This is a genomic window from Streptomyces seoulensis (assembly GCF_022846655.1).
GTDB lineage: Bacteria > Actinomycetota > Actinomycetes > Streptomycetales > Streptomycetaceae > Streptomyces.
In genome coordinates this window covers 5,047,936-5,105,606 of the sequence record NZ_AP025667.1, presented here as the reverse complement: position 1 = coordinate 5,105,606, position 57,671 = coordinate 5,047,936, and the positions used below count along the sequence as shown (strand labels likewise).

Below are 57,671 nucleotides of genomic sequence, written 5' to 3'. Positions count from 1 at the left end.
GGTGGTGAAGAAGACCTTGTTGAGGTCGCCGGGCGCGTAGCCGGCCAGCCTCTCGGCCAGCTCGATCGCCTTCGGGTGGGCGTAGGACCACACCGGGAAGAAGGCCAGCTCCTGGGCCTGCTTGAGGGCGGTCTCGGCCAGTTCCACCCGGCCGTGCCCGGCCTGGACGACGAACAGGCCCGCGAGGCCGTCGAGGTAGCGCTTGCCCTTGTCGTCGTAGATGTGGGTGCCCTCGCCGCGGACGATGGTCGGCACGGGCGAGTTCTCGTACGAGGACATGCGGGTGAAGTGCATCCACAGGTGGTCGTACGCGGTGCGGCTGAGGTCCTTCTGCGTCACGGTTATCGGGTTCCCCACATGTAGGTCTGCTTCTTGAGCTTGAGATAGACGAAGCTCTCGGTGGAGCGGACACCGGGCAGGGCCCGGATGCGCCGGTTGATCACGTCCAGCAGGTGGTCGTCGTCCTCGCAGACGATCTCGGCGAGGACGTCGAAGGAACCCGCGGTCATCACCACGTACTCCACCTCCGACATGGCGCTCAGCGCGTCCGCGACGCTCTCCACGTCACCCTCGACATGGACTCCGACCATCGCCTGGCGGCGGAAGCCCACGGTGAGCGGGTCCGTGACGGCGACGATCTGCATCACGCCCTGGTCGAGCAGCTTCTGCACCCGCTGTCGCACGGCCGCCTCGGAGAGACCGACCGCCTTGCCGATCGCGGCGTAGGGCCGGCGGCCGTCCTCCTGGAGCTGCTCGATGATCGCGAGGGAGACGGCGTCCAACTGGGGGGTCGCGCCCCTGGACTCGCTCCTGGACTCGCGGGGCGAGTCCCTCTGGTCTGCGCTTCGACTGGCCACGGCTTCACTGTGCACGACGTCTCGTCGGTTTCGCAAGGCTTCGGCGATGAAATCCGTCGTTTACGAGCCCGCAGCGTGCGGATTTCGCAGCATCAGTGCCGATGGGGGTGTTGAAAACGCGGGGGTGCGGACTAGGGTGGCTGACTGAAGTCACCGGACGGTCGCAGCGGACCGCCGCACCGGCCGACCGGGCTGACCAGCTCGAACCCTCGAACCAGATCAGGAGGCCGGCAGTGAGCACCGAGCCGCGTGGGCTGCGCAAACTCCGGAACTATGTCGCCGGTGAGTTCCGGGACGCCGCCGACGGACGCACCACCGAGGTGGTCAACCCCGCCACCGGTGAGGTGTACGCGACCGCGCCGCTGTCCGGGCAGGCGGACGTGGACGCCGCCATGGACGCCGCCGCCAAGGCTTTCCCGGCCTGGCGCGACACCACCCCCGCCGAGCGGCAGAAGGCCCTGCTGAAGATCGCCGACGCGTTCGAGGAGCGGGCCGAGGAACTCATCGCGGCCGAGGTGGAGAACACGGGCAAGCCCATCGGGCTCACCCGCTCCGAGGAGATCCCGCCGATGGTCGACCAGATCCGCTTCTTCGCGGGCGCGGCCCGGATGCTGGAGGGGCGCTCGGCCGGCGAGTACATGGACGGCCTTACCTCGATCATCCGCCGCGAGCCGATCGGCGTCTGCGCCCAGGTCGCGCCGTGGAACTACCCGATGATGATGGCCGTGTGGAAGTTCGCCCCGGCGCTCGCCGCGGGCAACACGGTCGTCCTCAAGCCCTCGGACACCACCCCGGCCTCCACGGTCCTCATCGCCGACATCATCGGCTCGGTCCTGCCCGAGGGCGTCTTCAACGTCATCTGCGGCGACCGTGACACCGGCCGCATGATGGTCGAGCACCCCACCCCGGCCATGGCCTCCATCACCGGCTCGGTGCGCGCGGGCATGTCGGTCGCCGAGTCGGCCTCCAAGGACCTCAAGCGGGTCCACCTGGAGCTGGGCGGCAAGGCGCCGGTCGTCGTCTTCGAGGACACCGACATCCCCAAGGCCGTGGAGGACATCTCGGTGGCGGGCTTCTTCAACGCCGGCCAGGACTGCACGGCCGCGACCCGCGTCCTCGTCCAGGAGTCCATCCACGACGAGTTCGTGGCCGCGCTCGCCAAGGCCGCGTCCGAGACCAAGACCGGGCAGCCGGACGACGAGGACGTGCTCTTCGGCCCGCTGAACAACCCCGGCCAGCTCAAGCAGGTCGCCGGCTTCATCGAGCGGCTCCCCGCGCACGCCAAGGTCGAGGCGGGCGGCCACCAGGTCGGCGACAAGGGCTACTTCTACGCCCCCACCGTCGTCTCCGGCCTGAAGCAGGACGACGAGATCATCCAGAACGAGGTCTTCGGCCCGGTCATCACCGTCCAGTCCTTCACCGACGAGGCCCAGGCCGTCGAGTGGGCCAACGGCGTCGACTACGCGCTGGCCTCCTCGGTGTGGACCAAGGACCACGGACGCGCGATGCGCATGTCCAAGAAGCTGGACTTCGGCTGCGTGTGGATCAACACCCACATCCCGCTGGTCGCCGAGATGCCCCACGGCGGCTTTAAGAAGTCGGGCTACGGCAAGGACCTCTCGGCGTACGGGTTCGACGACTACACGCGGATCAAGCACGTCATGACGTCGCTGGACGCCTGACCAGGGCCGATTGTCCCTCCGGGGGACGGGGCGGCACACTTTCCGGGTGCTTCACACCTCTGTTCGTGGTTCCGCCCCCTCCCGCCGGTCCGTGCTGCGGGCCCTCGGGGGCACCGCCGCGCTCGGCGCGCTCGCCGGGTGCGGGGTGCCCTCGGCGTACGTCCGCCCCGGCGACCGCTCCGCCCCCGACCGGTCCGCCACCGACCACCGGCTGACCTGGTCGAACTGGCCGCTGTACATCGACACCGATGACGACGACCCCAACAAGCGGCCCACGCTGGACGCCTTCGAGAAGCGCACCGGGATCTCCGTCGACTACGTCGAGGAGATCAACGACAACGACGAGTTCTTCGGCAAGATCAGCCCCGCGCTGATGAACCACCGGCCCACCGGCCGCGACCTGATCGTCATCAGCGACTGGATGTGCGCGCGGTACGTCCGGCTGGGCTGGGTGCAGCGGATGGACCGGGCCCGCCAGCCCAACGTGGCGAAGTACCTGGACCCGCTGCTGCGCCGGCCCGCCTTCGACCCCGGCCGCATGTTCACCGTCCCCTGGCAGTCCGGCATCACCGGCATCGCCTACGACCGCCGCCGCCTCGGCCGCGAGATCCGGAACGTGAAGGACCTCTGGGCGAGCGACCTCAAGGGCCGGGTGACGCTGTTCTCCGGACTGAACGAGGCGTTCGCGCTGCTGATGCAGGGCGACGGCGTGGACATCACCCGCTGGACGGCGGACGACTTCCACACCATGTGCGACCAGGTGGAACGCGAGGTGCGCCGGGGCCAGATCCGCCGCTTCACCGGCAACGACTACACCAAGGACCTGGTCAGCGGCGACGTCCTCGCCTGTCAGGCGTACTCCGGCGACGTCATCCAGCTCCAGGCCGACAACCCGCACATCCGCTTCGTCGTCCCCGAAGAGGGCGCCGAGCTGTGGTCGGACTCCCTGATGATCCCCGACCGCGCCGCCCACAAGTTGGGCGCCGAGCGCCTGATCGACTACTACTACACCCCCGAGGTGGCCGCCGAACTCGCCACCTGGGTCAACTACGTCTGCCCGGTCCCGGCAGCCCAGCACATCCTCGCCGACAGCCCCGACGAGGAAACGGCGGCCCTCGCCGCGAACCCCCTGATCTTCCCCACCCCCACGATGCGCAAGCGCCTGGCCATCGCCCGCGACATCAAGCCGACGGAGAGGCAGGAGTTCACGCGGCGGTGGAACGGGATCGTGGGGTTGTAGGGGCTTCGCGGCAGCGGCAGGACCCGTCTCGCCGAGCCGGACCAAATTCCCTCAAAAGCTGCCATGAGCGGGCGTGGGGGGTCTAGCGTTTCCCTTCCTGCGATCAGGGGGGGGCGTATGCGGGCAACGTCATTGCGCAAGGGGGAGAACGCGGCGCTGTCGTCGGCACCGGTGCTGCTGTCGGTGTCGGTGCAGGGGCCGGCTTCCGATGTCTCGGCGCTGCTGCTGGGCACGCGGGGCAAGGTCCGGGGCGACCACGACCTGGTCTTCTACAACCATCCGGCTCAGGACGGCGTATCGGTCTCGGGATCGGTGGTGACGGCGGATCTCGGCCGTGTGCCCGCCGACGTGGACCGGCTGGCCGTCGTCGTCAGCGTGGATCCGGGGCAGCCGGGCGGGGTCTTCACCCGCGCCCCTGTGCTCACGATCAGCCAGCCGGGTGCCACCGAACTCTCCTTCACCGCACCCGACTTCACCTCGGGGGAGACGGTCGTCGTCCTCGCCGAGCTGTACCGGCGCGACGGCGGCTGGAAGGTCCGTGCCGTGGGCCAGGGGTACGCGTCCGGGCTGGCCGGTCTCGCCACCGACTACGGCGTCGACGTGGAGCCTCCCGCGCCCGCCCCGGTTCCGGTGCAGAAGCCGCGGGCGCCGAGCGCCGTGGTGGATCTGGCGAAGGTGGAGCGGGTGGCCCCGGCCCTGGTCGCCCCGGCCCGGCAGGCGTCCCGCGCGCTGGCGGTACGGGGCATCGGGCAGCGACGGGCGGCGGTGTACCTGCTCCTGGACCACGGCTGGAACATGGAGGAGCTGTACGAGTCGTTCGCGGTCCAGGCCTTCGCGGAGCGGGTGCTGGCCCTCTCGGCGAACCTGGACGACGACGGCACCGTCCCCGTCCTTTTCTCCAGCGGGGACCAGCCGTTCCTGGAGGACATCCGGCTCGACAACTACCGGGGGCGCATCGACCAGTTGCACACCCAGGTGGACTGGGGCTGGGGAAATGTCGCGGCGGCCATGCGGCACGCCGTCGGGCACTACCGGGAGTCCGGGGCTCAGGACCCGGCGTTCATCGTGACGCAGGTCGGGGACGAGCCCTGGGACAAGGCCGAGGTGCGGTCCCTCCTCCAGAACACGGCGTCCCTCGGGGTGTTCTGGCTCTTCGTGGGCTTCGGCCGGGGCAAGCTCGCCTTCTACAAGAACCTCGACGCCTCCACCGGCGCCAGGTTCCCCAACGTCGCGTTCTACGACGCGAGCAAGAATCCGGGGGCGGTGCCGGACGAGCGGTTCTACGCGGGACTTGTGGACGGGTTCGCGTTGTGGATGCGGTCTTGAGGAGGGGAGTGGGGATGACGGCGGAGTCGTCGCGTCTGGGGGACATAGTGCGGAGCCACCTGGGCTCGGAACGTGCCGTGGTCGCTCTGCGGAGGTATTTCGGGCTGGAGGGTGGGGCGCCCTATACGGGGGCTCGGTTCGAGCTTCTGGGGGGTGGGGGTGATCGGGGCGGGGTCGCGGATGTGGTGACGGCTGAGGATCTGGTCGCGGTGCAGATGTTGTCGGTGACCGTGCCCGGCCGGGTCTCGCTCGACCTGCTCGAAGGCGACCTCGGTCAGCAGATGTCGAGGCTGTTGCCCGAGATGCCGCGTGAGCTCGACATGGCGGACGCCGAAGCCGGAGAACTGGAGAGCGGGTCCGCCGCCGAGTGGGCGTGGGATCTTCTCGATGCCCAGCACGGCGTCGGCTGGGTCACGGCAGGCAAGCTGCTGGCGCGCAAGCGGCCCCGGCTGGTCCCCGTCTACGACAGGGTCGTCAGGTGCGTCCTCGGCAGTCCGTCGTCCTTCTGGCTCGATCTTCACCGCGCGCTCCGAGCCGATGGCCACGCCCTCCACCACGAACTGCTCGACCTGCGGGAACGAGCCGGGATACCCGAGACCGTGAGCGCGCTGCGAGTCTGTGACGTGGTCCTCTGGATGGCACACCACGAAGATCATCGACCCTTGCGGTGCGCCGGACATGGCACGATTTCAGGATGAGTGAGTCATCCGGTGACGCGCGCCGACTGCGGGATCTTCGGTTGTTGCGGCGCGTGCGGGACCGGATCGACCGGGAGTACGCGCGGCCGCTGGACGTCGAGGCGCTCGCGCGGGGGGTGAACATGTCGGCGGGGCATCTGAGCCGGCAGTTCCGGGCGGCGTACGGGGAGTCGCCGTACAGCTATCTGATGACGCGGCGCATCGAGCGGGCGATGGCGTTGTTGCGGCGGGGGGATCTGAGTGTGACCGAGGTGTGCTTCGAGGTGGGGTGCTCCTCGCTCGGGACCTTCAGCACGCGGTTCAGCGAGCTGGTCGGGATGCCGCCGAGCGTGTACCGGACCGAGGCCGCGCGGGCCACGGAGGGGCTGCCGACCTGCGTGGTCAAGGTGGTGACCAGACCGGTCAGGAATCGAGAAGCGCGGGTTTCCGGCCGCGGCTAGCGTGACGGCCATGGACATCAGCATTCACGCCAGCTTCCTCCCCCAGGACGACCCGGAGGCGGCCCTCGCCTTCTACCGGGACACCCTCGGCTTCGAGCTGCGCAACGACGTGGGACACAACGACCTGCGCTGGCTCACCGTCGGCCCCAAGGGCCAGCCGGACACGAACATCGTGCTGAGCCCGCCCGCCATGGACCCCGGCATCACGGACGACGAGCGCCGCGTCATCGCCGAGATGATGGCCAAGGGCACCTACGCCAGCCTGGTCCTCGCCACCCCCGACCTGGACGGTACCTTCGACCGGCTGGTGGCCGCCGACGCCGACATCGTCCAGGAGCCGGCCGACCAGCCGTACGGCATCCGGGACTGCGCGGTGCGGGACCCCGCGGGCAACATGCTCCGCATCCAGGAACACCGCTGAGCGGTCCAGCGCGGGAAAAGGGGCCGGTACCTGAAGATGGAGACAGCATGAGCACGGGCACGGGCACGGACGCGCACGCCGCCGACAGCCACGAGATGATCCGGGTCCACGGCGCGCGGGTGAACAACCTCAAGGACGTCAGCGTCGAGATCCCCAAGCGCCGGCTGACGGTGTTCACCGGCGTCTCCGGCTCCGGCAAGAGTTCGCTGGTGTTCGGCACCATCGCCGCCGAGTCGCAGCGGCTGATCAACGAGACGTACAGCGCGTTCGTGCAGGGCTTCATGCCGACGCTCGCCCGCCCCGAGGTGGACGTGCTCGACGGGCTGACCACCGCGATCATCGTGGACCAGCAGCGCCTCGGCGCCGACCCCCGCTCCACCGTCGGCACCGCCACCGACGCCAACGCCATGCTGCGCATCCTGTTCAGCCGGCTCGCCGCCCCGCACATCGGCCCGCCCGGCGCGTACGCCTTCAACGTCGCGTCGGTGCAGGCCAGCGGCGCGATCAAGGTGGAAAAAGGGGCGCGCAGGGCGGAGAAGGTGACCTTCAGCCGCACTGGCGGGATGTGCCCGCGCTGCGAGGGCCGGGGCGCGGTCACCGACATCGACCTCACCCAGCTCTACGACGACTCCAAGTCGCTGCGTGAGGGCGCGCTGACCATCCCCGGGTACAGCGTCGACGGCTGGTACGGCCGTATCTACACCGGCTGCGGCTTCTTCGACCCGGACAAGCCGATCGCGAAGTTCACCAAGCGCGAGCTGCACGACCTGCTCCACAAGGAGCCCACCAAGATCAAGGTGGAGGGCATCAACCTCACCTACGAGGGTCTGATCCCGAAGATCCAGAAGTCGTTCCTGTCCAAGGACGTCGACACGCTCCAGCCGCACGTGCGCGCCTTCGTGGAGCGGGCCGTCACCTTCACCGTCTGCCCCGAATGCGAGGGCACCCGGCTGAACGAGGGCGCCCGTACGTCGAAGATCGACGGAGTGAGCATCGCGGACGCCTGCGCGATGCAGATCACCGACCTCGCCGACTGGGTACGCGGACTCGACGACCCCTCCGTGGCCCCGCTGCTCACCGCGCTGGGCCACAGCCTCGACTCGTTCGTGGAGATCGGCCTCGGCTATCTCTCCCTCGACCGCCCCTCGGGCACGCTGTCCGGCGGCGAGGCGCAGCGGGTGAAGATGATCCGGCACCTCGGCTCCTCGCTCACCGACGTCACATACGTCTTCGACGAGCCCACCACCGGACTGCACCCGCACGACATCCAGCGGATGAACGGCCTGCTGCTGCGGCTGCGCGACAAGGGCAACACGGTGCTCGTCGTGGAGCACAAGCCGGAGACGATCGCCATCGCCGACCATGTGGTCGACCTCGGTCCGGGCGCCGGCACGGGCGGCGGCGCCGTCTGCTTCGAGGGCACGGTCGAGGGGCTGCGGGCCTCGGACACCGTCACCGGGCGCCATCTCGACGACCGGGCCTCGGTCAAGGAGACGGTCCGCGAGCCCAAGGGCGCGCTGGAGATCCGGGGTGCGGACACCAACAACCTGCGCGGTGTCGACGTGGACATCCCGCTCGGGGTGCTGGTCGCCGTGACCGGGGTCGCCGGGTCCGGCAAGAGCTCGCTGGTACACGGGTCGGTGCCCGAGGGCGAGGGGGTCATCTCCGTCGACCAGGGCGCGATCAAGGGCTCGCGGCGGAGCAACCCCGCCACGTACACAGGGTTGTTGGACCCGATCCGCAAGGCGTTCGCCAAGGCCAACGGGGTCAAGCCCGCGCTGTTCAGCGCCAATTCCGAGGGCGCGTGCCCCACGTGCAACGGCGTCGGCGTCGTCTTCACCGACCTCGCCATGATGGCGGGCGTCGCCACGACGTGCGAGGAGTGCGAGGGCAGGCGCTTCCAGTCGGCGGTGCTGGAGTACCGGCTCGGGGGCCGCGACATCAGCGAGGTGCTGGCGATGCCGGTGAGTGAGGCGGAGCGGTTCTTCGCCGAGGGAGAGGCCCGTATCCCGGCCGCGCACCGCATCCTGACCCGGCTCTCGGACGTGGGCCTCGGCTACCTCACCCTCGGCCAGCCGCTGACCACCCTCTCCGGCGGCGAACGCCAGCGGCTCAAGCTGGCCACGCACATGGGGGACAAGGGCGGCATCTACGTCCTCGACGAGCCGACCGCCGGACTGCACCTCGCCGATGTCGAGCAACTCCTCGGTCTGCTCGACCGGTTGGTCGACTCCGGTAAGTCCGTCATCGTGGTGGAGCACCACCAGGCGGTGATGGCCCACGCGGACTGGATCATCGACCTGGGCCCCGGCGCGGGCCACGACGGCGGCCGGGTCGTCTTCGAGGGGACGCCGGCCGAGCTGGTGGCGGACCGGTCGACGCTCACCGGGCAGCACCTGGCGGAGTACGTGGGGGAGTGAGGCGTCACCGACCGGGGCGTCAGGACCGTCGCCCCGGTCGGAGCAGGTCGTGCATCCGGACGATGACGTCGTCCACGTCTCCTCCGACCCCGTGTCCGGCAGCGCCGGCGACTCATAGGGTCACCACGATCCAGACACTGAGAAGCAGCCCTCCGAGGGCGATGGCCGCGTGGAGCACCACCCAGAGCATCCAGATCTTGAGCTTGAGCACCTGAGGGAACTTCGCTCTGTGCACCGCCTGGTTGCCGGCGATGAGGTCGGGCAGCCCGAGTCCCGGGTGACGGACCCCGAGCTCGTGGCGCAGCCTGCCCGCAAGGCCGGAGTGGACGGCCCACCGCTCTCCGTACTTCGCGCTCGCCAACGCGCCGAACGTCCCCAACGCACACAGGGGCACGGTCACGCCCAGCGAAGAGGCACTGAGGCCGCCTTGCTGGGTGAGGAAGCCGAAAGCGGCGGCCGCCACGATGATCACGATGTTGGTGAGCGCTGCCCGCTGGTTCTCCATCTGCCGGGCTTCCTCGCGCTGTCCCTTCCACAGTTCGAGCAGGACGTCGGACTCGTCGGCCATACGCCATCCCTCCCCTGAGGACAGCAAACCTCGGCGGGGGCCTTCAGCCAAGGGGGCCTTTCGACGGGCGCTCACGGCTTGGACGTTCTGCCGGCCGGTGTCTACCCCGCCTGCTTTCGCAGCGCGGTCAGCGTGTCGATCCGGTTCGTCGTGATCGAGTCCGCGCCCAGGGACAGCAGCTTGCGCATCGAGCGGCCCGTGTCCGGGGTCCATACCGAAAGGAGGTAGCCCTCCTTGTGGACCCGGTGGGCCAGGTCGCGGTCGACGAGGGAGAAGCGGTAGTTGAGGTAGCGGGGGCGCAGGGCCGTGAGGACGGCCGGGCGGGGGCGGGCCGTGCTGGTCCAGGTGAGGGCCAGTTCGGCGGAGGGGGCCGCGGCGCGGAGGGTCAGGAGGGATTCGGCGCCCGCGGAGTAGTAGACGCGGTCCTCCGCGTCGGCCTCGCGGACCACGTCCAGGACGCGGTCCGCCGTGCGGGGGGTCACGCCGCCGCACAGGTCCGCCATCACGCGGGTGCCCTCCGTGGCGGACAGGGCTTCCGCCAGGGTGGGGACGCCGCCCGCCGTCAGTTCCGTCACCTGGGCCGCCGCGAGGGATGACAGCGGGCGGTCGATCTCCCAGAGGCGCTTCAGCGAGGCGTCGTGCAGCAGGACGGGTACGCCGTCGCGCGTCAGGCGTACGTCGATCTCGACCGCGTCCGCACCCCGGTCGAGCGCGGAGCGCAGCGAGGCGAGGGTGTTCTCGCGGAAGCGGTAGGGGTCGCCCCGGTGTGCGACGGCGGTCCAGGTCTGCATGGGCGTCATTCTGGCAGCCGACGGTGCCTCAGCGGGCGAACCGGCCTGGTGGGCGCCGGGGCTGGTGCGAGCTTCCCCGGCGCTGAAGCGGCGTCAGCCCGCCAGCCAGGATTCCGTGTACGCGTCGATCTCCGCCGCGATCCGCTCCTTGCCCGCCGCGTCCAGGAAGGACGCCTCGACCGCGTTCTTCGCCAGATCCGCGATGCCCCGCTCGTCCAGGTCGAGCAGGCGGGCCGCGATCGCGTACTCCTTGTTCAGGTCGGTGCCGAACATCGGCGGGTCGTCGGAGTTGATCGTGACCAGGACGCCCGCGTCCACGAACTGCCTCAGCGGGTGCTCGTCCAGCGTCCGTACCGCGCGGGTGGCGATGTTCGAGGTCGGGCAGACCTCCAGGGCGATGCGGTGCTCGGCCAGGTGGGCGAGCAGCTTCGGGTCCTGGGCCGAGCTGGTGCCGTGGCCGATCCGCTCCGCGCCCAGCGTGGTGAGCGCGTCCCACACCGTCTGGGGGCCGGTCGTCTCGCCCGCGTGCGGCACCGAGTGCAGGCCCGCGGCGATCGCGCGGTCGAAGTACGGCTTGAACTGCGGCCGGGGTACGCCGATCTCCGGGCCGCCCAGGCCGAAGGAGACCAGGCCCTCCGGGCGGACGCGGTCGTCCGTCGCCATCCGCGCCGTCTCCGCCGCCGACTCCAGACCGGCCTCGCCGGGGATGTCGAAGCACCAGCGCAGCACGGTCCCGAAGTCGGCCTCGGCGGACTTGCGGGCGTCCTCGATCGCGTCCATGAACGCCCGGTCCTCTATGCCGCGCCGGGTGGAGGAGAACGGGGTGAGGGTCAGCTCGGCGTAGCGCACCTGCTGCCGGGACATGTCACGCGCGATCTCGTACGTCAGCAGCCGGACGTCCTCCGGGGTGCGGACCAGGTCCACGACCGACAGGTACACCTGGATGAAGTGCGCGAAGTCGGTGAACGTGAAGTAGTCCGCCAGCGCCTCCGGGTCGGTCGGGACCTTGGAGTCGCGGTGCCGGGCTGCCAGTTCCGAGACGATGCGGGGGGAGGCGGAGCCGACGTGGTGGACGTGCAGTTCGGCCTTCGGCAGTCCGGCGATGAACGTGTGCGGATCGCGGGCGGCGCTGCGCTCGGACAAGGGGTCCTCCCCGGGGAAAGGCGCTCGCGGACCAGAGGGTGGGGCCCGGGCGCGGGTGATCGGCTGATCGGATGGTGCGCAGACATCCTAGAGCGGGGCAGGAGCGGCGGCCGAGGCGCTACGGTCGGAGGGGGACGTGGGTGAGTACGGCCCGTGGGGCGGCTCTAACATGATCTGACGATCCAAGCGGGGGGATGAGGACGTGACGGAGCAGACGCAGCCCGACGGCGGACGAGCGGCGGCCGGGCAGGAGCCTGGCTCCGATCCGTGGGCGCCGCCTCAGGGACCGTCGCTCCGGAAGAACCCGGCGCCCTCCGCCCCGCAGCAGCCCTCGGTCCACGATCAGGCGACCATGGCCGCGATGCCCGCCGTCGGCTTCGGTCCGCACGCGGGCCCCACGGTGCCGCCCCAGCCCACCGGCCCGGCCGTCCCGCCCCCGCCGATCGCGCCCACCGGCCCCGGCGTCCCGCCCTTCGCCCCCAACGGCGCCCCCGCGCCCCCTGTCGGCTACGGCTACCCGAGCCACCCCGGCTACCCGAACCCCCAGGGTTACCCGAACCCCCAGGGTTATCCGACCCCTCAGGGCTACCCGACCCCTCAGGGCTACCCCCAGCCCCCGGCCTACGGCTGGTCCGGCGCGCCCATGGGTCCCGTCCCGCAGAACAACGCGGGCACCGCCGCCATGGTGCTCGGCATCCTCTCCATCGTCCTCTTCTGCCTCTACGGCATCCCCTCCATCGTTCTCGGGGTCGTCGCCGTGGTCCTCGGCGTCCAGGGCCGCAGGCGTGCCGACCGAGGCGAGGCCACCAACCGCTCGCAGGCTCAGGCGGGCTTCGTGCTCGGCATCATCGGCATCGTGGTCGGCCTGGCCATCGTGGCGTTCTTCATCGGCCTCTTCGCCTTCGTCGCCCACAAGGAGGACAGCCGGCCGGACGAGCCCGCCGGTACCTCCTACAACTCGGCGCCGCGGAACCCGCCTCACCCCGCGTCTGACCGCAACCGCTCCCGAGCCTCCATCAGGGCGAAGCCCAGGAGGTTCGGCCCCTTCCAGCGGGCCGGGTCGAACGCGGCCTCGTCCTGCGCGCTGAGCCCGATGCCCCACACGCGGTCCACCGGGCTCGCCTCCACGAGCACCCGCTCGCCCGTGCCGAGCAGGAACTCCCGCAGGTCAGGGTGGGCGGCGAACTTGTGCACGCTGCCCTCGACGACGATCCGGAACCGCTCCCGGCGCCATGTCTCCTCGTCGAAGCCCCGGACCAGCCGCCCCGCCTTCTTCGCCTCGGCCGGATGCCGCGCGGCCAGCACCAGGCGCTCGGCATCCGGGTCCGCGAAGAGCCGCGCCTTGCCCGCCATCATCCAGTGCTCGGCCGTCGCGTAGCCGGCCCCGTCCACCGTGAACGGCGCGGGCCACCACTGGCTCAGGCACCCCGCGCCCACCCCGCCGTCCCGCTGCGGGCGGTGCCCCCAGAAGTGCAGGTACTTCACGGGCGCCCCCGCCCGGACCGCGCTGATCAGCGCTTCCACACCGTCGATCTTCCCCATGCACGCGAGTGTGGCACCCGCCACCGACAATCCGTCCGGCCTTTTCCGCGCCGACTCGACAGCCCGGTCGACAGATTCCGTCGCGTAACCAAAAGGCAACAACGGAATCCCTTGTTGGAGTGCCACCCCTCTGCCAGGATCGGCACTCAAATCGAGCTGGAGCCACGCCACCCGGCCCCCGAACGGGGTGTCCGGCGGAGGAGAGCGACATGCACAAGCCGGGCAGCGCCACCCCGGAACGATTCACCGCGCGCGACCGCTTCGCCGAGGGTGCGCAGTTCATCGCGGGCCGTCCCGCGCCGGGCACCTCGGGCCGCACCCAGGCGGTGACCGACCCGGCGACCGGCGAAGAGGTGTACCGCTACGAACTCGCCGGGGAGCGGGACGTGGACGCGGCCGTGGCCGCAGCCCGCGCCGCCTTCCCCGACTGGGCCGCCGCCACGCCCGGCGAGCGCTCCGACGCCCTCCACCGCTTCGCCGCCGTGCTCGCGGACCGGGCCGAGGAATTCGCCCGCGCCGAGTCGCTCCAGTGCGGCAAGCCGCTGAAGCTCACGCGCGAGTTCGACGTACCCGGCACCATCGACAACACCGCCTTCTTCGCGGGCGCCGCCCGGCATCTCCAGGGGCAGTCGGCGGGGGAGTACTCCGGGGACCACACCTCGTACGTGCGGCGCGAGCCCATCGGTGTCGTCGGGTCGATCGCGCCCTGGAACTACCCGCTCCAGATGGCCGCCTGGAAGATCCTCCCGGCCGTGGCCGCGGGCAACACCATCGTGCTCAAGCCCGCCGAGCTGACCCCGCTCACCTCGCTGCTCTTCGCCCGCGCGGCCACCGACGCGGGCATCCCGGACGGGGTGATCAACATCGTCAGCGGGACCGGGCCCGAGGCGGGGGAGCGGCTGGTCGGACACCCGGACGTGGCCATGACCTCGTTCACCGGGTCCACCGCGGTCGGCCGCCGGGTCGCGGAGATCGCCACGGCCACCGTCAAGCGGCTCCACCTGGAGCTGGGCGGCAAGGCGCCCTTCGTCGTCTTCGACGACGCCGACCTGGACGCCGCCGTCAACGGCGCGGTCGCGGGCGCGCTCATCAACACCGGCCAGGACTGCACGGCGGCCACCCGCGCCTACGTCCAGCGCCCGCTGTACGAGGCGTTCGTCGAGCGGACCGCCGCGCTGATGGAGACCGTGCGGCTCGGCGACCCCTTCGCGCCCGGCACCGACCTCGGCCCGCTCGTCTCGCACGCCCACCGCGACCGCGTCGCCGGCTTCGTGGACCGCGCCCGCGCCTACGCCCGGGTGGTCACCGGCGGCGAGGCTCCCGGCGGCGACCTGAAGAACGGCGCCTACTACCGGCCCACCCTCGTCACCGGCGCCGCCCAGGACAGCGAGATCGTCCAGTCGGAGATCTTCGGCCCGGTGCTGGTCGTGCTCCCCTTCGACACCGACGACGAGGGCCTGCGCCTCGCCAACGACACCCCGTACGGGCTCGCCGCCTCCGCGTGGACCGGCAACGTCTACCGCGCCGGACGCGCCACCCGTGAGCTGCGGGCGGGCTGCGTGTGGATCAACGACCACATCCCGATCATCAGCGAGATGCCGCACGGCGGACACAAGGCGTCCGGCTTCGGCAAGGACATGTCGGCGTACTCGTTCGAGGAATACACCCAGGTCAAGCACGTCATGTACGACAACACGGCGGTCGCCCGCAAGGACTGGCACCGCACGGTCTTCGGGGACCGCCACTAAGCCCCCCCCGCTTTCCGAAAGGGCACCACGCGTATGGATCAGTACGAGCCCGACCGCCTCACCCCGGCCCAGTCGGCCGCCGTGCGGCGCAGCATGCGCAACGGGCGGGCGGCGCTCACCCGCCGGTCGCTGCTGCGGGCGTCCGCCTCGGGCGCGCTAGCGGTCGGCGGTCTGGGGACGCTGAGCGCCTGTGGCATCCCGGCGGCCGGACGGACACCGGGCGGCACCGCGGCCGACGACCGCTCGGACCGGGAGAAGACGGTCGACTTCTCCAACTGGACCGAGTACATCGACGTCGACGACAGCGGCAAGCGTCACCCCACGCTCGCCGCATTCCAGCGAAGCACCGGCATCACGGTCCGCTACACCGAGGACATCAACGACAACAACGAGTTCTTCGGCAAGATCAAGCCGCAGCTCGCGGCGGGCCAGGACACCGGCCGCGACCTGATCGTGCTCACCGACTGGCTGGCCGCCCGGCTGATCCGGCTCGGCTGGGTGCAGAAGCTGGACCCCGCCCATCTGCCGAACGCCTTCGCCCACCTCTCGCCCCAGTTCCGCGAGCCGGACTGGGACCCCGGCCGGGCCTACTCCTACCCCTGGCAGGGCATCTCCACGGTCATCGCCTACAACAAGAAGGCGCTGGACGGCATCGAGGTGAGATCCGTCTCCGACCTGCTCGACAATCCGAAGCTGAAGGGCCGGGTCGGCTTCCTCTCGGAGATGCGGGACAGCGTCGGGATGACCCTGCTCGACATGGGCAAGGACCCCGCCGACTTCACCGACGACGACTACGACGCGGCGATATCCCGGCTCCAGAAGGCCGTCGACAAGGGCCAGATACGCCGTTTCACCGGCAACGACTACACCGCCGACCTCGCCAAGGGGGACTTCGCGGCCTGTGTCGCCTGGGCCGGGGACGTGGTCCAGCTCAAGGCGGACAGCCCCGATGTGGACTTCATCATTCCTGACAGCGGATATGTCACCTCGACGGACAATATGCTGATCCCTAACAAGGCACGTCACAAGACGAACGCCGAGCGGCTGATCGACTTCTTCTACGAACCCGAGCAGGCCGCCGCGCTCGCCGCCTACATCAACTACGTCACTCCGGTCGACGGCGTGAAGCCCTGGCTTGCGAAGATCGACCGGGACGCGGCGGACAATCCGCTGATCGTCCCCGACAAGGCCATGCAGGCGAAGTCCCACGCCTTCCGCTCCCTGAGCCAGAAGGAAGAGACGGCCTACGAAGAGAAGTTCGCAAAGCTCACAGGGGCGTGACGAGGATGAAGACGACGACAGACGGCAGCGGCGACGTCCGCCTCACCGGGATCGGCAAGAAGTACGGCTCGTTCACCGCCGTGCACCCGCTGGACCTGACCGTGCCCCAGGGCTCCTTCTTCGCCCTGCTCGGCGCCTCCGGCTGCGGCAAGACCACCACCCTGCGCATGATCGCCGGGCTGGAGGAGCCGACCTCCGGCACCGTGCACCTCGGCGAACTCGACGTCACCGGGCTGCCCCCGTACAAGCGGCCGGTCAACACGGTCTTCCAGTCCTACGCCCTCTTCCCGCACCTCGACATCTTCGAGAACGTCGCCTTCGGCCTGCGCCGGCGTGGCGTCAAGAGCGTGAAGAAGCAGGTCGAGGAGATGCTGGAGCTGGTCCAGCTCGGCGAGCAGGCCCGCAAGAAGCCGCACCAGCTCTCCGGCGGCCAGCAGCAGCGCGTCGCGGTCGCCCGCGCCCTGATCAACCACCCCAAGGTGCTCCTGCTCGACGAACCCCTCGGCGCCCTCGACCTCAAGCTGCGCCGCCAGATGCAACTGGAGCTCAAGCGCATCCAGACCGAGGTCGGCATCACCTTCGTCCATGTCACGCACGACCAGGAGGAGGCCATGACCATGGCCGACACGGTCGCCGTGATGAACGCGGGCCGCGTCGAGCAGCTCGGCTCGCCCGCCGAGCTGTACGAGAACCCGGGCACCACCTTCGTCGCCAACTTCCTCGGCACCTCCAACCTGATCGAGGCCGAGGTCGACTCCCGCAGCGGCGGCGACATCGTGCTGCGCGCCGGGGACGGCAAGCTGCTGCTGCCCGAGGCACGCTGTTCGGCCCCTGCGCCCACCGGCGGCAAGGTCCTGGTCGGCATCCGCCCCGAGAAGATCGCGCTCACCCACGCCGACGACGCGGGCTCGGTCCCCGAGGGCCGCAACCGCCTCACCGGCACCATCGCCGACGCCGGCTTCATCGGCGTCTCCACCCAGTACGTGATCGACAGCCCCGTGGCGGGCGCGCTCGCGGTGTACGCCCAGAACGTCGAGCGGGACACCCGGCTCGTCCCCGGCGCCGAGGTCGTCCTGCACTGGAACCCGGCGCACACCTTCGCCCTCGACGCCGCCCAGGACATCGACGCCGGCACCGAGGAAGAGGCGGCTCTCTGATGCCGACGCTCACCGAGGCGCCGCCGCTCGCCCCGCCGGAGCCCGCGAAGCCACCCCGCGGGCGCGGCCGGTTCACCCCGTACTGGCTGCTGCTGCCCGGCATCCTGTGGCTGATCGTGTTCTTCGCGCTGCCGATGGTCTACCAGGCGTCGACCTCCGTGCAGACCGGTTCGCTGGAGCAGGGCTACAAGGTCACCTGGCACTTCGCCACCTACTGGCACGCGCTCGCCGAGTACTGGCCGCAGTTCGTCCGCTCGGTGCTCTACGCGGCCGCCGCGACCGTGCTGTGCCTGCTGCTGGGCTATCCGCTGGCCTACCTGATCGCGTTCCGGGCCGGGCGCTGGCGGAACCTGATCATGATCCTGGTGATCGCGCCGTTCTTCACCAGCTTCCTGATCCGCACCCTCGCCTGGAAGACGATCCTCGCGGACAACGGGCCCGTGGTGCACGCGCTGAACACCCTGCACGTCCTCGACGTCACCGGCTGGCTCGGCTGGACGGCGGGGGACCGGGTGCTGGCCACCCCGCTGGCGGTGGTGTGCGGGCTCACGTACAACTTCCTGCCGTTCATGATCCTGCCGCTCTACACCTCCCTGGAGCGGATCGACGTACGGCTGCACGAGGCGGCCGGCGACCTGTACGCCCGGCCCTGGACCACCTTCCGCAAGGTGACCTTCCCGCTGTCCATGCCCGGCGTGGTCTCCGGCACGCTGCTGACCTTCATCCCGGCGGCCGGTGACTACGTCAACGCCGAGCTGCTCGGCTCCACCGACACCCGCATGATCGGCAACGTCATCCAGACCCAGTTCCTGCGCGTCCTGGACTATCCGACGGCCGCCGCGCTCTCCTTCATCCTCATGGCCGCGATCCTGGCCATGGTCACGTTCTACATCCGCCGGGCCGGGACGGAGGACCTCGTCTGACATGGCCGTCTTCACCTGGCTCAAGCACCGTCTCGTCGTCGTAGCGGGACTGCTGACGCTCGCCTACCTGCTGCTGCCGAACATCGTCGTGACGGTGTTCTCCTTCAACAAGCCCAAGGGCCGCTTCAACTACGAGTGGCAGCAGTTCTCCGCCGACGCCTGGAAGGACCCGTGCGGGGTCGCCGACATGTGCGGCGCGCTCTCGCTCAGCCTCCAGATCGCCCTGTGGGCCACCGTCGGCGCCACCGCGCTCGGCACGATGATCGCGTTCGCGCTGGTCCGCTACCGGTTCCGGGCGCGCGGCGCGGTCAACTCGCTGATCTTCCTGCCGATGGCGATGCCCGAGGTCGTCATGGCCGCCTCGCTGCTCACGCTGTTCCTCAACATGGGCGCCCAGCTCGGCTTCTGGACGATCCTGATCGCACACATCATGTTCTGCCTCAGCTTCGTCGTCACCGCGGTCAAGGCGCGCGTGATGTCGATGGACCCGCGCCTGGAAGAGGCCGCCCGCGATCTCTACGCGGGGCCGGTACAGACCTTCTGGCGGGTCACCCTGCCCATCGCGGCACCCGGGATCGCCGCGGGCGCGCTGCTGTCCTTCGCGCTCTCCTTCGACGATTTCATCATCACCAATTTCAACGCGGGCTCGACCGTCACCTTCCCCATGTTCGTCTGGGGCTCGGCACAGCGCGGAACGCCCGTCCAGATCAATGTCATCGGCACGGCCATGTTCCTGGTCGCCGTACTGTTCGTGCTGGTCTCGATGCTCGTCACCCACCGTCGCGGTCAGCAGAAGGCGTAAAGCCCTGTAGGGAGTTGAAATCATGGCCCCTAGCGCCATGAGCCGTGGAAAAGACAACTGGACCGCTTCCCTCTCCGAAGCCCGGCCCGTGCCGTACTGGCTGGAGGACCCCGGCAAGCCCCACCCCGAGCCCGCCCTCACCGGCACCGACACCTGCGACCTGCTCGTGGTCGGCGGCGGGTACAGCGGACTGTGGAGCGCGCTCAACGCCAAGGAGCGCGATCCCGGCCGTGACGTGGTGCTGCTGGAAGGGCGCGAGGTGGGCTGGGCCGCCTCGGGCCGCAACGGAGGGTTCTGCGCCGCCTCCCTCACCCACGGCCTCGCCAACGGCCTGGCCCGCTGGCCGGGGGAGATCGGCACACTCGAGGAGCTGGGCACGCGCAACCTCGACGAGATCGAGGCGGCGCTCGCCCGGCACGGCATCGACTGCGACTTCGAGCGCACCGGCGAGATCGACGTGGCCACCGAGACCTACCAGGCGTGGGAACTGCGCGACTGGCACCGGGAGCTGCGGGACAAGGGCCTCGCGGACGGCATGGAGTTCCTGGACCGGGACGCCCTGCGCGCCCAGGTCGACTCGCCCACCTTCGAGGCCGGGCTGTGGGACCGCCGGGGCGTGGCCCTGCTGCACCCGGCCAAACTGGCCTGGGGCCTGAAGCGGGCCTGCGTCGCCCTCGGGGTGCGGGTGTACGAGCACACCCCGGCCCTGACCATGAAGCAGTACGGCGCCGGCATGGAGGTCGGCACCCCGTACGGCACGGTGCGCGCCCGCAAGGTGGCGCTCGGCACCAACATCTTCCCGAGCCTGCTGCGCCGGGTCCGTTCCTACACGGTGCCGGTCTACGACTACGTGCTGACGAGCGAGCCGCTGAACGCGGAGCAGCTCGCCTCGCTCGGCTGGAAGAACCGCCAGGGCCTCGGCGACGCGGCGAACCAGTTCCACTACTTCCGGCTGACCCCCGACAACCGGGTGCTGTGGGGCGGCTACGACGCGATCTACCCCTACGGCGGCCGGGTCCGCGCGGAGTACGACGACCGGCCGGAGACCTACGCCAAGCTGGCCGGGCACTTCTTCACCTGCTTCCCGCAGTTGGAGGGCGTCCGCTTCACCCACGCCTGGGGCGGCGCCATCGACACCTGCTCGCGTTTCTCGGCGTTCTTCGGCACCGCCCATCAGGGCCGGGTCGCCTACGCGGCCGGGTACACCGGGCTGGGGGTGGGCGCCACCCGCTTCGGCGCCGACGTGATGCTGGACCTGCTGGACGGCGCGGACACCGAGCGCACCCGGCTGGAGATGGTCCGCAGGAAACCGCTGCCGTTCCCGCCCGAGCCGTTCGCCTGGACCGGGATCGCGCTGACCCGCTGGTCGCTGGCGCGGGCCGACGCGCACGGCGGCCGACGCAACCTGTGGCTGCGGGCCATGGACCGGCTGGGCCTCGGTTTCGACAGTTAGCCCCCAACCTCGGCCGTGTGAGCCAGGTCACTCGAAAGATACGGGTGAACCCGCGTAATGAGCGCGGGTTCACCTCCCTCTCATGCACAGACGCGCGCGCGTCCGTGAGAGAGGGAGGTCTGTTCATGACTGGGGCGAAGACTGCGGTCGAGTGGCTGGCGTCCGTGGCACCGGATCCGGAAGCCTGTCGGTGGGAGTGGGAACGCAGCCCGCTGGGGGTCGCCCTGCTGCCCGCGGGGAAAGCCTGGGACGTGCTCATCCTGCCGGGGGAGCTGGGCTATCCGACGCTGGATGTGCTCACCCGCGTCCTCGATCAACCGGGCCCGGTGCTGGTCGACTTCGGGGACAACCGGGTGGGCTTCTTCGTGCCGCCCGGCACCGCCGCCCGCTGGCTGGGCACCGGCATCCGCACGGCGGGCTCCGGTACCTGGATCGTGGTGCCGTACCCCGGCCGGGCGACCCAGGGGGTGCGCTGGCTGGTGCCGCCGGACGGGTCGGGGACGCTGACCGACCCGGCGCTGCTGGAGCTGGCGATGCACGAGGCGGCGGCCGCGCTGGCCAGGGACGAGGGCGGGCGACGCTCCTGACTCCCTGACGGAGGTTCCTCGCCCGGGCTCCTTTGGCGGGAACTCCTTGACAACGCAATTGGTCTGGACCAAGTTGGGTGCACCCTCGACCTCCAACTCCCCCATGCCTGGAGGCATTTGTGGACAGACCCCGACCTCTGGTCGCATTCCTCACGGTCATGGCTCTCGCCGTGCCCGGCAGTGCCGCGCTCTCGTCGGCCGCCCGCGCGGCCGACGCGGACGCAGCGGTCAACGGCGGATTCGAGTCCGGGCTGTCCCCCTGGACCTGTACCGCCGGTGCGACCGTCACCTCCCCGGTGCACGGCGGCTCCTCCGCGCTCAAGGCGACCCCGGAGGGCAGCGACAACGCCCAGTGCGCCCAGACGGTGAACGTCAGACCCAACTCCCAGTACACGCTCGCCGGTTACGTGCGCGGTTCCTACGTCTACCTCGGCGCGAGCGGCACCGGCACCACCGACGTCTCCGCCTGGACCCAGTCGGCCCCCGACTGGCAGAGGCTCGCCACCACCTTCACCACCGGCGCGAACACCACCAAGGTCACCATCTACGCCCACGGCTGGTACGGCACCGGCGCCTACTACGCCGACGACATCTCCCTCACCGGCCCCGGCGGCACCACCACCCAGCCGCCCACCGTGCCCACGGGACTGAGGACCGGCACCGTCACCGCCACCTCCGTGGCCCTGTCCTGGACCCCGGTGAGCGGCGCGACCGGCTACTCGGTCTACCGGGACGGCGTCAAAGTGCAGAGTGGCAGCGGCACTTCGGCCACCGTGAGCGGCCTGAACCCCTCGACTGCGTACGCCTTCCAGGTCACCGCGAGCAATGACGCGGGGGAGTCCGCCCGGTCCGCCACGGTGACCGCGACCACCCCGGCCCGCAGCGACGGCGGGGGCGGCGCCGAACTGCCCGCCCACGCCCTGGTCGGCTACCTCCACGCCAGCTTCGCCAACGGCTCCGGCTACACCCGCATGGCCGACGTACCCGAAAGCTGGGACGTCATCGACCTGGCCTTCGGCGAGCCGACCTCGGTCACCTCAGGCGACATCCGCTTCAACCGCTGCCCGGTGTCCGAGTGCCCGAACGTGGAGAGCGACGCCGACTTCAAGGCGGCCATCAAGGCCAAGCAGGCCGCCGGCAAGAAGGTGCTGATCTCCATCGGCGGCCAGAACGGCCAGGTCCAGCTCACCACCACCGCCGCCCGCGACGCCTTCGTCTCCTCCGTCTCGAAGATCATCGACCAGTACGGACTCGACGGCCTCGACATCGACTTCGAGGGCCACTCGCTCTCGCTGAACACCGGCGACACCGACTTCAAGAACCCGACCACCCCGGTGATCGTCAACCTGATCTCCGCGCTGAAGACGCTCAAGGCCAAGTACGGCACCAAGTTCGTGCTCACCATGGCCCCGGAGACCTTCTTCGTGCAGAACGGCTACCAGTTCTACGGCAGCGGCAAGTGGGGCGGGCAGGACCCGCGCTGCGGCGCCTACCTCCCGGTCATCCACGCCCTGCGCGACGACCTCACCCTGCTGCACGTCCAGGACTACAACTCCGGCCCGATCATGGGCCTGGACAACCAGTACCACTCCATGGGCGGCGCCGACTTCCACATCGCCATGACCGACATGCTGCTCACCGGCTTCCCGGTCGCGGGCGACGCGAACAACGTCTTCCCGCCGCTGCGCCCCGACCAGGTCGCCATTGGCATGCCCGCCTCGGTCAACGCCGGCAACGGCTACGTCGCCCCCGCCGAGGTCACCAAGACCCTGGACTGCCTCACGAAGCGGACGAACTGCGGCTCGTACGCGACCCACGGAACCTGGCCCGCGCTGCGCGGTCTGATGACCTGGTCGGTGAACTGGGACCGGTTCGCGGGCTGGGAGTTCCAGCGGACCTTCGACTCCTACTTCGGCTGACCACCAGCGCCAGACAGGTCAGCAGCACCGCGCCCAGGCACCAGGACGCCAGCACGTCCAGCGGCCAGTGGAAGCCCCGCCGCACCAGCCCGTACGACACCGCGAGCACCAGCGCGGCCGGGACGGCGACCGCCGCGAGGCGTGCGGCGCGGGTGCGGCACCAGGGCAGGAGGAGCAGCGCCGAGGCGCCGTAGGCCACGGCGGCCGTCGCGGTGTGGCCGGAGGGGAAGTAGCCGGTGGCCGGGGGCACCACGGGGGTCCCCGGCCGCGCGGTCCACAGCTTCAGCGGGACGACGATCGCCGGGAGCACCGCCATCAGCAGCGCGGCCGCCGCCGGCGGCAGCCACCAGCGGTGCGCCCCGGCGGACCGGCCCCGCCAGGCCGTGTAGCCGAGGGCGAGGGCGAGCAGGGGTACGGCCACCTCGATGTTGCCGAGGTCGGAGAGGAGTTCGGAGAAGCGGTCCGGACGGACCAGGGCGCGGCTGAGCCGGGCGTCCAGCGTGAGCAGCGGTCCGTGTGCCAGGACCTGCCAGGTGAGCCAAGCGAACAGCAGCGCCGGGAGGCCGAGCAGGAGGGCGGCGGCGAGGGCGAGGCGGCGGGCGGGATTCGGCACCGGGCCAGCTTCGCACGGGCGCGAGCGGCGAGAAGGGCGAGAAGGAGGTCGGCCGCCCCGGAACAGGGGGGGGTGGTTCCGGGGCGGCCGTCCGGACCGGGATGTCGCACGCCCCGGGGGGTTTGGGGCGGCGACCGTCCGATCGGTGTGGAGATCCCGGAGCCCTCAGGCCCCGGTTGTGTGCGCGAGGGCACGACCAGGTCGAAGCTGGGGAGGCCCCGGCCTGAAGCCGCCCGCAGTTCCCTGCGAGCGGGGTGTATCTCTCATCGGGACCGAACCTACGGCAGGCGGAGGCGGTCGGACAGACGCAATCGCGTCCTGTCATCCACCTCGCACACGTTCTTCACACGGCCTGCCGCAGTCGTCCGTCAGAGGTACGGACCAGTCGCCCGTCGTGCGACCCGGTCGCTCAGATGCGCGAGAAAGCCTGCTCGATGATGTCCAGGCCCTCGTTCAGCAGGTCCTCGCCGATGACCAGCGGGGGCAGGAAGCGCAGCACGTTGCCGTAGGTGCCACAGGTCAGGACCAGCAGGCCCTCCTGGTGGCACGCCTTGGCCAGCGCGGCGGCCGCCTCGGCGTTCGGCTCCTTGGTGGCGCGGTCCTTGACCAGCTCGATGGCGACCATCGCGCCCCGGCCCCGGATGTCACCGATGATGTCGAACTTCTCGGCCATCGTGGCGAGGCGGCCCTTCATGACCTTCTCGATGTGCTTGGCCTTGCCGTTGAGGTCCTGCTCCTTCATCGTCTCGATCGCGCCGAGCGCGGCGGCGCAGGCCACCGGGTTGCCGCCGTAGGTGCCGCCCAGGCCGCCCGCGTGCGCGGCGTCCATGATCTCGGCGCGGCCGGTGACGGCGGCGAGCGGCAGACCGCCCGCGATGCCCTTGGCGGTGGTGATCAGGTCCGGGACGATGCCCTCGTCCTCGCACGCGAACCACTGGCCGGTGCGGCAGAAGCCGGACTGGATCTCGTCCGCCACGAAGACGATGCCGTTGTCCTTGGCGAACTTCACGATCTCCGGCAGGAAGCCCTTGGCCGGCTCGATGAAGCCGCCCTCACCGAGCACCGGCTCGATGATGATCGCGGCCACGTTGTCGGCGCCGACCTGCTTGGTGATCTGGTCGATGGCCTGCTTGGCGGCCTCCGGGCCCGCGTTCTCCGGGCCGGTCGGCCAGCGGTAGCCGTAGGCCACCGGCACGCGGTACACCTCGGGCGCGAACGGACCGAAGCCGTTCTTGTACGGCATGTTCTTCGCCGTCAGCGCCATCGTCAGGTTGGTGCGGCCGTGGTAGCCGTGGTCGAAGACGACGACCGCCTGGCGCTTGGTGTGCGCGCGGGCGATCTTCACCGCGTTCTCGACCGCCTCGGCGCCCGAGTTGAACAGCGCCGACTTCTTCGCGTGGTCACCCGGCGTCAGCTCGGCGAGGGCCTCGGCGACCTCCACGTAGCCCTCGTACGGGGTGACCATGAAACACGTGTGGGTGAAGTCGGCGAGCTGGGCGCTCGCGCGGCGCACCACGGCCTCGGCGGAGGCGCCCACCGAGGTCACGGCGATGCCGGAACCGAAGTCGATCAGGCTGTTGCCGTCGACGTCCTCGATGACGCCGCCGCCCGCGCGCGTGACGAACACCGGCAGCGTGGAGCCGACGCCCTGCGCGACGACCGCGGTACGGCGGGCCTGCAGCTCCTGCGACTTCGGGCCGGGAATGGCGGTGACGACGCGGCGCTCCTGCGGAAGTGCGGTCATGCGGGGCTCCTGGGGGGTATTACGGACGCTTGCCTTGTTTTCCCGCAGGCTAAGACGGGTGCCGGGGGGTGGGCATGCTCCATGTGGGCGTTGTCGGCGCGGCCCGTTGTCCGTGGTGGACATAGTGGTGCGGGACGCCGGAGCGGCTGTCGGCCGCGTAAACGGTGAACTCCCCTTGCGGGGGCGTTAGATTGACTCGCTGACGGTGACGGAGCGGCTGGTCAAGGGGGCAGGGCGATGGACGGCGAAGGTACGCGGGACACGCGCGCCACCCACAGCGGTGCGGTGCCGCGCCCGACGCGGCCCCCGGAAGGGCCCGCCGCGCCGCCGCCCATGCCCACGATGCCACCCGGAGCGCCGCCCCGCCCGGACGGCTCGGCCTTCCTCGCCTGGCTGCGCGCCTCCCGGCCTGCCGCAGCGCCCGGTGTCTGGCGCCTCGGACACCGGCCCCGGCCCGAGACCGAGCCCGAGCAGACCCCGGCCCGCCAGTTGCTCAGCGGGGCCGTGATCGCGTTCCTGGTCGGCTGGCTGGTGTGGTCCCTGCTCTGGAACGGCTACCTGGGCGGCTGGTGGGTGCTGCCGCTGGAGCTGTTCACCCCGGACTCCTGGCGCGAGGGCAACGACCGCGTCGGCAACGCCGTCCTCTGGTACTCGTACTACACCCTCATCGCCGCCGTCATCCTGCTCGCCGTCGGCCGCATCGGCCGCTGGGGCGAGGTCTGGCGGCGCTTCGGACCCCCCGCCTGGCTCCGGTCCACCACCCCGGCCGAGCCGCCGCCGCCCGCGCCCGGCCACGACCCCGCCGACTGGCCCGAGCTGCGTGCCCACGGCGCCCACGAGGCCGCCGAGCGGCTCGCCGCCGAGGCGCGCACCGGGCTCATGCGCGACGTCGACCACGCCCGGATCGACCGCGCCTGGCAGGGCGTGCGCTCCGGCGCGTACCCGCTGGCCGCGTTCACCGGAGCCGTCCTCCGTGACGGCTCCGCCGCCTGCCCGCACCCCTCGGGCGAGCGTGATCTGCCAGCCCGCCAGGCCCGTCACGACCTGCTCACCGGCCAGGTCCGCCTCGGCGCCGCCGCCGACGACCCGCGCAACCCCTACCAGTACCGGGGCGCCGGACTCGCCCTCGGCACCGATCTGCTCGGCACCTCCCTGGTCGCCGTCGGCCCGGCCGGCTCCGGCAAGACCGGCAGCCTCGTCCGGCCGCTCGCCGAGTCGCTGTGCCTGCACGCCCTCGCCGGCCGCGCCGCCGTGGTCAGCGTCGGCGCCGCCGGCGCCGGAATCGGCCCGGCCGAGGCTTACGACGTGGTCGTCCGGGTCGGCCACCCCGACTCCGTGTACGACCTCGACCTCTACGGCGGCACCACCGACCCGGACGAGGCCGCCGCCATACTCGCCGAGGCCCTCGTCGGCGACCTCGCCGAGCCGCACCCCGGCTCCGACAGCCGACGCTCCACCACCGTCCTCGCCCAGCTCCTCGGCCCCTTCCGCGCCGTCCACGACCGCTTCCCCTCCGTCCCCGAGCTGCGCCAGCTCCTCGACGGCTCGCCCGGCCCGCTCGCCGCGCTGCGCAAGGCGCTGACCGAGACCGGGCACGCGTCCCTGCTGCGCGAACTCGACGCGCGGGAACGGCAGCAGGCCCACCCCGGCGACGTGGCTGCCGTGCTCGCCGACCGGGTCGCGCTGCTCGACCGGCCCGCCTTCGCCGCCTTCTTCGACACCTCCGGCGGCTCCCGGCCGTTCACCCTGAAGGCCCTCGACCACCCGGTCCGCGTCCGCATCGACCTGCCCCAGCGCGGCCACGCCGACGCCTCCCGCATCCTGGCCCGGCTGGTCCTCGCCCAGTTCACGGCCGCCGTCACCGCCCGCGAGGACCGGTCCCTCTTCGCCTGCCTGCTGCTCGACGAGGCGGCCGGGGTCGTCACCCCCGAGTCCGTGCGCGGCATCCAGAGGCTGCGCTCCGCCGGTGCGGGCGTCGTCCTCACCCTGCGCACCCTGGACGACGTGCCCCGCCCGCTGCGCGGCCCGCTGCTCGGCGCCACCGGCTGCCGGATGGCGTTCTCCGGACTCACGCCCTGGGACGGGCAGGACTTCGCCGACGTGTGGGGCAAGGAGTGGATCGAGGCCCGCGACGTCACCGACCGGCAGATCATCGCCGAGACCCCGGCCGGCAAGGCCGTGCACATGCTGCGCCGCGTCATCACCGGCCAGGCGCCCACCGCCCGCGCGGTCACCGTCCGCCAGGTCGAACGGGAGCGCTGGTCCGCCTCCGAACTGGCCCACGCGGTCCCGCCGGGCCACGCGGTCCTCTCCCTGACCACGGTCCGGGGCGAACACGCACCACCGCTGCTGGTTGACCTGCGGGGCTGAAGGGGCCCGTCCGGGGGTTCAGCGGTCCAGGGAGGCGCGCCCGCAGCCGGGCCGCCGTGGCGCACGGGCAGCCCGGCGAGCTGAGCGGCCGCGGCGGCGCTCGTCGAGCGGCGGCCCAGCCGGGGCGCCGCAGGGCCGTCCCACGCCGAGCGGCGCCTGTGCGGTCAGGTGCGCCGATCACCGTCCGGCCCCGCGCACCCCGAGCCGATCCCCACCCGCGCCCGCCGAGTGCGGCACCTTCGCCGAGCGAACCGTGCCGGTCGGCCGGAGCGGCGGCCCGCCATCGTACGGTGAGGCAGAATCAGGGTGGGCCGTTCATACGCGGCGGCCAAGAGATCACCGCCCCCGGACGGCGCGATGGTGCGCCGGCCGTCCCGACCTGAAGGTCCCATGCCGCCGACGCTCGCCTCGCTCGTCCACCACTCCGCGCTCAAGCTCACCGTCCGCGCGGGCGAGGACCGGCTCGACGTGCCCGTCCGCTGGGCGCACGTCAGCGAGCTGGCCGACCCCGTGCCGTACATGGAGGGCGGGGAGCTGCTGCTCATCACCGCGCTCAAGCTGGACGCGGAGGACCCCGAGGCGATGCGGCGGTACGTGAAGCGGCTGGCCGGCGCGGGAGTCGTCGGCCTCGGCTTCGCGGTGGGCGTGAACTACGACGACATCCCCGAGGCGCTGGTCGGGGCGGCCCGGCAGGAGGGGCTGCCCCTGCTGGAGGTGCCCCGGCGCACCCCCTTCCTCGCCATCAGCAAGGCGGTCTCGGCCGCCATCGCCGCCGACCAGTACCGGGCCGTCACCGCGGGCTTCGCCGCCCAGCGCGAACTGACCCGGCAGGCGCTGACCACCGGCCCCGAGGGCCTGCTCGCCGCCCTCGCCGCCCAGGTCGACGGCTGGGCCGCGCTGTACGACGCGTCCGGCGCCGTCGTCGCCGCCGCGCCCGAGTGGGCCGGCCGCCGGGCCGCCCGGCTCACCGCGGAGGTCGAGCGGCTGCGCGAACGGCCCGCCCCCGCCTCTTCGGTGGTCGCCGCCCCCGACACCGAGGACCGGATCGAACTGCACTCCCTCGGCACCGGCCGCCGCCCCCGCGCCGCGCTCGCCGTCGGCACCGCAGCCGCCCCCGGCACCGCCGAGCGCTACGCCGTGCACTCCGCGATCGCCCTGCTCACCCTCACCACCGAGCGCTCCCGCTCGCTGCAGGCCGCCGAAGGGCGGGTCGGCGCGGCGGTGCTGCGCATGCTGCTGGCCGGCGAGCCCGACCACGCCCGCACGGTCGCCGGAGATCTGTACGGCGGGCTGCTGGACGCGCCCTTCCGGGTCCTCGTCGCCGAGTCCGCGCCCCCGGGGACGGACGGCGAGCCGCTCGGCGGGCTCGCGGAGGCCGCCGAGTCCGCCGCCGCCCGCTCCGGTGAATCCGTGCTGGTCGTGCCGGAGCGCGAGCGGCTGGTGGTGCTCGCCACCGACGGCGGCGCGGCCGTCGCCGCGTGCACGGCGTACGCGGGCGCGCTGGAGGCGGCCCGGCTCGTGCCGGAGTCCTCGGGCGGCGAGGACGGCGGACTCGTCGTCGGCCTCTCGGCCCCCGCGGGCCCGATCGCGGCCGCCTCCGCCTACCGGCAGGCCGAGCAGGCGCTGTCGGTGGCCCGGCGGCGCGGCCGGGCCATGGTCGAGCACGAGCACGTCGCCGCGGGCTCGGTGCTGCCGCTCCTGGCCGACGACGCGGTACGGGCGTTCGCGGACGGCCTGCTGCGGGCGCTGCGCGACCACGACGCGACCGGGCGCGGCGACCTGGTCGCCTCGCTGCGGGCGTGGCTGTCCCGGCACGGGCAGTGGGACGCGGCAGCCGCCGACCTCGGCGTGCACCGGCACACCCTGCGCTACCGGATGCGCCGGGTCGAGGAGATCCTCGGCCGCTCGCTGGACGACCCGGACGTCCGGATGGAGCTGTGGCTGGCACTGAAGGCCACCTCGGCGGAGTAGCCGGCCCCCCCCGCCCACTGAAGGCCACCTCGGCGGAGTAGCCGGCCCCCCCCCGGCCCGCTGAAGGCCACCCCGGCGGAGTAGCCGCCCCCCGCCCGCCGCCGACCACGCCGAACCGGAGCATCCCCCGCCCGTTTCCGTACGACTCGGACAAGCGACCGCCGAGCGCGCCCGCCCTACCGTGGATCACGCAAAGCACACCCCCCCGACGCGGAAGGGCCGGACCCGCACATGACCTCCACCCACGCCTTCTGGCTGGCCGGCCGCCAGGCCACCGGCGAGGACAGCTTCGACGTCACCTCTCCGTGGGACGGCCGTGTCGTCGGCCGGGCGAGCGTGCCCAGCGACGCCCAGGTCGAGGAGGCCGTGGCCGCCGCGTACGCCGTGCGCGACGAGTTCGCCGCCGTCCCCGCGCACGTCCGCGCCGCCGCCCTCGACCACGTCGCCACGCGGCTGACCGAGCGCACCGAGGAGATCGCCCAGCTCATCTCCGGCGAGAACGGCAAGCCGATCAAGTGGGCCCGCGGCGAGGTCGGCCGTGCCGTCTCCGTCTTCAAGCTCGCGGCCGAGGAGGCCCGCCGGTTCAACGGCGGCGAGGCCCAGCGGCTCGACACCGACGCGGGCGGCCAGGGACGCATGGCGCTGATCCGCCGCTTCCCCAAGGGCGTCGTCCTCGGCATCGCGCCGTTCAACTTCCCGCTGAACCTGTGCGCCCACAAGGTCGCCCCGGCCATCGCCGCCGGTGTCCCGATCATCCTCAAGCCCGCCCCGGCCACCCCGCTGTCCGGCCTGGTCATCGGCGAGCTGCTGGCCGAGACCGACCTGCCCGCCGGGTCCTGGAGCGTCCTGCCGGTCGCCAACGACAAGATGCCCGCGCTGGTCCAGGACGAGCGGCTCCCGGTGATCTCCTTCACCGGCTCCGAGCAGGTCGGCTACGCGATCATGGACTCGGTGCCGCGCAAGCACTGCACGCTGGAGCTGGGCGGCAACGGCGCGGCCGTCGTCCTCGGCGACTGGGCGAGCGACGCCGACCTGGACTGGGCCGCGACCCGCATCGCCACCTTCTCCAACTACCAGGGCGGCCAGTCCTGCATCTCGGTGCAGCGCGTGATCGTCGACGGCGCGGTGTACGAGCGGCTGCTGCCGCGCATCGTGGCCGCCGTCGAGGCCCAGGTCACCGGTGACCCGGCCGACGACAAGACCGAGGTCGGCCCGCTGGTCAGCGAGGCCGCCGCGCAGCGCGTCGAGTCCTGGGTGAACGAGGCCGTCGAGCTGGGCGCCACCCTGCTCACCGGCGGCGAGCGCGACGGCGCCACCTACGCGCCGACCGTCCTCACCGACGTGCCCGCGGGCGCCACCCTCGCCACCGAGGAGGTCTTCGGACCGGTCCTCACCGTCACGAAGGTCGACGGCGAGGCCGAGGCGTTCGCCGCGGTCAACGACTCCAAGTACGGCCTCCAGGCAGGTGTGTTCACCCACGACCTGCAGACCGCCTTCCGCGCTCACCGCGCGCTGGAGGTCGGCGGTGTCGTCATCGGCGACGTCCCGTCCTACCGTGCCGACCAGATGCCGTACGGCGGCGTCAAGCAGTCCGGCGTGGGCCGCGAGGGCGTGCGCTCCGCGATGGACGACTACACCTACGAGCGCGTCCTGGTCCTCACGGGCCTCGCACTCTGACCTGCCACGGACAGGTCACACGGAACGGCCGGAGCCCGCTGTGCGGGGGCTCCGGCCGTTCTCTTTTCCTCAGGTGATAAGCACGGCCGATCGCGCGATAGGTTTGACCTCTTAAGTCCGATAAACACTGCCTATCGAGCGATTGATTGCGCTTTTGACTTTTTCGCGCACGGAGGAGCACACTTCCACCCGCATAGAGCGGACATTCGCGGAAAGTGAGAGGGCACCGTGCCGATACCCATTGAAGACGCCCTGGACGACCAGGTCGCCAGCGCCCGGAGCAAGGCGAAGCTGCTCCGTTCCCCCGGCCGCTACCTGGTGCTCTCGGCGCTCGCCGGGGCCTTCATCGGCATGGGCGTCGTCCTGATGGTCATGGTGTCCGGCCCGCTCAGCCTCGCGCACTCTCCCTGGGTCAGGCTGATCCAGGGCCTGGTCTTCGGTGTCGCGCTGACGCTGGTGATCTTCGCCGGTGGCGAGCTGGCCACCAGCAACATGATGACGATGGTCCAGGGCGCGGTCCGCCGGGCCTTCTCGCCGCTCGTCGCGCTCGCCGTGATCGTCGGCTCCTTCGTCGGCAACCTGGTCGGCTCGGTCGCCCTCGCCTGGCTGGTGCACGCCGCCGGGGTGCTGGACGTCGTGTCCGCGCCCGGAGCTCCCGCCCCCGGTCTGGCCGGCCTGACCGGCATGCTCAACGCCAAGATGGCCGAGAGTGGCGAGGCGATGTTCTTCCGCGGTGTGCTCTGCAACTTCCTGGTCTGCCTGACCGTGTGGATGGGCATGCGCACCCGCTCCGACGCCGCCAAGATCATGCTGATCTTCGCGGGCATCCTGGCCTTCGTCGCCTCCGGCTTCGAGCACGTCGTCGCCAACATGACGACCTTCTCGCTCGGCCTCTTCGAGCACGTCCCCCACGACACCCTCGCCGCCTTCGGCCACAACCTCCTCCTGGTCGGCCTCGGCAACCTCGTCGGCGGCGGACTGCTGGTCGGCGTCGCGTACGCCGTCGCCGGCCGCCGGAACCCCCCGGCCGCCGCCCAGGACGGCCCCGCCGAGGGCTCGAAGCCCCTGGTCCCGTCCCTCGAGACCGCCTGAGCCGCCGGTTCCCCCTGCCGCGTCCGTTCACCTGAACGGACGCGCAAGGGGTGGTGGGGTGCGCCCGATTCAGGTACCAACGATCCAGTAGCAACGGGTCGGTTACCCACGGTCCGCCAACATCCCTCTTCGCGGCGAGGTGAGCCTCATGTCCGCCCCCACCACTCAACGCACCACCGTCTCCGAGCGCGAGGCCCGACAGGTGGCGGAGGCCGCCCGGGAGCAGAACTGGCGCAAGCCGAGCTTCGCCAAGGAGCTGTTCCTCGGGCGCTTCCGGCTCGACCTCATCCACCCCCACCCGCTCCCCGACGCCGAGAGCGTCCGGCGCGGTGAGGCCTTCCTCGCCGAGCTGCGCGCCTTCTGCGAGACGGAGATCGACGCGGCCCGCATCGAGCGCGAGGCCCGCATCCCCGACGAGGTCGTGGCCGGCCTGAAGCGGCTCGGCGCCCTCGGGATGAAGATCGACACCAAGTACGGCGGCCTCGGCCTCTCCCAGCTCTACTACAACAAGGCCCTCGCCCTGGTCGGCTCGGTCAGCCCCGCCGTCGGCGCACTGCTCTCCGCCCACCAGTCGATCGGCGTACCGCAGCCGCTGAAGATCTTCGGCACCCAGGAGCAGAAGGACGCCTTCCTGCCCCGCTGCGCCACCACCGACATCTCCGCCTTCCTGCTCACCGAGCCGGACGTCGGCTCGGACCCGGCGCGCCTGGCCACCTCGGCCGTCCCGGAGGGCGACGAATACGTCCTGGACGGCGTGAAGCTGTGGACCACCAACGGCGTCGTCGCCGACCTCCTCGTGGTCATGGCGCGGGTGCCGAAGTCGGAGGGGCACCCCGGCGGCATCACCGCGTTCGTGGTGGAGGCCGACGCCGAGGGGATCACCGTCGAGAACCGCAACGCCTTCATGGGTCTGCGCGGCATCGAGAACGGCGTCACCCGCTTCCACCGGGTGCGGGTCCCGGCCGCCAACCGGATCGGCCCCGAGGGCGCGGGCCTGAAGATCGCGCTCACCACCCTCAACACCGGCCGGCTGTCCCTGCCCGCGATGTGCGCGGGCGCGGGCAAGTGGTGCCTGAAGATCGCCCGTGAGTGGGCCGCCGAGCGCGAGCAGTGGGGCAAGCCGGTCGCGCTCCACGAGGCCGTCGGCTCCAAGATCAGCTTCATCGCGGCGACCACGTTCGCGCTGGAGGCCGTCGTCGACCTCGCCTCCCAGATGGCCGACGAGGACCGCAACGACATCCGCATCGAGGCCGCCCTCGCCAAGCTGTACGGCTCGGAGATGTCCTGGCTGATGGCCGACGAGCTGGTCCAGATCCGGGGCGGCCGCGGCTACGAGACCGCCGAGTCGCTCGGGGCACGCGGCGAGCGGGCGGTGCCGGCCGAGCAGATGCTGCGGGACCTGCGCATCAACCGCATCTTCGAGGGCTCCACCGAGATCATGCACCTGCTGATCGCGCGCGAGGCCGTCGACGCCCACCTCTCGGTCGCCGGTGACCTCATCGACCCCGACAAGTCCCTCCAGGACAAGGCGAGAGCCGGTGCGGGAGCGGGCGCCTTCTACGCCAAGTGGCTGCCGAAGCTGGTCGCGGGTCCGGGGCAGCTCCCGTCCTCGTACGCCGAGTTCAAGCACGGCGTCGACCTGTCCGGGCACCTGCGCTTCGTCGAGCGCCACGCCCGCAAGCTGGCCCGCGCCACCTTCTACGGCATGTCCCGATGGCAGGGCCGGATGGAGACCAAGCAGGGCTTCCTCGGCCGGATCGTGGACATCGGCGCGGAGCTGTTCGCCATGAGCGCGGCCTGTGTACGGGCCGAGCGGCTGCGGCGGGAGGGCGAGCACGGCCGCGAGGCGTACCAGCTCGCCGACGCCTTCTGCCGCCAGGCCCGCGTCCGTGTCGACGAGCTCTTCGCCCGCCTGTGGCACAACACCGACGGTGTCGACCGCAAGGTGGTCAAGGGCGTCCTCGGCGGGGCCTACGAGTGGCTGGAGGAGGGCATCCTCGACCCCTCGGGCGACGGCGCGTGGATCGCGGACGCCACCCCAGGGGCGAGCGAGCACGTCAACGCCCGCCGCCCCTACGGCGGTTAGCCGCTAGCAGTACTTGTCGCTGCCGTTCCGGGTCGTCCACGAGCAGGTGTCGACCTTGGAGCCGTTCGACTTGGTCAGGGTCGCCGTGTCGCTGGTGTTGTTCCAGACGTAGGCACGGCGGCCCTGGTACTTGTCCGAGCCGGTGTCCGAGCCGCTCCCGGTGTGGATCTTCATGTACTTCCCGGCGCCGATCTTGACGTTCGGGAACGAGTACTTGTGGTTCGAGGTGTCCTTGAGGATCCACCCCTTCAGCGAGACGGCCGAGCGGCTCGTGTTCTTGAGCTGCACCCACTCGCCGTTCAGGCTGGAGTTGGAGCGGGTGTCCGTGCCGGGGCTGTCGAAGTAGACCCGGTGGATCTGGACACTTCCGGCCGCCTGGGCCGGGGTGCTCAGCAGGGTGCCGGTCAGCAGGGCCGCGCCGGCGAGGGCGGGCAGGGCGGCGCGAAGGCGCACGGTACGCACGAAGAGATCCCCCCAAGGATGTCGTTCACAAAGGCGTTGCACGGGAATGAAGTTCACCCGTTCAACTGAATTGTTATCACAGGATCTTCACCCCAGATTCACAAAGGGAGAAACCTCGCAGCGCACCGAGTCCCCGGCCCGGCCACCCGACCGAGGGACGCGCGGTCCTGACGGTCCCCGCGTGCGGCCACAATGGAGGGATGACCGACAGCCTCGCCAGCCCCGCCCCGCTCGCCGACCCGCACCTCGTGTACGACCCCGTCGCGGGCGACGGCCCGAAGGACGTGGTGATCCTCGGCTCCACCGGGTCCATCGGCACCCAGGCCATCGACCTCGTGCTGCGCAACCCCGACCGCTTCAGGGTCACCGCCCTCTCCGCGAACGGCGGCCGGGTGGACCTCCTCGCCGAGCAGGCGCGCAAGCTCGGGGTACGCACCGTCGCGGTCGCCCGTGAGGACGCGGCACCGGCGCTGCGCGAGGCCCTGGCCGGGCAGTACGGCGGCGAGCCGCTCCCGGAGATCCTGGTGGGCCCGGACGCCGCCGCCCAGGTCGCCGCTTCCGACTGCCACACCGTCCTGAACGGCATCACCGGCTCCATCGGCCTCGCGCCGACGCTGGCCGCCCTGGAGGCGGGCCGCACCCTGGCGCTCGCCAACAAGGAGTCGCTGATCGTGGGCGGCCCGCTGGTCAAGGCGCTGGCCAAGCCCGGCCAGATCATCCCGGTCGACTCCGAGCACGCGGCCCTCTTCCAGGCCCTCGCCTCCGGCAACCGCGCCGACGTGCGCAAGCTGGTCGTCACCGCCTCCGGCGGCCCCTTCCGCGGCCGCACCAAGGCCGAGCTGGCGGACGTCAAGGTCTCCGACGCCCTCGCGCACCCCACCTGGGCGATGGGCCCGGTGATCACGGTCAACTCCGCGACCCTGGTCAACAAGGGTCTGGAGGTCATCGAGGCGCACCTGCTCTACGACATTCCCTTCGACCGCATTGAGGTGGTCGTGCATCCCCAGTCGTATGTCCACTCGATGGTCGAGTTCACCGACGGTTCCACGATCGCCCAGGCGACGCCCCCCGACATGGGTGGGCCGATCGCCATCGGCCTGGGCTGGCCCGAGCGCGTCCCGGACGCCGCCCCGGCCTTCGACTGGAGCAAGGCGTCCACCTGGGAGTTCTTCCCGCTGGACGACGACGCCTTCCCCTCGGTGAACCTCGCCCGGCACGTGGGCCGGCTCGCGGGCACCGCCCCGGCGGTGTTCAATGCGGCCAACGAGGAGTGCGTCGAAGCCTTCCTGGGCGGCGCTCTGCCCTTCAACGGGATCATGGAGACCGTCATCCGGGTGGTCGAGGAACACGGCACCCCGGTCACGGGAACTTCGCTCACGGTGTCGGACGTCCTCGAAGCGGAGACCTGGGCCCGGGCCAGGGCCCGCGAACTGACCAACCGGACGGCAACCGCGGAGGCGCGTGCATGACGACCTTGATGTTCATCCTCGGCATAGTGGTCTTCGCGGTCGGCCTGCTCGTCTCGATCGCCTGGCACGAGCTGGGGCACCTGTCGACGGCCAAGCTCTTCGGCATCCGCGTCCCGCAGTACATGGTCGGATTCGGCCCGACCATCTGGTCGCGGCACAAGGGCGAGACCGAGTACGGCATCAAGGCCGTCCCGCTCGGCGGCTACATCCGCATGATCGGCATGTTCCCGCCGGACGACGCCGGCCGGGTCTCGGCCCGCTCCACCTCCCCGTGGCGCGGCATGATCGAGGACGCCCGCTCGGCGGCGTACGAGGAGCTGAAGCCCGGCGACGAGACGCGCATGTTCTACACGCGCAAGCCGTGGAAGCGCGTCATCGTCATGTTCGCGGGCCCCTTCATGAACCTGATCCTGGCGGTCGGGCTCTTCCTCTCCGTGCTGATGGGCTTCGGCATCCAGCAGGAGACCAACACCGTCTCCTCGGTCTCGGCCTGCGTCATCGCGCAGAGCCAGCACCGCGACGACTGCAAGAAGTCCGACCCTGCCTCTCCGGCCGCCGCGGCCGGGATCAAGGGCGGCGACAAGATCGTCTCCTTCGACGGCAAGCCGACCGAGAAGTGGAACACGCTGTCGGACCTCATCCGCGACAGCGCCGGACGTGACGTCCCGATCGTGGTCGAGCGGGGCGGCAAGGAGCTGACCCTCCACGCCACCATCGCCAGCAACCAGGTGGCGAAGAAGGACTCCAGCGGCAACTACGTCCAGGGCCAGTACGTCACGGCCGGATTCCTCGGCTTCAGCCCGGCGCGCGGCGTCGTCAAGCTCGACTTCGGCGACTCCGTGGTCTGGATGGGTGACCAGGTCGGCAACGCGGTGGAGTCCCTCGTCGACCTGCCCGGCAAGATCCCGGCGCTGTGGAACGCCGCCTTCGGCGACGGGCCGCGCGAGCCGGACTCCCCGATGGGCATCGTCGGCGCCGCCCGCGTCACCGGTGAGATCGCCACGCTGGACATCCCCGCCTCCCAGCAGGTGGCCATGGCCGTCTTCGTGGTCGCCGGGTTCAACCTCTCGCTGTTCCTGTTCAACATGCTCCCGCTGCTCCCGCTCGACGGCGGGCACATCGCGGGCGCCCTGTGGGAGTCGCTGCGGCGCCAGGTGGCCCGTCTGCTGCGGCGGCCCGACCCCGGCCCGTTCGACGTGGCGAAGCTCATGCCGGTCGCCTACGTGGTGGCAGGGATCTTCGTCTGCTTCACGGTGCTCGTGCTGATCGCGGACGTGGTCAACCCGGTACGGATCTCCTAGCCACGCGTCCGACAGGTGAAGCGGCCCGGAACCCGGTGTTCCGGGCCGCCATCCATTGGGTGGGTTTGCCGGGTGGGATGTGCTGGCGGACAGTGCCGTGTCGTAATCTCGAAGCCTGGAGCCCGCCGTTCACGGGACCGGATCTTGATCCACGACTTGGGGTTGCACAGCAGATGACTGCGATTTCTCTCGGCATGCCGTCCGTACCGACCAAGATCGCCGAGCGCCGCAAGAGCCGGCAGATCCAGGTCGGCACCGTTCCGGTCGGCGGAGACGCCCCCGTCTCGGTGCAGTCGATGACGACGACGCGTACGTCGGACATCGGTGCGACGTTGCAGCAGATCGCGGAGCTGACGGCGTCGGGTTGTCAGATCGTGCGGGTGGCGTGTCCGACGCAGGATGACGCGGACGCGTTGTCGACGATCGCGCGGAAGTCGCAGATCCCGGTGATCGCCGATATTCACTTCCAGCCGAAGTACGTGTTCGCGGCGATCGAGGCGGGCTGCGCGGCGGTCCGGGTGAATCCGGGCAACATCAAGCAGTTCGACGACAAGGTCCGTGAGATCGCGAAGGCGGCGAAGGAGCACGGCACCCCGATCCGGATCGGGGTGAACGCGGGTTCGCTGGACCGCCGTCTGCTGCAGAAGTACGGCAAGGCGACCCCGGAGGCCCTGGTCGAGTCGGCCCTCTGGGAGGCGTCGCTCTTCGAGGAGCATGATTTCCGGGACATCAAGATCTCGGTGAAGCACAACGACCCGGTCGTGATGATCGAGGCGTACCGGCAGCTCGCGGCCCAGTGCGACTACCCGCTGCACCTGGGTGTGACGGAGGCGGGTCCGGCGTTCCAGGGCACGATCAAGTCGGCCGTGGCGTTCGGCGCCCTGCTGTCGGAGGGCATCGGCGACACCATCCGGGTCTCGCTGTCGGCTCCTCCGGTGGAGGAGGTCAAGGTCGGTCTGCAGATCCTGGAGTCGCTGAACCTGAAGCAGCGGGGTCTGGAGATCGTCTCCTGCCCGTCGTGTGGTCGGGCCCAGGTGGACGTCTACAAGCTGGCCGAGGAGGTCACGGCGGGTCTGACCGGTATGGAGGTTCCGCTGCGGGTCGCGGTCATGGGCTGTGTGGTGAACGGTCCGGGTGAGGCTCGTGAGGCGGACCTCGGTGTGGCGTCCGGTAACGGCAAGGGTCAGATCTTCGTGAAGGGCGAGGTCATCAAGACCGTCCCGGAGTCGAAGATCGTGGAGACCCTCATCGAAGAAGCCATGAAGCTCGCCGAGCAGATGGAAGCGGACGGCATCACCTCGGGCGAGCCGACGGTGGCGGTCGCGGGCTGAGAAGTCCCATGCCCTGGAGGGGGAGGCGGGCCCCGGCCCACTTCCCCCTCCAGGGGCGCGGGGAACCTGCGCGACCAGCCAGGACGAACCCGCACCCGCCGGCGAGCACAAGGCACCCGAGCTCAAGAGCGCGCCCCCGGAGCCGCGCAGCTATAGTGCGGGGACCAAAGCAGAACCCCCAGGGTGAGGCCCCGCACGTGTTGACCCAGACCACCTCACGGGTGCTCGAACCGAGCGACCTCGACGCAGCGCTCGCCGTCCTGGACCGCGAGCCCGTCGCCAACGCCTTCGTGACCGCCCGCGTCCAGGTCGCCGGCCTCGACCCCTGGCGCCTCGGCGGCGAGATGTGGGGCTGGTACGAGGACGGCATGCTCACGTCCCTGTGCTACGCGGGAGCCAACCTCGTCCCCGTCTGCGCCACCCCCCGCGCCGTCCGCGCCTTCGCCGACCGCGCCCGCCGGGCCGGCCGCCGCTGCTCCTCCATCGTCGGCCCCGCCGAGGCCACCACCGAGCTGTGGCGCCTGCTGGAACCCCACTGGGGCCCCGCCCGCGAGGTCCGGACCCGCCAGCCCCTCATGGTCACCGACCACATGCCGGCCGACGTCACCCCCGACCCCTACGTCCGCCGCGTCCGCAAGGACGAGATGGACACGATCATGCCCGCGTGCGTGGCCATGTTCACCGAGGAGGTCGGCATCTCCCCGATGGCCGGTGACGGCGGACTCCTCTACCAGGCCCGCGTCGCCGAACTCGTCGGCGCCGGCCGCTCCTTCGCCCGCCTCGACCGGCACGGCAACGTCGTCTTCAAGGCCGAGATCGGCGCCGCCACCACCCACGCCTGCCAGATCCAGGGCGTCTGGGTCGCCCCCGAGTACCGGGGCAAGGGCCTCGCCGCCCCCGGCATGGCCGCCGTGCTGCGCTACGCCCTCGCCGACATCGCCCCCGTGGCCAGCCTCTACGTCAACGACTTCAACACCGCCGCCCGCCGGACCTACCAGAAGGTCGGCTTCCAGGAGGTCGGCGCGTTCATGAGCATCCTCTTCTGAGATGGGCGCCGCCGGGCCCCCTGTACGCTCCCGGCATGGACCTCGTGATCGGCACCCTGGACCTCGTAGCGCACGTCGACGAGGCCCTCGCCGTGCAGGCCCTGGCCTTCGGCCTCGGCCCGGACGAGATCGCCGTACGCCGCCAGATCGTCCAGCGCCACATGGGCATGCCCGGCGCCCGCGCCCTCGGTGCCACCAGCCGGGGCGCGCTGATCGGCTTCGTCTACGGCATGCCCAACTCCCGCGCCCACTGGTGGTCCACCATCGTGGAGCCCTACCTGCGCGCCCAGGGCAACGACGGCTGGCTCGACGAGTCCTTCGTCATCACCGAGCTGCACGTCCACCCGGGCCACCAGAACCGGGGCATCGGCCGCCACCTGATCACCCGCATCACCGACAGCGCGGCCGAACCCCGCTCCATCCTCTCCGCCATCGACACCGACAGCCCCGCCCGCGGCCTGTACCACTCCCTCGGCTACACCGACCTCGCCCGCCAGGTCCACTTCCCGAGCGCCCCCAAGCCCTACGCCGTCATGGGCGCCCCCCTGCCGCTGCGCCGCCGTTAACCGATTTCCGCCCGCGCGGGAGCCCCGGCTAACCTCCTAGCCATCACCCACATTTCCGGCAGGAGTACGAGAAAAATGGCGAACGTACCGGTCCAGCGCATGTCCAAGTTGTTGGCGAAGACGCTGCGCGACGACCCGGCGGACGCCGAGGTCCTCAGCCACAAGCTCCTCGTCCGCGCCGGTTACGTCCGCCGCACCGCCGCCGGCATCTGGTCCTGGCTGCCGCTGGGCACCAAGGTCCTCGCCAACGTCGAGCGGATCGTGCGCGAGGAGATGGACGCCATCGGCGCCCAGGAGGTCGTCCTCCCCGTCCTGCTGCCGCGCGAGCCCTACGAGGCCACCGGCCGCTGGGACGAGTACGGCGCCGAGCTGTTCCGCCTCCAGGACCGCAAGGGCGGCGACTACCTCCTCGGCCCCACCCACGAGGAGATCTTCACCCTGCTGGTGAAGGACCAGGCGTCCTCCTACAAGGACCTGCCGGTGATCCTGTACCAGATCCAGTCCAAGTTCCGGGACGAGGCGCGCCCCCGCGCGGGCATCCTGCGCGGCCGCGAGTTCCTGATGAAGGACTCGTACTCCTTCGACACCGAGGACGAGGGCCTGGCCTCCTCCTACGCCCTGCACCGCGCCGCCTACCAGCGGATCTACGAGCGCCTCGGCCTCGACTACCGCATCGTCGCGGCCACCGCCGGTGCCATGGGCGGCTCACAGTCGGAGGAGTTCCTCGCCCCCGCCGAGGCCGGCGAGGACACCTTCGCCGACTGCCCCGACTGCGACTTCGCCGCCAACACCGAGGCCGTGCACTACGAGCTGGCCCCGGTCGACGGCTCGGCCGTGCCCGCGCTGGAGGAGATCCCCACCCCGGACACCCCGACCATCGAGACCCTCGCCGCCTCCCTCGGCGTCCCCGCCTCCGCCACCCTGAAGAACCTGCTGGTCAAGGTGGACGGCGAGATCGTCGCCGTGGGCGTGCCCGGTGACCGCGAGGTCGACATGGGCAAGGTCGAGGAGCACTTCGCCCCGGCCGCCGTCGAGCTGGTCACCGCCGAGGACTTCGTCGGCCGCCCCGACCTGGTGCGCGGCTACGTCGGCCCGCAGGGCCTGGGCGAGAAGGTCAAGTACATCGCCGACCCCCGCGTGGCCCCCGGCACCGACTGGATCACCGGCGCCAACAAGGAGCACACGCACGCCAGGAACGTCGTCGCCGGCCGTGACTTCGAGGTCGACGAGTACGTGGACGTCGTCGTCGTCCAGGACGGCGACCCCTGCCCCAAGTGCGGCGCCGGGCTGAAGCTGGACCGTGCCATCGAGATCGGCCACATCTTCCAGCTCGGCCGCAAGTACGCCGACGCCCTCAAGCTCGACGTGCTGGGCCAGAACGGCAAGCCGGTCCGCGTCACCATGGGCTCCTACGGCATCGGCGTCTCCCGCGCCGTCGCCGCCCTCGCCGAGCAGACCGCCGACGAGCACGGCCTGTGCTGGCCCAAGGAGGTCGCCCCGGCCGACGTGCACGTGGTCGCCGCGGGCAAGGCGCTCCAGACCGAGCTGGCCCTCGACGTCGCCGAGAAGCTGTCCGCCGCGGGCGTCCGCGTCCTGGTCGACGACCGGGCCGGGGTCTCGCCGGGCGTGAAGTTCACCGACGCCGAGCTGATCGGTGTCCCGCAGATCCTGGTCGCCGGCCGCCGCTCCGCCGACGGCGTGCTGGAGCTGAAGGACCGCAGGACCGGTGAGCGCGAGGAGCTGACGGTCGAGGAGGCCATCGCCCGCCTCACCGCCTGATCAGGCACAGCGAAGAGCCCGGCCGCACCGCGCGGCCGGGCTCTTTCGTGCTCTCACAGCCAGGTGGCGAACTCCAGCAGCAGGTCCGCGTCCTGTTCCCGGCCCACCCGACGGGCCCGCACCCCGGACTCCACGGCCCGGAACAGCGTCCAGCCGCGCAGCCGCTCCTGGTCCACCTCCAGCGACTCCGCGAGCCGCTTGATCCGGCGCCGGGTCACCGAGGCGCCCGACGGCACCGCGATCAGGTCCTCCACCCGGTCGCGCACCAGCCGCGCCAGATCGAACGCGCACTCACCGACCACCGGGTCCGGACCCACCGCGAGCCACGGCAGCCGCTCCCCGCCGAGCACCTTGCTCTGCCGGAACGTGCCGTGCAGCAGCCGGTGGTCCGGCGCCCCGGCCAGCAGCTCCTCGCGCACCGCGAGCGCCGCGTCCACCAGAGGCGCCGCCTCGGGGTCCGTCAGCGCATTCGCGGCCATCGCCTCGGCCTGCCGGCCGGTGCGCTCCGCGACCGTCTCGAACCGGTGCGCGCCCTGACCGGCGGGCGGCTCCACCCACAGGCGGCGCAGCGTCCCGGCCGCCTCCAGCAGCGCCTTGGCCTCCGGCAGCGACCGCACCGAGACGTCCGGATGCAGCCGCTCCAGCAGCAGCGCGCCCTCCGCCACGTCCTCGGGTCCGCCGTCCAACACCTGTACGGCACCCAGGCCGCCCCAGTGCGCCAGCGCCGCCCGCTCGCTCTCCGGCCGGGCCCGCGAGGGGGCCAGCTTCAGCACGGCGGGGCTGCCGTCCGCGCGCCGCACCAACAGCACCAGACTGCTGCGGCCGCCCGGCACCTGCACCCGGTCCACGGTCAACTCGCGCTGTGCGACGGCCCGTTCGGCCGCCTCGGGCAGCCCGGCCAGCCAGTCGTCACCGGGCGGCGCGGTCTCCCGGCTCGCCCGGACCAGTCGCCGAGGCGGTTCGAAAGCCATGCGCGAGTCGTTCCCCTTCTCCTGCGTCCATCGGGCCCCTCCACGATGAGAGGCCCAGGGAAGGCTACGCCCTTCCCGCTCGCCGCCCGTCGAGGCCGAGGTCAGGCGGTGGGCGAGGCCGAAGGGGCGGAGTCCGTCGCTCCGGCCCGGCCCGTGGTGTCGTCGGTGCGCTCGGCGAGGCCGGGGAAGGCCGGGGCCGTGCCGCTCCAGCGGGTCGCGCGCACCGCGGCCTCGCGCAGGGCGGCGGTGGCCGTGGTGCGCCGGGAGCCGGTGGAGGCGCGGACCAGGTCGGCGTAGACCCCGGCGAGACGTTCCTCCAGCTCGGCGGCGAGGCGCAGCGCGGCGGGGGAGTCCGCCACCGTGAAGGGCAGCGCGTACGCGGGACTCGCCGCCACCGGTTCACCGCCCAGGTCACGGACCGAGCGGGCCAGGGTGTCGCGGGCCGCGCGGTGGGCGTCGTACGCGGACCGCGCCTCGCCCTGCCGGGGCGTGCCGATCCGGCCGCCGACGACCCCGTAGCCGTACACCGCCGCGTGCTCCGCCGCCAACGCCGCCTGCAGGGCGGTCAGTTCGGCCTTCTTCGCCTGATCGCTCACTTCGCCGCCTCCGTCAGCAGATACGCGTGCGCGGACCCGGCGGCCGACACCGACGCCAGCAGCCGCGCCAGCTCACCGGGCACCTCCAGCAGCGCTCCCGCGCGCCGGTCCGCCACGGTCCGCTCGGCGGACGCCAGCGAGGCCAGCGCGTCCTTTCGGTCGGCGGGCGCGGTGGGAGCGGGTGTGGGTGACTTCTTCGCCTTGGGCTCGTTCTTCCCGCCGAAGGCGTCCCGGTGCGCGGCCACCGCCGCCCGCAGCGGGGACAGCCGGTCCGCGAGCGCCGGGTGCGCGTCGAGCACCGCGTCGTACTGCGCCAGCAGCTCGGTGCTGTCGCGCGCCGCACGCGCGCGTGCGCGGGTGGCCGCCGACGCCGCGCGTGCGGCGGGGCCGGACCCGGACGAGCAGCCCGTCAGCAGGGCGGCGGCACCGGTGAGGGCGGCGAGCAGGGTTCTTCTCCGCGGCCCCGAGCGGGCGCGCGGCGGTGGGGAGTACGGCACGGCAGACGTCCTCGGGGAACTCGTACGGGGAGACGCGGGGGAGGGCACCGGAAGGCGGGGCCCGTCGAACGGGCGGCACGCCCGTGATCACCGTACCCGCGCCCCGTGCCCGCACCACTCACCGGCACCGCCCCGCGCCCCGACGGCCACCGGACGGACGCGGCCGGCCCGTGCCCCGCCCGAGGTGGACGGCAACACCCATCGCGACCGGATACCCTTTGATCAGACACGCGACCCATCCCACAACAGCACACGCGGCCGAGGAGTCACCCGGATGAGCACCACCCAGAGCGAGAGGCTGCGAGAGCTGCTCGAACCGCTCGTCACCTCCCAGGGGCTGGATCTCGAGGAGATCTCCCTCGACTCCGTCGGACGCAAGCGGGTGCTGCGCGTGGTCGTCGACTCCGACACCGGAGCGGACCTGGACCGGATCGCCGATGTGAGCCGCGCGCTCTCGGCGAAGCTCGACGAGACCGACGCGATGGGAGACCAGGCGTACGACCTGGAGGTCGGCACCCCCGGCGCCGAGCGCCTTCTGACCGAACCCCGCCACTACCGGCGTGCCGTGGACCGGCTGGTCAAGTTCCAGCTCGCCGACGGCGACGAGCTCGTCGCGCGCATCCTGGGCGTGGACGACGAGGGTCTGGACCTGGAGGTTCCCGGTGTGAAGGGCCGCAAGCCCAAGGAGCGCAGGCTCCAGTTCCCCGAGATCGCCAAGGCGCGGGTACAGGTCGAGTTCAACCGCAAAGACAAGACGGACATGAAGGAAGAGGAGGAGGCGTAGCCGTGGACATCGACATGAGCGCCCTGCGGGGCTTGGTCAGGGAGAAGGAGATCTCCTTCGACCTGCTGGTCGAGGCGATCGAGTCGGCCCTCCTCATCGCGTACCACCGCACCGAGGGAAGCCGCCGCCACGCACGCGTGGAGCTGAACCGGCAGACCGGCCACGTGACCGTGTGGGCGAAGGAGGACCCCGAGGACATCGAGGAGGGGCAGGAGCGTCGCGAGTTCGACGACACCCCTTCCGGGTTCGGCCGGATCGCCGCCACCACCGCCAAGCAGGTCATCCTGCAGCGGCTGCGTGACGCGGAGGACGACGCCACGCTCGGCGAGTACGCCGGCCGCGAGGGCGACATCGTCACCGGCGTGGTCCAGCAGGGCCGCGACCCGAAGAACGTGCTGGTCGACATCGGCAAGCTGGAGGCCATCCTGCCGGTGCAGGAGCAGGTCCCCGGCGAGAGCTACCAGCACGGCATGCGGCTGCGTTCCTACGTGGTCCGCGTCGCCAAGGGCGTGCGCGGCCCCTCGGTCACGCTGTCCCGCACCCACCCCAACCTGGTGAAGAAGCTCTTCTCCCTGGAGGTGCCGGAGATCGCGGACGGCTCGGTGGAGATCGCCGCCATCGCCCGCGAGGCCGGCCACCGCACCAAGATCGCCGTGCGCTCCAACCGTTCGGGCCTGAACGCCAAGGGTGCCTGCATCGGCCCGATGGGCGGCCGGGTGCGCAACGTGATGGGCGAGCTGAACGGCGAGAAGATCGACATCGTCGACTGGTCGGACGACCCGGCCGAGATGGTGGCGAACGCCCTGTCACCCGCTCGGGTGAGCAAGGTCGAGGTCGTCGACCTCGCCGCCCGCTCCGCCCGGGTGACCGTGCCGGACTACCAGCTCTCGCTGGCGATCGGCAAGGAAGGGCAGAACGCCCGGCTCGCCGCCCGCCTCACCGGCTGGCGCATCGACATCCGCCCGGACACCGAGCAGGTCACCGACTAGATCACCGTCTTGATCACGGTCGGGATCCGGACAGATCCCGACCGGATCGTGACCGTTCACCACACTGCAACTGTTCGACCTCTGCCCCAAAGGGGTGAGGTCGGTACGGGGAGGTAGACTTAACCGTGTCTGGCCGGACGCACACCCGAGCATGCCCTGAACGCACCTGTGTGGGGTGCCGGAAGCGGGCGGCCAAGAACGATCTACTGCGGATCGTGATGATCGAGGACGCCTGCGTCCCCGATCCTCGCGGTACGCTGCCCGGCCGGGGTGCTTATGTACACCCGGCACCGGTCTGTCTGGACCAGGCGGTACGCCGCCGAGCGTTCACGCGGGCACTGCGCGCCCCGCGAGCGCTCGACACAAACGCGTTGCGCCGATACGTCGAGCAGACGACAGTTGCCGATCAGGCAACACCGTAAGAAGTGCCGTCCGGAACGCCGTGGCGGCCTGGTACCTCGCGAGTCGAAAGCAGGTCGAGATTGCGATGAGCACTCGATGAGTACGCGATGAGTACGCCCATGAACTAGCGACGGTCCGGCTTCACCCGGACCTCAAAGGAGCGAAGTGGCTAAGGTCCGGGTATACGAACTCGCCAAGGAGTTCGGTGTAGAGAGCAAGGTCGTCATGGCCAAGCTCCAAGAACTCGGTGAATTCGTCCGTTCGGCGTCTTCGACTATCGAAGCGCCTGTCGTACGCAAGCTGACCGACGCCTTCCAGGGCGGTGGCAACGGCAAGTCCGCCCCCCGCAAGGCGACCCCCAAGCCTGGTGCGCCCTCTCCGGCGCAGACGGCACGTCCGGCCGCCCCGAAGCCGGCGACCCCCAAGCCCGCCGCGCAGCAGCCCGCTGCCCCGGCGGCTCCCTCGGCTCCCGCGCCGGCCGCTCCCGGCCCGCGTCCGGTGCCGGGTCCCAAGCCCGCGCCGCGTCCGGCCCCGGCCGCCCCGGAGTTCACCGCTCCGCCGGCCGCCCAGGCCCCGCAGGCTCCGCAGGCCCCGCAGACTCCGCAGGCTCCCGCCGCGCAGGGTCCGCGTCCCGGTGGCGCCCGTCCCGGTGCCCCCAAGCCCGGTGGCGCCCGTCCGGCCGCTCCCGGCCAGGGTGGCCAGGGTCAGGGCCAGGGCCGTCCCGGCCAGGGCGCTCCGCGCTCCGGTGGCCAGGGTCAGGCCGCGCGTCCCGGCGGTCGTCCGGCCGGTCCCCGTCCGGGTAACAACCCCTTCACCTCCGGTGGCTCCACCGGCATGGCGCGCCCGCAGGCGCCCCGTCCGCAGGGCGGTCCCCGTCCGGCCGGCGGTCCCGGTGCCCCCGGCGCCGGTCCCCGTCCGCAGGGCCCCGGTGCCCAGGGCGGCGGTCCGCGTCCGCAGGCTCCGGGCGGTGCCCGTCCGTCGCCCGGCGGTATGCCCCGTCCGCAGGGTGGCCCGCGTCCCGGCCCGGCCGGTCCGCGTCCCAACCCCGGCATGATGCCGCAGCGTCCCGCTGCCGGCCCGCGTCCCGGCGGCGGTGGCCCCGGCGGCCGCGGTCCCGGTGCGGGCGGTCGTCCCGGTGGCGGCGGCGGTCGTCCGGGTGGCGGCGGCTTCGCCGGTCGTCCCGGTGGCGGTGGCGGCGGCTTCGCCGGCCGTCCCGGTGGTCCCGGTGGCGGTGGCGGTGGCGGCGGCTTCGCCGGCCGTCCCGGTGGTGGCGGCGGTGGCCGTCCCGGCTTCGGTGGCCGTCCCGGCGGTCCCGGTGGCCGTGGTGGCACGCAGGGCGCCTTCGGTCGTCCCGGCGGTCCCGCGCGTCGTGGCCGTAAGTCGAAGCGGCAGAGGCGCCAGGAGTACGAGGCCATGCAGGCCCCGTCGGTCGGCGGCGTGATGCTGCCTCGCGGCAACGGACAGTCCGTCCGCCTGTCGCGCGGTGCCTCCCTCACCGACTTCGCGGAGAAGATCGGCGCCAACCCGGCGTCGCTCGTCGGCGTGATGATGAACCTCGGCGAGATGGTCACTGCCACGCAGTCCGTCTCCGACGAGACGCTGAAGCTCCTCGCGGACGAGATGAACTTCGTCCTCGAGATCGTCAGCCCCGAGGAGGAGGACCGCGAGCTGCTCGAGTCCTTCGACATCGAGTTCGGCGAGGACGAGGGTGGCGAGGAGTTCCTCGTCGCGCGTCCGCCGGTCGTGACCGTCATGGGTCACGTCGACCACGGTAAGACCCGACTGCTGGACACCATCCGCAAGACGAACGTCGTCGCGGGCGAGGCCGGCGGTATCACGCAGCACATCGGTGCGTACCAGGTCACGACCGAGGTCAACGACGAAGAGCGCAAGATCACCTTCATCGACACCCCGGGTCACGAGGCGTTCACCGCCATGCGTGCCCGTGGTGCGAAGTCGACCGACATCGCGATCCTCGTCGTCGCGGCCAACGACGGTGTCATGCCGCAGACGGTCGAGGCGCTGAACCACGCCAAGGCGGCCGACGTGCCGATCGTGGTCGCGGTCAACAAGATCGACGTCGAGGGTGCCGACCCGACCAAGGTGCGCGGTCAGCTCACCGAGTACGGTCTGGTGGCCGAGGAGTACGGCGGCGACACCATGTTCGTCGACATCTCCGCCAAGCAGGGTCTGAACATCGACTCCCTGCTGGAGGCCGTGGTCCTCACCGCGGACGCCTCGCTCGACCTGCGGGCCAACCCGGAGCAGGACGCGCAGGGCATCGCGATCGAGTCGCACCTCGACCGTGGCCGCGGTGCCGTCTCGACGGTCCTGGTCCAGCGCGGCACGCTGCGCATCGGCGACACGATGGTGGTCGGCGACGCGTACGGCCGTGTCCGGGCGATGCTCGACGACAACGGCAACAACGTCGAGGAAGCGGGTCCGTCGACCCCCGTCCTGGTCCTGGGTCTCACCAACGTCCCGGGTGCCGGCGACAACTTCCTGGTCGTCGACGAGGACCGTACGGCCCGTCAGATCGCGGAGAAGCGGGCGGCGCGCGAGCGCAACGCCAACTTCGCCCGTCGCGGCGTCCGGTTCTCGCTGGAGAACCTGGACGAGGCCCTCAAGGCCGGTCTGGTGCAGGAACTCAACCTCATCATCAAGGGCGACGCGTCCGGTTCGGTGGAGGCTCTCGAGTCCTCGCTGCTCCAGCTCGACGTCGGCGAAGAGGTCGACATCCGCATCCTGCACCGCGGTGTGGGTGCGGTCACCGAGTCCGACATCAACCTGGCGACCGGCTCCGACGCCATCGTCATCGGCTTCAACGTCCGCGCTGCGGGCCGCGCGGCGCAGATGGCGGAGCGCGAGGGCGTCGACGTCCGGTACTACTCGGTGATCTACCAGGCCATCGAGGAGATCGAAGCGGCCCTCAAGGGCATGCTCAAGCCGGAGTACGAGGAGGTCGAGCTCGGCACGGCGGAGATCCGCGAGGTCTTCAAGTCGTCCAAGCTCGGCAACATCGCCGGTGTCCTGGTCCGCTCGGGCGAGGTCAAGCGCAACACCAAGGCGCGCCTCATCCGCGACGGCAAGGTCATCGCGGAGAGCCTCAACATCTCCGGGCTGCGTCGCTTCAAGGACGACGTCACCGAGATCCGCGAAGGCTTCGAGGGTGGTATCAACCTCGGAAACTTCAACGACATCAAGGTCGACGACGTCATCGCGACGTACGAGATGCGCGAGAAGCCGCGCTCGTAACGCTGCGCAGTGCGCCGGCCGGCGGGACCTTTCGGGTTCCGTCGGCCGGCGCGCCGTCTCCCGGGGGCTCCGCCCCCGGGCGGCACAGCAGCTCACGGTGCCGTAAACCCTGTCGAGCCACCGGCGGGTAAGCGGTACCGTTCTTGGTGTCCCCGGCCATACGGACGAGGGGCCACCGATCCCGTACCGGCGGGTTAACCGGTTGCACATGTACGTGGGGACTCTGTCCTTCGACCTCCTCCTCGGCGACGTCCACTCGCTGAAGGAGAAGCGCTCCGTCGTCCGCCCGATCGTCGCCGAACTCCAGCGGAAGTACTCCGTGAGCGCGGCCGAGGTGGACCACATGGACCTGCACCGGCGAGCGCTCATCGGCCTCGCCACGGTGTCCGGCGACGCGGCGCACCTCACCGACGTACTGGACCAGTGCGAACGGCTGGTCGCCGCCCGCCCCGAAGTGGAGCTGCTGTCCGTGCGACGGCGCTTCCACGGCGACGACGACTGACCACGAAAACGCGAGAAGAAGAAAGAACGGGAGACGGACCAGTGGCCGACAACGCTCGGGCGAAAAGGCTGGCGGACCTCATCCGAGAGGTGGTGGCCCAGAAGCTGCAGCGTGGGATCAAGGACCCGCGGCTCGGCTCGCACGTCACCATCACGGACACGCGGGTCACGGGTGACCTGCGGGAGGCGACCGTCTTCTACACGGTCTACGGCGACGACGAGGAGCGGGCGGCCGCCGCCGCGGGCCTGGAGAGCGCCAAGGGCATCCTGCGCTCCGAGGTCGGCCGCGCGGCCGGAATCAAGTTCACGCCGACCCTGGCCTTCGTCGCGGATGCCCTGCCGGACACGGCCCGCAACATCGAGGACCTCCTCGACCGGGCCCGGCAGTCCGACGCCAAGGTGCGCGAGTCGTCCGCGGGCGCCCCGTACGCCGGTGGCGCGGACCCGTACCGCAAGCCGGAGTCCGACGACGAGACGGACGACACCGCCGAATGACAGCCAAGCCCACCCCGCCCGACGGCCTTGTCATCGTCGACAAGCCGTCGGGCTTCACCTCGCACGACGTGGTCGCCAAGATGCGCGGGATCGCCCGGACCCGCCGCGTCGGCCACGCCGGCACCCTCGACCCCATGGCGACCGGTGTCCTCGTCCTCGGTCTGGAGCGCGCCACCAAGCTCCTCGGGCACCTCGCCCTGACCGAGAAGGAGTACCTGGGCACCATCCGGCTCGGCCAGAACACCCTGACCGACGACGCCGAGGGGGAGATCAGCTCCTCCACCGACGCCTCCCGGGTGACCCGCGAGGCGATCGACGCCGGTGTCGCCAAGCTCAGCGGCGACATCATGCAGGTGCCGTCCAAGGTCAGCGCCATCAAGATCGACGGCGTGCGCTCCTACAAGCGGGCCCGTGAGGGCGAGGACTTCGAGATCCCGGCCCGCCCGGTGACCGTCTCCTCCTTCACGGTGTACGACGTCCGGGACGCCGTCGCCGAGGACGGCACGCCCGTGCTCGACCTGGTGGTCTCCGTGGTGTGCTCCTCCGGCACCTACATCCGCGCCATCGCCCGCGACCTGGGCGCCGACCTGGGCGTCGGCGGCCACCTCACGGCGCTGCGCCGGACGCGGGTCGGTCCGTACAAGCTGGACTCCGCCCGGACCCTGGACCAGCTCCAGGAGGAGCTGACCGTGATGCCGGTCGCCGAGGCCGCCTCCGCCGCGTTCCCTCGCTGGGACGTGGACGCCAAGCGCGGCCGGCTGCTGCTCAACGGCGTCCGGCTGGAGATGCCCGACGTGTACGCGGGCGCCGGTCCCATCGCGGTGTTCGACCCCGAGGGCCGGTTCCTCGCGCTCGTCGAGGAGCAGAAGGGCAAGGCCAAGAGCCTCGCCGTCTTCGCCTGACCGGGACTGCCCGTGGAGCGGCGGTCACGGGGTACTTGCCACACCCGCCGCTCCACGGTCCCCCCTCGGTTCCCCCACCCATGACGTCTATCCACTCCGCACCGCCTATTCACCCGTCCGGGCGGGCGCTCGGAGTGAACCGGGGGAGCGGAAGGGGGCGCTTTCTTCCCGCGCCCTGTTCCGGTGATCATCACGCGCCTACCGTCGAGGTGGAAAGCGGGTGCACGGCTGGGGAGGCGGGACGATGGCGGGAGAGGAGCCGCGGGCGGGGAGCGGTGACAGGTCGGCGGCGGCCCCGGTGCCCGGCCGCTCCGGGGACTGCGCGGACGCCCTGGTGCAGATCCGCGACCTCTCCGGGCGCCTGCGCGGCATCGGCTTCCTCGCCGACCACCACGGCACCCTGCTCACCAGCCACGAGGCCGTCGACGGCCTTGACCGCCTGGTGCTGCGCGCGGCCGACGACCGCACGCGCGTGGTCGGCGCCGAGGCCGTCGTCCCCCTGCCGCGACACGGACTCGCGCTCGTCCGCACCGAGAACCTGGGCGTCGCCCCGCTGCCGCTGACCGTCCGCGACCGGATCGAGGCGGGCACCTACGTACGGATCGCCGCGGGCGGCTGGCGCGAGGCGCGGGTGCTCAGCGCCGCCCGGGCCGCCTACCCCGCCGGGGGCGGCAGCCAGGTCCTGGACGACGCCCTGGAACTCGCGCTCGGCACCGCCGCCCGCGACGCGCTCCGGCCCGGCGGCGGCACGACCGGCGGCCCGGTCCTCGACGCCCGTACCGGCGCGGTCCTCGGCGTCCTCGGCGCCACCCTGCGCTCCGCCGACCGGGACTCCGGCTTCGCCGCCCCCGTACGCCCCGGCGGCGCGGACCCCGCGCTCACCGACCTGCTCGCCCGCAACGCGACCACCGTCCCGGCCTACGGCGCCGACCTCAACCTCGCCGGAGTCCTCCAGCTCTGCGCCGCCTCCGTCAGCCAGGACGGCCCGCCCGGCACCCTCACCGGGCTCGTCGGCACCGTGGAACGGGCAAGCCTGGCAACGGAGTTGGCCGACTTCATCGAGGGTCCGTGTCCCGTGCTCGCCCTCACCGGCGATCCCGGCAGCGGCCGCACGACCGAGCTGGCGGCGCTCGCCGCCCGGCGCCGCCGGAGTGACACCCCGGCTCCCACGCTGTGGCTGCGCGGTGCCGACCTCCTGGACACCGACGACTCCGTGGCCGACGCGGTCCGCCGTGCGCTGGAGCGGGCCGCGCCCATCGCCGCCGCCTGTGGTGCGGGCCGCCCCGCCGACCTCGGTGACCTCGACCCCGACCGGCCGGCCGCGCTCGCCGCGCGCGAGGGACGCCCGCTGCTGCTCTGCCTCGACGCCCCCGAGGAGATGCCGCCCGCCCTGCTGCCCGAGTGGGCCAGGGCGACCACCGACTGGCTGCGGGCCACCGGCGCCCGACTGGTGCTGGCCTGCCGGGACGAGTTCTGGGAGAGCGCCGTGGAAGCGTTCCCCGCGCGCCTGCGCCTGACCGGGCTCACCCGCCAGGAGGCCCGCACCGCCCGCACCCTGCACGGCATCCCCGACGGCGCTCTCACCGACGCCGACGCCCGGCACCCGCTCGCGCTGCGCCTGCTGTCCGAGGTGCGGGCCGCACTCCCGGCCGACGCACCCCTGCGTCCCCTGGATCGGCACGACGTCTTCGCCGCCCACCTCGACCTGAGGTGCCTGCGCGTCGCCGAACGCCTCGCCGCCGCCGACGGCCTCGGCGACACCGCCGTACGACGGCTCGCCACCAGGGTCGCCGGCCAGGTGCACGAGGCCGCCCGGCGTGCCCTCGGGCACGGGCACGGCGCGCTGGACCGGGAGACCTTCGAGGCCGTCTTCCCGCACGGGCGCGCCCCGGCCCGGCTCGGCCGCGGCACCGGATGGGCGTCCGCCGTCCTCGCCGAGGGGCTGCTGATCCGCTCCGGGAGCGGCTTCCGCTTCGCGCACGAGGAGTTCGCGGACTGGCTCCAAGGCGCGCATCTCGACCTGGGCGAGGCACTCCACGTCCTGGTCCACCGCCCCCGCGCCGAGCGGCCGCCCGGTGTGCCGCCGGTGCCGCACCACCGGATCGGCCCCGTCGTCCAGGCGCTGCTGCTCCTCGGCCGCCGCGAACCCCGCCAACTCGCCTTCCGGCTACGGGAGCTGGCCGACGCCCTCGAACTCGACCCGGCGTCCTGGTGGGCCGCCCGGCTGCTCTCCCGGACCCTGCTGAGCACGCCGGACGCCCTGCCCTACCGCGAGGCGCTGCGCTTCCTGGCCGACCGCATCGTGGCCTGGCGGCGCGCGGGGCGGGCCGTACCGCCCGAGTTCGGGCCCGCCTTCTGGACCGCCCTCGCCCTGCCCGACGCCGAGCGGTTCGCCCTGCTGCGGCGACTGGTGCTGGCCGACCCGGCCGTGCCCGAGGGGGCGGGGGAGCGGTATCTGGACGCCGTGGCCCGGCTCCTGGCCGCCGATCCGGCCGCGGGCCAGCCCCACCTCACCCGCTGGTTCGAGGACGAGCGCCCGCTGCCCGCCACCCCGCACGCCACCGTGGCCACCGCCGCCCAGGCCCTGCTGCACACCCACCGCTACGGCGCCCTCGACGACCTCACCGAGGCCCTGATCGACAGCGGCCGGCGCAGAGCCGTCGAACTGCTCGCCGTACTCGCCGAGGACGAACCCTCCGCCGCCTGCCGTGCCGTCGACCGCTGGGCCCACGACGAGGACCCCGACCGCCGGGCCACCGCCCTGGTCCTCGCCCGCCGCACCGCACCCCACGCCGGCACCCCGGCCGACCACACCCTGCTGCGCCGCGCCGCCCAGGCACTGCTGGCCCGCCCCGCCGACCGCGCCCTGCACGGCGGCGCCCTCGCCCTGCTGGCCGTCGACCCGGTCAGCCGCGACCAGCACCTGGCGCGGGCGCTGCGCCACTTCAGGGCCGGCGACCGCGGGCTGCCGCCCGCCGCCCTCCTCCCGGCCCTGGCCACCCACCCCGACACCGTGCTCGACGCCTTCCGGGCCCGGCTGAGCGGCGGCCCCGGCACCGAGGCCACCCTGCGCGCGCTCGCCGACGTCACCGACCCGGCGCACGCCCGCCGCATCGCCGTTCTCGTCCGGGAGACGGTCGTGCCCCGTCCGGAGAACGCGCACCTCGTCGCCGAGTACGTCGAGCGCCGCCTCGGCCACGGCCCCACCGCCCGCGCCGAACTGCTGCCCCTGCTCACCGGACTGCTCGGCAAGGGCTTCGAACCGATCCGCGCCGCCCTGGCCGACGTCCTCGTCGCCCCCGGCACGCCCGCCACGACCCCGCTGCGCCGCGAACTCCTGGACCTGCTGCTCGCCCACGAACGCGACCCGGCCGTCCTCGCCGCCGTGCTGCGCGCGGCCGCCGGCCTGCCCGACGACGGCGCGGGCCCGTCGGCACAGGAGGCTCAGGGACTCGTCCACCGCACCGGCCGCCTCCTCAACCGCGTCCCCGGCGGCGGTGACCGCTTCCTGGCCGACCTCGTCCGCGAGCTGCCCGGCTTCGCCGCGCGGCTGGGCCGCTGGCTGGCACAGGCCCCGGAGCACTGGGCAGCCGTCGTGGGCCCCGGCGCCCGGGACGCGATCGAGGGCCCTGCCGGGACGCCCGTACCCGCGTGAGCAGGGGTTTGTGGCGTGCGCCCGGTCACAGGAGCCGTACCGATGCGAGCCCCTGTGACCGGGCATGGCACCCTTAGACCTGCACAGGAGTCAGACACGGACACGGGTTCGAGGAGCGGTCACAGTGCAGCGCTGGCGTGGCTTGGAGGACATCCCTCAGGACTGGGGGCGCAGTGTCGTCACCATCGGGTCCTACGACGGTGTCCACCGCGGCCACCAGTTGATCATCGAGCACGCCGTCGACCGTGCCCGGAAGCTGGGCGTCCCGGCCGTCGTGGTGACCTTCGACCCGCACCCCAGCGAGGTCGTACGGCCCGGCAGCCACCCCCCGCTGCTCGCCCCGCACCCGCGCCGCTGCGAACTGATGGCGGACCTCGGTGTCGACGCGGTGCTCGTGCTGCCCTTCACCCCCGAGTTCTCGCAGCTCTCCCCGGCCGACTTCGTCGTCAAGGTCCTGGTCGACAAGCTGCACGCCAAGGCGGTCGTCGAGGGCCCGAACTTCCGCTTCGGGCACCGCGCCGCCGGCACCGTGGACTTCCTCGCAGAGCAGGGCCGGGTCTACGACTTCGAGGTGGAGATCGTCGACCTGTACGTCACCGGCGAGGCGGGCGGCGGCAAGCCGTTCTCCTCCACGCTGACCCGCACCCTGATCGCCGAGGGCGATGTCGCCGGCGCCCGCGAGATCCTGGGCCGCCCGCACCGGGTGGAGGGCGTGGTCGTCCGGGGCGCCCAGCGCGGCCGCGAACTCGGCTTCCCCACGGCGAACGTGGAGACCCTGCCGCACACCGCCATCCCCGCCGACGGCGTCTACGCCGGGTACCTGCACGCCCAGGGCGAGATGATGCCCGCCGCGATCTCGGTCGGCACCAACCCGCAGTTCGACGGCACCGAGCGCACGGTGGAGGCGTACGCGATCGACCGCGTCGGCCTCGACCTGTACGGGCTGCACGTCGCCGTCGAGTTCCTCGCCTATGTGCGTGGCCAGGCGAAGTTCGACTCGCTGGAAGCCCTGCTGGAGCAGATGGGCGCCGATGTGGAGCGCTGCCGGGGGATCGTGGCCGCGGACGCGTAGCTTCTTCGGACGCGCAGTTCCTCCGGACGCGTAGTTCCTCCGGACACGGAAAAGGGCGGCCGGTGCTTGACGCACCGGCCGCCCTTTTCCGTGTCGTCGGCTACTGCTGCGGGGGAGCCTGCGGAGGCTGGGCCTGCGGCGGGCCGGGGTAGGGCGGGTACTGCGCCTGGCCGGGCTGCTGCGGGTAGGGCTGACCCTGCTGCGGCTGCTGCGGCTGCTGCGGGTACGGCTGGCCCGGCTGAGGCTGCTGGGGCGGGTAGGACTGCTGGCCCGGCACGAACGGCTGACCGGGATGCTGCGGGTACGGCTGGCCGGGCTGGGACGGGTACGGCTGGCCGGGGCCGGGCTGCCCCGGCATCGGGGGCGCCGCGACCGGCGGCGGGTTGCCGTCCCTGGTCCACAGTCCGTGCGCCTGCTGATGCCGGACGAAGTCCTCGGCGACCATGGCCGCGAGCGTGAAGTACGCCTCGCGCACCTTCGGCCGCATCATGTCGAGGTTCACCTCGGCACCGGCCGACAGATGCTCGTCGAAGGGCACCACGACCACACCCCGGCACCGCTGCTCGAAGTGCGACACGATGTCGTCGACCTTGATCATCTTGCCGGTCTCGCGGACCCCGGAGATGACCGTGATCGAGCGGGAGACCAGGTCGGCGTAGCCGTGCGCGGACAGCCAGTCCAGCGTGGTGCTCGCGCTGCTCGCGCCGTCCACCGAGGGCGTGGAGATGATGATGAGCTGGTCGGCGAGGTCCAGCACCCCGCGCATCGCGCTGTAGAGCAGACCGGTGCCCGAGTCGGTCAGGATCACCGGGTACTGCTTGCCGAGCACGTCGATCGCGCGCCGGTAGTCCTCGTCGTTGAACGTGGTCGAGACGGCCGGGTCCACGTCGTTGGCGATGATCTCCAGGCCGGAGGGCGCCTGCGAGGTGAACCGGCGGATGTCCATGTACGAGTTCAGGTGCGGGATCGCCTGCACCAGGTCGCGGATGGTCGCACCGGTCTCGCGGCGCACCCGGCGGCCGAGCGTGCCCGCGTCCGGGTTGGCGT

At 71.8% G+C, this 57,671-nt stretch carries 47 protein-coding genes and 2 pseudogenes (2 of these 49 only partly in view); 36 read left to right on the top strand and 13 right to left on the bottom strand.

Translation table 11 applies throughout. From position 1 onward, the window contains the following. Together HEK131_RS23405 and HEK131_RS23400 are read right to left on the bottom strand one after the other, a co-directional pair. Window positions 1–339, bottom strand: the 5' portion of a protein-coding gene (locus HEK131_RS23405) for an aspartate aminotransferase family protein (RefSeq protein ID WP_217464827.1). It extends 1,026 nt beyond the left edge of the window; only the first 339 of its 1,365 coding nucleotides appear in the window; the start codon lies at window positions 337–339; the stop codon falls past the left edge of the window. Between the two features lie 2 nt (window positions 340–341). Then, window positions 342–872, bottom strand: a complete 531-nt coding sequence (locus HEK131_RS23400) for an Lrp/AsnC family transcriptional regulator (protein ID WP_217464828.1) — start codon at window positions 870–872, stop codon at window positions 342–344. 218 nt (window positions 873–1,090) lie between these two features. Here HEK131_RS23400 and HEK131_RS23395 point away from each other — a divergent pair, with 218 nt between their 5' ends. The 7 genes from HEK131_RS23395 to HEK131_RS23365 all read left to right on the top strand — a co-directional run bounded on the left by HEK131_RS23395 (window position 1,091) and on the right by HEK131_RS23365 (window position 9,084). Then, window positions 1,091–2,539 (top strand): gamma-aminobutyraldehyde dehydrogenase, encoded by a 1,449-nt coding sequence (locus tag HEK131_RS23395; RefSeq protein WP_244336916.1) that lies wholly within the window; start codon window positions 1,091–1,093, stop codon window positions 2,537–2,539. Window positions 2,540–2,585: 46 nt separating this feature from the next. Further along, complete coding sequence (locus HEK131_RS23390; RefSeq protein WP_244336915.1) at window positions 2,586–3,779, top strand: extracellular solute-binding protein; 1,194 nt, start codon at window positions 2,586–2,588, stop codon at window positions 3,777–3,779. A 117-nt stretch (window positions 3,780–3,896) separates the two neighbouring features. Further along, on the top strand, window positions 3,897–5,105 hold the full coding sequence (locus HEK131_RS23385; RefSeq protein ID WP_244336914.1) for a VWA domain-containing protein: 1,209 nt from the start codon (window positions 3,897–3,899) through the stop codon (window positions 5,103–5,105). 14 nt (window positions 5,106–5,119) lie between these two features. Continuing rightward, on the top strand, window positions 5,120–5,803 hold the full coding sequence (locus HEK131_RS23380; protein WP_244336913.1) for a DUF6308 family protein: 684 nt from the start codon (window positions 5,120–5,122) through the stop codon (window positions 5,801–5,803). Then, window positions 5,800–6,243, top strand: a complete 444-nt coding sequence (locus HEK131_RS23375; protein WP_244336912.1) for a helix-turn-helix transcriptional regulator — start codon at window positions 5,800–5,802, stop codon at window positions 6,241–6,243. Before HEK131_RS23380 ends, HEK131_RS23375 begins: the two co-directional genes overlap by 4 nt. A 10-nt stretch (window positions 6,244–6,253) precedes the next feature. Continuing rightward, window positions 6,254–6,664 carry a VOC family protein gene (locus tag HEK131_RS23370; RefSeq protein ID WP_244336911.1) on the top strand — a complete coding sequence of 137 codons (411 nt, stop codon included), beginning with the start codon at window positions 6,254–6,256 and terminating at the stop codon, window positions 6,662–6,664. A 47-nt stretch (window positions 6,665–6,711) separates the two neighbouring features. Beyond that, on the top strand, window positions 6,712–9,084 hold the full coding sequence (locus HEK131_RS23365) for an ATP-binding cassette domain-containing protein (protein WP_244336910.1): 2,373 nt from the start codon (window positions 6,712–6,714) through the stop codon (window positions 9,082–9,084). A 112-nt stretch (window positions 9,085–9,196) separates the two neighbouring features. Here the strand turns inward: HEK131_RS23365 and HEK131_RS23360 are convergent, their stop codons facing one another. The 3 genes from HEK131_RS23360 to HEK131_RS23350 form a co-directional block, all read right to left on the bottom strand. Next, on the bottom strand, window positions 9,197–9,652 hold the full coding sequence (locus tag HEK131_RS23360) for a hypothetical protein (protein ID WP_244336909.1): 456 nt from the start codon (window positions 9,650–9,652) through the stop codon (window positions 9,197–9,199). 101 nt (window positions 9,653–9,753) lie between these two features. Continuing rightward, window positions 9,754–10,443 (bottom strand): glycerophosphodiester phosphodiesterase, encoded by a 690-nt coding sequence (locus tag HEK131_RS23355; protein ID WP_244336908.1) that lies wholly within the window; start codon window positions 10,441–10,443, stop codon window positions 9,754–9,756. A gap of 93 nt (window positions 10,444–10,536) precedes the next feature. Then, complete coding sequence (locus HEK131_RS23350) at window positions 10,537–11,646, bottom strand: adenosine deaminase (protein WP_244452127.1); 1,110 nt, start codon at window positions 11,644–11,646, stop codon at window positions 10,537–10,539. Window positions 11,647–11,938: 292 nt separating this feature from the next. Between HEK131_RS23350 and HEK131_RS23345 the strand changes: the two are divergent. Next, window positions 11,939–12,442: pseudogene (locus HEK131_RS23345) on the top strand (DUF4190 domain-containing protein); the annotation flags it as partial. Between the two features lie 122 nt (window positions 12,443–12,564). Here HEK131_RS23345 and HEK131_RS23340 read toward each other — a convergent pair. Then, window positions 12,565–13,128, bottom strand: coding sequence for an NADAR family protein (locus HEK131_RS23340; RefSeq protein ID WP_244336907.1), 564 nt, complete (start codon window positions 13,126–13,128; stop codon window positions 12,565–12,567). 209 nt (window positions 13,129–13,337) lie between these two features. Here HEK131_RS23340 and HEK131_RS23335 point away from each other — a divergent pair, with 209 nt between their 5' ends. The 8 genes from HEK131_RS23335 (at window position 13,338) to HEK131_RS23300 (ending at window position 22,998) form a co-directional block, all read left to right on the top strand. Then, a complete protein-coding gene (locus HEK131_RS23335; protein ID WP_244336906.1) occupies window positions 13,338–14,876 on the top strand; it encodes a gamma-aminobutyraldehyde dehydrogenase in 1,539 nt (512 codons plus the stop codon). Window positions 14,877–14,909: 33 nt separating this feature from the next. Then, a complete protein-coding gene (locus tag HEK131_RS23330; RefSeq protein ID WP_244336905.1) occupies window positions 14,910–16,157 on the top strand; it encodes a polyamine ABC transporter substrate-binding protein in 1,248 nt (415 codons plus the stop codon). Next, window positions 16,154–17,314, top strand: coding sequence for an ABC transporter ATP-binding protein (locus HEK131_RS23325; RefSeq protein ID WP_244336904.1), 1,161 nt, complete (start codon window positions 16,154–16,156; stop codon window positions 17,312–17,314). The genes HEK131_RS23330 and HEK131_RS23325 overlap by 4 nt, the downstream gene beginning before the upstream one ends. Continuing rightward, on the top strand, window positions 17,314–18,237 hold the full coding sequence (locus HEK131_RS23320; RefSeq protein ID WP_244336903.1) for an ABC transporter permease: 924 nt from the start codon (window positions 17,314–17,316) through the stop codon (window positions 18,235–18,237). Before HEK131_RS23325 ends, HEK131_RS23320 begins: the two co-directional genes overlap by 1 nt. A 1-nt stretch (window position 18,238) precedes the next feature. Continuing rightward, a complete protein-coding gene (locus HEK131_RS23315; RefSeq protein ID WP_244336902.1) occupies window positions 18,239–19,039 on the top strand; it encodes an ABC transporter permease in 801 nt (266 codons plus the stop codon). 22 nt (window positions 19,040–19,061) lie between these two features. Next, window positions 19,062–20,492 (top strand): NAD(P)/FAD-dependent oxidoreductase, encoded by a 1,431-nt coding sequence (locus HEK131_RS23310; protein WP_244336901.1) that lies wholly within the window; start codon window positions 19,062–19,064, stop codon window positions 20,490–20,492. A gap of 125 nt (window positions 20,493–20,617) precedes the next feature. Further along, window positions 20,618–21,079 (top strand): hypothetical protein, encoded by a 462-nt coding sequence (locus HEK131_RS23305; RefSeq protein WP_217464845.1) that lies wholly within the window; start codon window positions 20,618–20,620, stop codon window positions 21,077–21,079. A 158-nt stretch (window positions 21,080–21,237) separates the two neighbouring features. Further along, window positions 21,238–22,998: a chitinase gene (locus HEK131_RS23300; RefSeq protein ID WP_244336900.1), complete on the top strand. Its 1,761-nt coding sequence runs from the start codon at window positions 21,238–21,240 to the stop codon at window positions 22,996–22,998. 52 nt (window positions 22,999–23,050) lie between these two features. On the opposite strand, the pseudogene HEK131_RS23295 reads toward HEK131_RS23300, so the two are convergent. Further along, a pseudogene (locus HEK131_RS23295) lies at window positions 23,051–23,314 on the bottom strand (phosphatase PAP2 family protein); the annotation flags it as partial. A 706-nt stretch (window positions 23,315–24,020) separates the two neighbouring features. Beyond that, window positions 24,021–25,355 (bottom strand): 4-aminobutyrate--2-oxoglutarate transaminase, encoded by a 1,335-nt coding sequence (gene gabT / locus HEK131_RS23290; RefSeq protein ID WP_244336899.1) that lies wholly within the window; start codon window positions 25,353–25,355, stop codon window positions 24,021–24,023. Between the two features lie 237 nt (window positions 25,356–25,592). Between gabT and HEK131_RS23285 the strand changes: the two genes are divergently transcribed. The 5 genes from HEK131_RS23285 to HEK131_RS23265 all read left to right on the top strand — a co-directional run bounded on the left by HEK131_RS23285 (window position 25,593) and on the right by HEK131_RS23265 (window position 34,551). Beyond that, window positions 25,593–27,725, top strand: coding sequence for an ATP-binding protein (locus tag HEK131_RS23285; RefSeq protein WP_244336898.1), 2,133 nt, complete (start codon window positions 25,593–25,595; stop codon window positions 27,723–27,725). A 390-nt stretch (window positions 27,726–28,115) separates the two neighbouring features. Continuing rightward, window positions 28,116–29,696 carry a PucR family transcriptional regulator gene (locus tag HEK131_RS23280; RefSeq protein WP_217464848.1) on the top strand — a complete coding sequence of 527 codons (1,581 nt, stop codon included), beginning with the start codon at window positions 28,116–28,118 and terminating at the stop codon, window positions 29,694–29,696. A gap of 231 nt (window positions 29,697–29,927) precedes the next feature. After that, on the top strand, window positions 29,928–31,373 hold the full coding sequence (locus HEK131_RS23275) for an aldehyde dehydrogenase family protein (protein ID WP_244336897.1): 1,446 nt from the start codon (window positions 29,928–29,930) through the stop codon (window positions 31,371–31,373). A gap of 228 nt (window positions 31,374–31,601) precedes the next feature. After that, the gene (locus tag HEK131_RS23270; protein ID WP_244336896.1) at window positions 31,602–32,465 is read left to right on the top strand and encodes a formate/nitrite transporter family protein; all 864 of its coding nucleotides are present in this window, start codon (window positions 31,602–31,604) and stop codon (window positions 32,463–32,465) included. A 148-nt stretch (window positions 32,466–32,613) separates the two neighbouring features. Further along, the gene (locus tag HEK131_RS23265) at window positions 32,614–34,551 is read left to right on the top strand and encodes an acyl-CoA dehydrogenase family protein (protein ID WP_244336895.1); all 1,938 of its coding nucleotides are present in this window, start codon (window positions 32,614–32,616) and stop codon (window positions 34,549–34,551) included. A 3-nt stretch (window positions 34,552–34,554) separates the two neighbouring features. On the opposite strand, the gene HEK131_RS23260 is transcribed toward HEK131_RS23265, so the two are convergent. Continuing rightward, on the bottom strand, window positions 34,555–35,013 hold the full coding sequence (locus tag HEK131_RS23260; protein WP_244336894.1) for a lamin tail domain-containing protein: 459 nt from the start codon (window positions 35,011–35,013) through the stop codon (window positions 34,555–34,557). Window positions 35,014–35,213: 200 nt separating this feature from the next. On the opposite strand from HEK131_RS23260, the gene dxr reads away from it, so the two are divergent. The 6 genes from dxr (at window position 35,214) to HEK131_RS23230 (ending at window position 42,505) form a co-directional block, all read left to right on the top strand. Then, window positions 35,214–36,482, top strand: coding sequence for a 1-deoxy-D-xylulose-5-phosphate reductoisomerase (gene dxr, locus HEK131_RS23255; protein ID WP_244336893.1), 1,269 nt, complete (start codon window positions 35,214–35,216; stop codon window positions 36,480–36,482). Beyond that, window positions 36,479–37,783 carry a M50 family metallopeptidase gene (locus HEK131_RS23250; RefSeq protein ID WP_217464854.1) on the top strand — a complete coding sequence of 435 codons (1,305 nt, stop codon included), beginning with the start codon at window positions 36,479–36,481 and terminating at the stop codon, window positions 37,781–37,783. Before dxr ends, HEK131_RS23250 begins: the two co-directional genes overlap by 4 nt. A 173-nt stretch (window positions 37,784–37,956) precedes the next feature. Further along, a complete protein-coding gene (ispG, locus tag HEK131_RS23245; protein ID WP_244336892.1) occupies window positions 37,957–39,114 on the top strand; it encodes a flavodoxin-dependent (E)-4-hydroxy-3-methylbut-2-enyl-diphosphate synthase in 1,158 nt (385 codons plus the stop codon). Window positions 39,115–39,311: 197 nt separating this feature from the next. Next, window positions 39,312–40,160, top strand: coding sequence for a GNAT family N-acetyltransferase (locus HEK131_RS23240; protein ID WP_217463349.1), 849 nt, complete (start codon window positions 39,312–39,314; stop codon window positions 40,158–40,160). 35 nt (window positions 40,161–40,195) lie between these two features. Further along, complete coding sequence (locus HEK131_RS23235) at window positions 40,196–40,726, top strand: GNAT family N-acetyltransferase (protein ID WP_244336891.1); 531 nt, start codon at window positions 40,196–40,198, stop codon at window positions 40,724–40,726. A gap of 75 nt (window positions 40,727–40,801) precedes the next feature. Further along, entirely contained in the window at window positions 40,802–42,505 is a 1,704-nt protein-coding gene (locus tag HEK131_RS23230; RefSeq protein ID WP_244336890.1) for a proline--tRNA ligase, read from the top strand. Between the two features lie 53 nt (window positions 42,506–42,558). Here the strand turns inward: HEK131_RS23230 and HEK131_RS23225 are convergent, their stop codons facing one another. The 3 genes from HEK131_RS23225 to HEK131_RS23215 all read right to left on the bottom strand — a co-directional run bounded on the left by HEK131_RS23225 (window position 42,559) and on the right by HEK131_RS23215 (window position 44,569). Continuing rightward, a complete protein-coding gene (locus tag HEK131_RS23225; protein WP_244336889.1) occupies window positions 42,559–43,476 on the bottom strand; it encodes an aminoglycoside phosphotransferase family protein in 918 nt (305 codons plus the stop codon). 101 nt (window positions 43,477–43,577) lie between these two features. Then, window positions 43,578–44,072 (bottom strand): ferritin-like domain-containing protein, encoded by a 495-nt coding sequence (locus HEK131_RS23220; RefSeq protein ID WP_244336888.1) that lies wholly within the window; start codon window positions 44,070–44,072, stop codon window positions 43,578–43,580. Continuing rightward, window positions 44,069–44,569 carry a hypothetical protein gene (locus HEK131_RS23215; RefSeq protein WP_244336887.1) on the bottom strand — a complete coding sequence of 167 codons (501 nt, stop codon included), beginning with the start codon at window positions 44,567–44,569 and terminating at the stop codon, window positions 44,069–44,071. The genes HEK131_RS23220 and HEK131_RS23215 overlap by 4 nt, the downstream gene beginning before the upstream one ends. Before the next feature lie 274 nt (window positions 44,570–44,843). Here HEK131_RS23215 and rimP point away from each other — a divergent pair, with 274 nt between their 5' ends. The 9 genes from rimP to HEK131_RS23170 all read left to right on the top strand — a co-directional run bounded on the left by rimP (window position 44,844) and on the right by HEK131_RS23170 (window position 56,624). Next, entirely contained in the window at window positions 44,844–45,353 is a 510-nt protein-coding gene (gene rimP / locus HEK131_RS23210) for a ribosome maturation factor RimP (RefSeq protein ID WP_217463343.1), read from the top strand. Window positions 45,354–45,355: 2 nt separating this feature from the next. Beyond that, a complete protein-coding gene (gene nusA / locus HEK131_RS23205; RefSeq protein ID WP_217463342.1) occupies window positions 45,356–46,342 on the top strand; it encodes a transcription termination factor NusA in 987 nt (328 codons plus the stop codon). A gap of 125 nt (window positions 46,343–46,467) precedes the next feature. Beyond that, window positions 46,468–46,764: a YlxR family protein gene (locus HEK131_RS23200; RefSeq protein ID WP_161147385.1), complete on the top strand. Its 297-nt coding sequence runs from the start codon at window positions 46,468–46,470 to the stop codon at window positions 46,762–46,764. Window positions 46,765–46,909: 145 nt separating this feature from the next. Next, window positions 46,910–49,999, top strand: coding sequence for a translation initiation factor IF-2 (gene infB / locus HEK131_RS23195; RefSeq protein WP_217463341.1), 3,090 nt, complete (start codon window positions 46,910–46,912; stop codon window positions 49,997–49,999). A gap of 208 nt (window positions 50,000–50,207) precedes the next feature. Continuing rightward, complete coding sequence (locus HEK131_RS23190; protein ID WP_030817206.1) at window positions 50,208–50,501, top strand: DUF503 domain-containing protein; 294 nt, start codon at window positions 50,208–50,210, stop codon at window positions 50,499–50,501. 41 nt (window positions 50,502–50,542) lie between these two features. Beyond that, complete coding sequence (gene rbfA, locus HEK131_RS23185) at window positions 50,543–50,995, top strand: 30S ribosome-binding factor RbfA (protein ID WP_217463340.1); 453 nt, start codon at window positions 50,543–50,545, stop codon at window positions 50,993–50,995. Next, window positions 50,992–51,897: a tRNA pseudouridine(55) synthase TruB gene (truB, locus tag HEK131_RS23180; RefSeq protein WP_217463339.1), complete on the top strand. Its 906-nt coding sequence runs from the start codon at window positions 50,992–50,994 to the stop codon at window positions 51,895–51,897. The genes rbfA and truB overlap by 4 nt, the downstream gene beginning before the upstream one ends. Window positions 51,898–52,141: 244 nt before the next feature. Continuing rightward, the gene (locus HEK131_RS23175) at window positions 52,142–55,552 is read left to right on the top strand and encodes a trypsin-like peptidase domain-containing protein (protein ID WP_244336886.1); all 3,411 of its coding nucleotides are present in this window, start codon (window positions 52,142–52,144) and stop codon (window positions 55,550–55,552) included. A gap of 124 nt (window positions 55,553–55,676) precedes the next feature. After that, entirely contained in the window at window positions 55,677–56,624 is a 948-nt protein-coding gene (locus HEK131_RS23170) for a bifunctional riboflavin kinase/FAD synthetase (protein WP_244336885.1), read from the top strand. Between the two features lie 100 nt (window positions 56,625–56,724). On the opposite strand, the gene HEK131_RS23165 is transcribed toward HEK131_RS23170, so the two are convergent. Beyond that, on the bottom strand, window positions 56,725–57,671 hold the final stretch of the coding sequence (locus HEK131_RS23165; RefSeq protein ID WP_244336884.1) for an SCO5717 family growth-regulating ATPase. Its footprint extends 1,951 nt past the window's final position; 947 of the gene's 2,898 nt are visible here — the last part of the coding sequence; the start codon falls outside the window, past its right edge — the gene reads right to left on this strand; its stop codon occupies window positions 56,725–56,727.

What these genes read in the sequence shown, in the direction of transcription:
- HEK131_RS23385 (WP_244336914.1), top strand. Translation starts at nt 3,897, where the DNA reads ATGCGGGCAACGTCATTGCGCAAGGGGGAGAACGCGGCGCTGTCGTCG.
- HEK131_RS23380 (WP_244336913.1), top strand. Translation starts at nt 5,120, where the DNA reads ATGACGGCGGAGTCGTCGCGTCTGGGGGACATAGTGCGGAGCCACCTG.
- HEK131_RS23375 (WP_244336912.1), top strand. Translation starts at nt 5,800, where the DNA reads ATGAGTGAGTCATCCGGTGACGCGCGCCGACTGCGGGATCTTCGGTTG.
- HEK131_RS23370 (WP_244336911.1), top strand. Translation starts at nt 6,254, where the DNA reads ATGGACATCAGCATTCACGCCAGCTTCCTCCCCCAGGACGACCCGGAG.
- HEK131_RS23365 (WP_244336910.1), top strand. Translation starts at nt 6,712, where the DNA reads ATGAGCACGGGCACGGGCACGGACGCGCACGCCGCCGACAGCCACGAG.
- HEK131_RS23360 (WP_244336909.1), bottom strand. Translation starts at nt 9,652, where the DNA reads ATGGCCGACGAGTCCGACGTCCTGCTCGAACTGTGGAAGGGACAGCGC.
- HEK131_RS23355 (WP_244336908.1), bottom strand. Translation starts at nt 10,443, where the DNA reads ATGCAGACCTGGACCGCCGTCGCACACCGGGGCGACCCCTACCGCTTC.
- HEK131_RS23340 (WP_244336907.1), bottom strand. Translation starts at nt 13,128, where the DNA reads ATGGGGAAGATCGACGGTGTGGAAGCGCTGATCAGCGCGGTCCGGGCG.
- HEK131_RS23335 (WP_244336906.1), top strand. Translation starts at nt 13,338, where the DNA reads ATGCACAAGCCGGGCAGCGCCACCCCGGAACGATTCACCGCGCGCGAC.
- HEK131_RS23330 (WP_244336905.1), top strand. Translation starts at nt 14,910, where the DNA reads ATGGATCAGTACGAGCCCGACCGCCTCACCCCGGCCCAGTCGGCCGCC.
- HEK131_RS23320 (WP_244336903.1), top strand. Translation starts at nt 17,314, where the DNA reads ATGCCGACGCTCACCGAGGCGCCGCCGCTCGCCCCGCCGGAGCCCGCG.
- HEK131_RS23315 (WP_244336902.1), top strand. Translation starts at nt 18,239, where the DNA reads ATGGCCGTCTTCACCTGGCTCAAGCACCGTCTCGTCGTCGTAGCGGGA.
- HEK131_RS23310 (WP_244336901.1), top strand. Translation starts at nt 19,062, where the DNA reads ATGGCCCCTAGCGCCATGAGCCGTGGAAAAGACAACTGGACCGCTTCC.
- HEK131_RS23305 (WP_217464845.1), top strand. Translation starts at nt 20,618, where the DNA reads ATGACTGGGGCGAAGACTGCGGTCGAGTGGCTGGCGTCCGTGGCACCG.
- HEK131_RS23300 (WP_244336900.1), top strand. Translation starts at nt 21,238, where the DNA reads ATGGCTCTCGCCGTGCCCGGCAGTGCCGCGCTCTCGTCGGCCGCCCGC.
- gabT (WP_244336899.1), bottom strand. Translation starts at nt 25,355, where the DNA reads ATGACCGCACTTCCGCAGGAGCGCCGCGTCGTCACCGCCATTCCCGGC.
- HEK131_RS23285 (WP_244336898.1), top strand. Translation starts at nt 25,593, where the DNA reads ATGGACGGCGAAGGTACGCGGGACACGCGCGCCACCCACAGCGGTGCG.
- HEK131_RS23280 (WP_217464848.1), top strand. Translation starts at nt 28,116, where the DNA reads ATGCCGCCGACGCTCGCCTCGCTCGTCCACCACTCCGCGCTCAAGCTC.
- HEK131_RS23275 (WP_244336897.1), top strand. Translation starts at nt 29,928, where the DNA reads ATGACCTCCACCCACGCCTTCTGGCTGGCCGGCCGCCAGGCCACCGGC.
- HEK131_RS23265 (WP_244336895.1), top strand. Translation starts at nt 32,614, where the DNA reads ATGTCCGCCCCCACCACTCAACGCACCACCGTCTCCGAGCGCGAGGCC.
- dxr (WP_244336893.1), top strand. Translation starts at nt 35,214, where the DNA reads ATGACCGACAGCCTCGCCAGCCCCGCCCCGCTCGCCGACCCGCACCTC.
- HEK131_RS23250 (WP_217464854.1), top strand. Translation starts at nt 36,479, where the DNA reads ATGACGACCTTGATGTTCATCCTCGGCATAGTGGTCTTCGCGGTCGGC.
- ispG (WP_244336892.1), top strand. Translation starts at nt 37,957, where the DNA reads ATGACTGCGATTTCTCTCGGCATGCCGTCCGTACCGACCAAGATCGCC.
- HEK131_RS23235 (WP_244336891.1), top strand. Translation starts at nt 40,196, where the DNA reads ATGGACCTCGTGATCGGCACCCTGGACCTCGTAGCGCACGTCGACGAG.
- HEK131_RS23230 (WP_244336890.1), top strand. Translation starts at nt 40,802, where the DNA reads ATGGCGAACGTACCGGTCCAGCGCATGTCCAAGTTGTTGGCGAAGACG.
- HEK131_RS23225 (WP_244336889.1), bottom strand. Translation starts at nt 43,476, where the DNA reads ATGGCTTTCGAACCGCCTCGGCGACTGGTCCGGGCGAGCCGGGAGACC.
- rimP (WP_217463343.1), top strand. Translation starts at nt 44,844, where the DNA reads ATGAGCACCACCCAGAGCGAGAGGCTGCGAGAGCTGCTCGAACCGCTC.
- HEK131_RS23190 (WP_030817206.1), top strand. Translation starts at nt 50,208, where the DNA reads ATGTACGTGGGGACTCTGTCCTTCGACCTCCTCCTCGGCGACGTCCAC.
- truB (WP_217463339.1), top strand. Translation starts at nt 50,992, where the DNA reads ATGACAGCCAAGCCCACCCCGCCCGACGGCCTTGTCATCGTCGACAAG.
- HEK131_RS23175 (WP_244336886.1), top strand. Translation starts at nt 52,142, where the DNA reads ATGGCGGGAGAGGAGCCGCGGGCGGGGAGCGGTGACAGGTCGGCGGCG.